This window comes from Amycolatopsis sp. WQ 127309 (assembly GCF_023023025.1).
Classification (GTDB): domain Bacteria; phylum Actinomycetota; class Actinomycetes; order Mycobacteriales; family Pseudonocardiaceae; genus Amycolatopsis.
Genome location: NZ_CP095481.1, coordinates 741,472 through 799,142, shown reverse-complemented (window position 1 = coordinate 799,142; position 57,671 = coordinate 741,472). Strand labels below are relative to the sequence as shown.

The following is a 57,671-nucleotide window of genomic DNA, read 5'->3' as shown; positions in this document are numbered from 1 at the left end:
CGGGTTCGTCCGCGGGTCGACGCGGAACGTCCGCGCCTGCCGGAGCCGCTCGTTGGTCGTCACGGTGTCCGACTCGGCCAGTGCGATGATGTTGGCGCTGATCAGCGAGCCCGGCTGGCCGGTGCGGGCGAACGCGAGCACGTCCGACAGCTCGGGTCCCGGGTCCAGGCCGGCGTCGAGCAGCGACCGGCGAGCCCGCGCGTACGCGTCGAGCGTGCGGAGCGCGTCCCACGCCTTCCGGCGCCACGCCGCGGCTTTCGGGTGGTGGTCGAGGATCGCCGTCGGCGCGGCTTCGGCCGTGATCTCCAGGTGCTCGAGCGTCGCCGCGGCCGCGCCGATGAGGTCGGCGAAGCTCGGGAAGTCGTCCGGTGGAAGCTCGGCGTCGGCGACCTCGGTGCCCGCGTCGTGGTAGCGGGTCAGCGTGCCGGCCAGCAACCCGTTAGCCCGTCTGAGCTCGTCGCGTTCGGCCTCCACCTCGTCGAAGGCGCGCGTGTAGTCGTCCAGCGCCTCCTGAAGCTGCGCGAGCTGCTCCTGCAGACAGGCGATGTCGGTCGCCGACAGCTCCTCGATGCGGGTGCGGAGCGCCTTCACCTCACGGGTCGCGCGATCCCGTTCTTCCGCGCCGGTCTTGGCCTTCTTACGCAAGATGGTGATCACGCCGCGCGCCTCCGCCAGCTCGCGCTCGGCGCGGTCCAGCTTCTCGGTCACCCCGGTGTCGGGTTCCCGCTCCGGCGCCGCGAACGGGTCCGCCGCGTACCAGGCCCGCACGCTCGGCACATCCGCCCACTCCTCGGGCAGCGGCGTCCGGCCCCGCGTCTGGATGAACCGCGTCATGGCGTCCTCGAGCGCCTGGTCCGCCATCGGGAGGGTCGCTTCCACGAAGTCCGGCAGCTCGTCGCACGGCGGGACGAACAGCCGCGCGCCCAGCGGCACCGCGCAGCCGAGCGGCAGGTGGCTGTTGAGGGTGCGGCGGAAGCGGTCGTCGACGTCGAACACGTTCACCAGCCCCGGCCAGCCCTCGACCGGCGCCGCCGGCGGTTCGGTGAGCACCAGCACCGCCGACGTCCGCCACGGCGCCACCAGCGCCTCGGCGAGCAGATCCGCGACGCGGTCGCACTCCTCGCGGGACCAGCCGTGCATCGAGAGCACCGGCCCGTCGATCGGGATCTCGTCGCTGCCGCTGGCGCCCAGCTCCTCCAAGCCGATCCGCTGCGCCGGCGCTTCGTGGCAACTGCGCCACGGCCGCGTGCACGCCGCCGCCAGCAACCACGCCACGCGGTCCTCGCCGGCGCGGTAGCAGAGCGAAAGCAATACCTGAACGGAGTAGCGGCCTTCGTGGCCGAGCCACGCGAACTTCAGGTCGCACCGGCGCGACCCGCCGTCGTCGGACGAGCCGAGATCGGTGACGGTGTAGTCGTCGTGCTGCCGTTGCCGGCTGATGAGCCTGCTGCGCAACGCGTCCAAGGGGCGTTTCCCCTCGACGGGGACCAGTCCGTGGTGCCAGATCCGGTGCACCCCCACTGGACTCACTCCGTTCGCCGGGAACCGGTACCTCCAGCGAACATAGCGGATCCTGTGACCGTTCGAACGCAGGGTGTCACCTCATTCACGCGTCCAGAGGCAGAACGGATGCCCGGCCGGATCGAAGTAGACGCGGACCTTCTCCTGCGGCTGGAACGCCGAGAGCCCGGCGCCCGCGGCGATGGCGACCGCGCCCGCAGCGTCGAGGTCGTCGACCTCGATGTCGAGGTGCAGCTGCATCTGCTGGGCGCCTTTCGCCTGCGGCCATTCCGGCGGCACGTGGTCGGGCTCCAGCTGGAACGACAGGCCGGGCCCGTCGTCGGCGGGGCGGAGCGTCACCCACTCCGGCTCGTCGGTCTTGATCGACCAGCCGAGCAGGGTCGCGTAGAAGTCGGCCAGCGCGCGTGGATCCCGAGCGCCGAGCACGGTCGAAGTCAGCTTCATGCCTGGTGGCTACCCGCCCGGGCGGTCGATCTACCGTCGGCGTCCCGACGTTGCGCCACGATGATGTCGCGAACACGCGGCGCCGGAAAACGCGACCGCGCGCCGGTGCACCTGCCGAAGACCAGTGCCGGCACGTTAATCGGCAGCAACGCGAACCACAGCGAGCACCAGCACGAACGCCAGCGCGACCCAGGAGTACGTCCATGTGGCCACGGCTGGCGGCCGGACGATCACCCAGGCCGCCACTGCCGGCGTCAGGCCGGACGCGCCGATCGCGACGGCCGTGATCGCGAGGCCGCGTGACATGGTTTCCGTGGGCTCGGTCTTGTCGTGAGGTTTCCGCATGACGGGACTGGCGCCTCCGCGCGTCGTGTTGCCCGGAATACCCCGGTGAGGCCCCGCCTTGCACCCTGGCGCAGGCGTCGTGATCACTGAGGGAGCCGCCATGTCGTCCGAGCACATCCAGGGAACCGTCGCCGACGGGTACGAGTCCGTCCGCGACGAATTCGCCGCCGTCGCGACCGACGAAGGCGGCGACTATGCCGCCCAGCTCGTCGCGCACGTCGCCGGCGAACGCGTCGTCGACCTGTGGACCGGCCCGGAGATCACGGCCGACTCGCTGACCGGCGTGTTCTCCTCCACCAAGGGCGCCGCGCACCTGGTGGTCGCGCTGCTGGTGCAGGACGGCGTGCTGGACCTCGACGAGCGCGTCAGCCACTACTGGCCGGAGTTCGGCGCCGCGGGCAAGGCCGCGATCACGCTGCGGGACCTCCTGGCGCACCGCGCCGGCGTCGTCGGCGCGGACCACGGGTTCACCGCCGAGGAGATCGCCGACGACCGGATCATCGCCGAGCGTCTCGCGCCGCAGAAGCCCTACTGGCGCCCGGGGACGGCGTTCGGCTACCACGCCCTGGTGATCGGCGCCCTGACCGGCGAGGTCGTCCGGCGGGTGACCGGCCGCAGCATCCAGGAGCACTACGAAGAGCGCGTGCGCAAGCCGTACGACCTGGACTTCTACCTGGGCCTGCCCGAGGATCTGGAGCCGCGTTTCCTGACTACGCAGCCGATGCTGCCGACCCCGGAGCAGTTGGCCGCACTCGAGGCGAACGCGACGGGGCCGGACAGCCTCACGGCGATCGCGTTCAACCGCAACCACCCGGAGGCCCCCGAACTGTGGGACCTCCCGAACCTCGAGCAGGTCCGCCAACTGAGCCCGGCCTCGGTGGGCGGAGTGGCATCGGCACGAGGCCTGGCGGGAATGTACGCGGCGGCAATCAGCGGCCCCGAACCCCTCCTGACCCCGGAAACGGCAGCGGACGTAGCCCAGATCCACTCGATCGGCGACGACCTGTCGACACGAGGCCCCAACGCTTTCGGCTTGGGCTTCTCGGTCGTCTCGTACGACTACCCGGTCCTGGGCCAGGGAGCATTCGGCCACAGCGGAGCGGCGGGCTCCCAGGCGTTCGCAGACCCCCGAACAGGCTTGGCGTACGGCTACAACCGCCGCAGGTTCGCCTTCCCGGGCGGCGCGGCCCCGGAGAACACCCGCCTGATCCAAGCGGTCCACACATCGGTGATAGCAAAGCGCGCTTGACCCACAGACGCTACCGACGCTCTCGGCCGCCAAGCCCGGACCACGAAGGCCCAGACTCCGAAGCACGGCCGGGAGCACCGGATCGCCTAGCAACAAAGAAGTCTCCGCTACGCCCACCGACGCCTGCGGGGTATGCCAATCGAGCCCCGTAGGCGTCCGCAGCCGACCATCCCGTGGTCCCGCGATCGGCAAGGCCTCCCGCCATGCAGCCGACAGCCTGCATGCCGAGGGAACGTCAGTGGCTGAGTAGGTTCGCTCGCGTGCACCGCCACCAGCGGCGGTGTCGTGCCCACATGCCCCGCGGCCTGGCCCGGCCAGCGCCAGCGCGACATCGCGCGGGTGGCGGACGCCGCCGTCGGCCCAGACGTGCTTGCCCAGCTCGCGCGCGGCGGCCGCACGCCGGGCAGACCGCTGCGGCCGCCGCAGAGATCCACAAGTCCCGCGCCCGAGCCGCGGCCCGCGGCTCGGGCGCGCGCCCACCCTTCTCGCGCTGCCGTCACTCGACACCATCGCCTGCCGCGCCTGCCGCGCCTGCCGCGCCTGCCGCGCCTGCCGCGCCTGCCGCGCTCGCAGTCGGCGCACCGAGGCGTCGACCAGCCGCGGCCAACCAACGACGCACTAGACCACCTGAGCGCACGCTCAGTCGCACTCCGTGACCGGTGGCACGCGTCGACCCGCATGGCCCCGACCGCCCTAGTCCACTCAGTGGCGATGCACGCGCTGGTCAAAGCCGTTACAGGGTTCACTCGTTAGGACGGTTTGGCGCGCGCGTCTGCCCAGTTCACGCCGATCGGACTGACTTTCCGTAGTGAAAGGCCTCCCGATCACTGCTCCGTTGTGCAACTATTGGTCCGTTCGCGGGGAAGAGGGCCCCGCAGCGAGGGACTCACCGTCACCGGTCAGCGTCCCTATGAAGATCCCCAGGGGAGAGGAGATCGACCATGTCGACGCCCACGGACACCAAGCCCGAAGAAACCCCGGAGCCGGTCGAAAAGGCCGGCCCGGTGGTCCCGCACCCGGAAGCCGACGAGCACGGCTGGGTGCACCTCGGTCACGATCACCCGAAGAGTGACGGACCGGTCATGACGCCGAACTGCGGGTCGCCCTGCTACCAGGTCGCGCGCTGAGCTTCACCGAGCTGTAACCGCCCGCCTGCCGATCTTCGACCGGTAGGCGGGCTTCATTCTGTTACCAGCTGTGCTGTCATAGGAGAGTGCCTGTGACAAACCTGGACCCGTCCGACGTCATCGAGAGGGTCCGCACCCTTCAGAAGGCCGCCACTGACGCGTCTTGCGTGGGTCGCTACCGCGAGGGTGTCAGGTTGCTGCGTCGGGGAATGGGCATGCTCGACTCCATCTACCCGGTGCACGACGAGCACCACACCGACTGGCTGGTCACCCGGATCCGGCTGGCCAGCACCTTGGCGGCGATGTCGACCGAGATCACCGGGGACGTGCCGGCGGGGCTGGCCGGACTGGACGATGTTCGGCTGCTCGTCAGCACCGTGTCGGACTTGGTGCTTCGAGCCGAGCTCAACGGCTCTCTCAACCACAACTACGCCGTGAAGCTCATGACCGTCGGGCGCTACGAAGAGAGCATCAAGTACTTCGACCAGTCGATCGAGCACCACGAGTACCGGTTGGAGAAGGGTCCGAACCCCGAGGCCCGCATGGGCGCGTTCGTCCAGACGCTCTCCACGCGTGGCTGGTCGCACACGAAGCTGGGCAACGTCGGGCAGGCCCGCGAGGACCTGACCCGGTCGATCGAGCTGGCCGAGAAGTACGAGCTGGGCACGGTCGCCGCGGACGTCCGGCGGACTCTGGGGGGCTTGGCCCAGCGCACCGGGGACGTTCCCGAAGCCCTGCGGCTGTACGAGGAGAGTGAACGCACCTACCGCGGCCTGGGCCGAGAGATCCCGGCTCTCCTGCAGCTCGAACAGGCGGAAGCGCTCTTGTCCGCCGGGCTGGCCGAAGAGGCCTCCGGGCACCTCGACGAAGTCCTCGAGCTGATGCGGAATGAGCAGGTGATCACTCGCGAACTGGCGTTCGCGGAGATCCACCGGGCATCGGCCGCTCTGCTCAACGACGAACTCGAACTCGCCCGGCAGATGGCGGCTTCGGCGCGGCGTGGCATGCAGCGTGCGGGGTGCCGGACGTGCACGGCCAACGCGACGATCGTCGGGTTGCACGCGGACACGCGCCAGGCGTTGCGCGAGGACACCGTGCCTTCGGCGTTGCCCACGCGGGCGATCAACACCGCCGAGAAAATGTCGCAACCGCAGCTGGTCGACCAGGCCGCTACCGCTCGGATGCTCGCTGTCCGGCTCGACATCCGGCGGGGGAACCTCAAGCGGGCCGCCGAGACGCTGCAGAAAGTGCCGCGGCCCGGGCAGCTGACTCCGATCGACTACCGGATGCTTCGGCGGCTCTGCCGGGCCGAGCTGGCCGTTGCTCAGGGGAGCCGGGCCAAGGCGCTCACCGAGATCCGGTCCGGGCTGACCGAGCTCGACGCCGTCCGGGATCGGATGGGTGGGCTGGACCTCGTGTCCGGGACCGCGTTGCACGGTCAAGAGCTCGCCGACCTCGCCGTGAAGCTGGTGCTGGAGCGCAATGACGCCCGGCGGCTCTTCGTCTGGCTGGAGCGGACCCGTGCGCAGACCTACCGCTACGAACCGCTCTCCGCCGGGACCGATCCCGAGCTGGCCGCGCGGGTGGCCGAGGTGCGGGGTCTCGGGCAGGCCATCCAGGAGGCCCAGCACGACGGGCACCCGATCGCGGGCCTGCGCGCCAAGTACAACGAACGCCTGCGGGAAGCCCAGCGGCTCGGCTGGCACACCGGGCGCTGGGGCCGGCCGCGGCCGGTGGCCGGGTTGGGCGAAGTCGTCGGGCAGCTCGGCGAGCGGGCCTTGGTCAGCTTCGCCGCCTCCGGGGACGAGCTGGTCGCGGTGGTCGTCGCCGGGGGTGAGTGCCGGCTGGTGCGGCTCGGGTCGGCCGGGGACGCCGCCGAGTCCGCGCGCGTGCTGAACGTCGACCTCGACGCGCTCGCGCCGGACAACCTGCCCGAGCGGCTGGCCGAGGTCGTCATGGTGTCGGCGCGCAAGCAGGCCGACAAGCTCGACGCGCAGCTGATCCAGCCCCTGGAGAAGCTGTTCGGCGACCGTGAGCTCGTCATCGTTCCCACCGGGCCGCTGTACGCCGTGCCGTGGGGCGTGCTGCCGGGGCTGCGGGGCCGGCCGACCGTCGTCGCGCCGTCCGCGACCGCGTGGCTCGCCGCCGAGCGGACGAAGCTGTCTCGCGCCCGCAAGATCGTGCTCGTCCGCGGGCCGGGGCTGGCCGGCGCGCGCGGTGAACTCGAGAAGCTGACCACGCACTACCGCACCGCGACGACGATGACCGGCGCCAAGGCGACCGTGAAGTCCGTGCTGCGCGCGATGGACGGCGCCAAGCTGGCCCACTTCGCCGCCCACGGCGCGCACGAGCCGGAGAACGCGCTCTTCTCGCGCCTCGAGCTCGCCGACGGCGCGCTGTTCGGGCACGAGATGGCCGGATTGCGGCAGCCGCCGCGGCAGGTCGTGTTCGCCGCCTGCGAGCTCGCGCTCAACCGCATCCGGCCGGGCGACGAGGCCCTCGGGTTCGCCAGCGCCCTGCTGGCGAGCGGCTCGCGGACGGTGATCGCGCCCCTGTCCCGCGTCGGCGACCTCGCCTCGGCCGCCGCGATGGACGACTACTACCGGGCCCTCGCGGTCCGCGACAGTCCCGCGCTGGCCCTGGCCGACGCGATCGCGGTCGACCCGTTCCGCCGCCCCTTCGTCTGTCTCGGCGCCGGCTGACGGTCGTTTCGCCCGACGTAGTCAGGTGGATCTGTTCTGTCTGCTTCGGCGCCGGTCGGCAGTGGCCCGGTCCGAGAACCTCGAATTGGCTCTGTGGGCTGGGCCAATCCCGTCTTAGGCTGCCCGGCATGACCAAGCGTCTGCAGCAGGCCTGCGACAACGCCGTCGCGATGTGGACCATCCTCGGCCGGGCTCGTGGCCACGACGTCCGGGAGCACGACGGCTTCGTGGCGATCGACGGCCCGGCCGGCGTGCGGATCATGCTGACCACCCCGGATCCCGGGGAAGACCCGGCGCCGACCGCGAAGACCTACCAGGACGGCGGCCGCGCCCTGATGGTCGAGGATCCCTTCGGCACGCTCGACCTCACGACCATCGGGATGACCGCGCGCTCCCTGCCGGTGATGGTGCGCGAACCGGCGCCCGCGCCCGAGCCCGCCGGTGTCCGCCGTGTCGAGACCGGCGGCGACCTGGTCCGGGCCGGGCGCATCGTCGTGGACGGCTTCCCGCTGGAGCACTACCGGGCCGACGACGTCTTCCCGCCGTCGCTGCTGGAGCAGGACGGTCCGGTCTTCTTCACCCTCGGCGACGCGGGTGCCTGCCTGACCATGGCCCACGGCGGCGTCGGCGGCGCGTACTGGGTGACGACGATGCCGGAGCACCGCTCGAAGGGCATCGGGCGGACGCTGATGCACGCCGTGCTGCGGCAGTTCGACGGCCTGCCCGTGACGTTGACCGCCGCTCGGGCGGGCAAGCCGCTCTACGACTCCCTGGGCTTCACCAGCGTCGGTGACGCGCACTGGTGGAGCTGACGGCACACGGTGGACTCCACCCTGTAGTCGCCCAGTAGGGTGACCCCCGTACGCGGCCAGGTGACGCCGGCAGGTGGAGGTCCTTCGATGGCACGCACGGGCGGTGAGGGCGAACTCCCCTCGGTCGCCGAACTGGTGAACCTCTCGCAGACGAAGCCGCTGATGATCCGCGGTGAACTCGACGCGAAGCTCGCCGAGGAGCTTGCCGCCGAACCCGAAGAGCCCAGACCCGACCCGCTGGCGATCCTCGACGCCGAACTGGCGGCCGAAGACGTCGCTGACGACCGTCCGCTCGACGCCCCGCCGGACGACCGGCCGCGACGTACGCAGCCGTTCGTCATCGGGGCGGTCGCGGCCGTCGCGCTCGGGCTGGCCGCCGTGGTGCTGTTCCAGCCGCACGAGGTCGGCGGGACGGCTGTGCCGCCGCCGGGGGCCGCCGCGCCACCGCCGCCCGCGACCTCCAGCGAGGCCGTCGCGACGTTCAGCGCCTCGGCCGAACCGCCGCCGCTCACCGCCGGGCTGCAGGACACCCCCGTCAAGACGACGAGCCGGCCCGTCGCCGGACGTAAGCCCGCGAACCCGGTGGCGACGTCGTCGACGCCGCCACCGCCCGAGGACCAGTGGCGCGACATGGTGAGCTCGGCGATCAGCTCGTGGCAGCACGGGCACGGCCGCCCCGGTCGCTGACCCGCCCCGCGGTCGTCGGAGCCTTGCGGTGCCGCCGCTGCCTGACGACCGGTGACGCGGTACGGCCGCTGGTCCGCGCCGCGATCATCGGCTCGCCGGAACTTCGCGGCGCTGCCGAAGCTCGGTGGCGCAGCATGGCGACCGGTCGCTGGTTCGCGCCGCGGTCGCTTGTCGGAACCTCGCGCCGCCGCCATCCGCAGGCCGGAGACGCGACCCAGCCGTTGCGGGAGCTGATCCGCGCCAACAGCCGGTCGACTACCACGATTCCCTGTGCTGCAACGCATCGCGGCCGCCCGAGTGTTAACCGGGCGCGGGGCGAAGCGTTACTCAACGGCGTTCTGGTAACGCGCCGATGTTCCGGATGAAACCGTCCGGAAATGGTTCGCCGTTGCACTGATCGGCATGAACTTCGAGCTCGACGGCCTGCACCGGCCGGTGATCGTGGTCGGCGGCGGCCAGGCGGGACTCTCGATGTCCCACTGCCTGACCTCCGCCGGAGTCGGGCACCTCGTGCTCGAACGCGAGCGCGCGGGGCACGAATGGAGGACCCGCCGCTGGGACAGTTTCTGCCTGGTCACGCCGAATTGGCAGTGCCGGCTGCCCGGTTTCCCCTACCCGGGTGATGATCCGGACGGTTTCATGGTCCGGGACGAGATCGTCACCTACCTCGAGTCGTACGTGAAGGCCTTCGACGTCCCGCTGCGCGAGGGCGTCGAAGCGAAGCGGCTGCGGCCGCTGCCCGGCGGCGGGTTCCGGCTGACGACGTCGGCCGGCGAGCTGACCGCCGACCACGTCGTGCTGGCCACTGGCCCGTACCAGGTGCCGTTGAAGCCGCGGCTGGCCGAGCGGTTGCCGGAGCACGTCGTCCAGTTGCACTCGGCCGAGTACCGCAACCCGGCCCAGCTGCCCGACGGCGACGTCCTGGTCGTCGGCACCGGGCAGTCCGGCTGCCAGATCGCCGAAGACCTGCACCTCGCCGGACGCCGCGTGCACCTCGCCGTCGGGTCCGCGCCGCGCGTCGCCCGCCGCTACCGCGGCCGGGACGTCGTGGCCTGGCTTGACGAAATGGGCTACTACGCCCGGGGAATCGACGAGTTCGCCGACGCGGACGCCGTCCGGTTCCGCGCCAACCACTACGTCACCGGACGCGACGGCGGCCACGACATCGACCTCCGCGCGTTCGCCGCCCAGGGCATGCGGCTCTACGGTCGTCTCAGCAGCATCCGAAATGGACAGCTGACGTTCGCCGACGACCTGCGCCGCAACCTCGACGCGGCGGACGCCGTCTCCGAGGGCATCAAGGACTCCATCGACGCCTACATCGCGAAGCGCGGGGTAGCTGCGCCGAGGGAGGACCGCTACAAGCCGGTCTGGGAGCCACAGGGCAGCCGGAAATCCCTCGACGCGGAAGCGCTTTCCGCGGTCGTCTGGAGCACCGGCTTCGGCCGCGACCACCGCTGGATCGACGTCCCGGTCTTCGACGGCAAGGGCTACCCGACGCACCACCGCGGCGTCACCAGCTGCCCCGGCCTGTACTTCCTCGGCCTGCCCTGGCAGCACACCTGGGGTTCCGGCCGGTTCTGCGGTGTCGCCGCCGACGCCGAGTACCTGGCCCGGCGGATCACCGGAGGCGGCCGCGGCGACGTCCGCTGGCTGTCGGGCACGCCGGTCAGCACGTACCCGGCCGACGACGACTGGGTCGCACCGAGGACGGTCGCATGAAGCGCTGGACCAACGACGCCCATCGCCACCTGGGCGTACTGCCGGCGTTCCCGTTCTACGGCGGGCCGCCGGTCGCTCCCGCGATCGGCAGTCGCGCGACGATCGGCGAACTGCTGTCCGACCTCGACCGTGAAGGTACCGAACGCGCGCTGGTGATCCCGAACTACGGCGTCCCGGACCCGGCGATCGCGTTCTCCTTCAACGAGCTTTGCGTCGAGGCGGCGGGCAAGGACGACCGGATCAGCGCCGCGCTGTGGGTGTCGCCGCGAGCCGAAGACGCCGTCCGGACCGACGACGCGTTGAAGCTGGCCGGCGAGGACGGCGTGCGAGCGTTGAAGCTCAGCTTCCTGCTGGGCGGCAAGGCATCCGACCCCACGTGCAAGCTGCAGCTCGACAAGATCTTCGCCACCGCGAGGGAACACGACCTCGTCGTGCACGTCCACACCTCGCCGGGTGCGGCGTCGGACATCGACGAGGTCGGCAAGCTCGTCGACGCTTACGCCGGCGACGTCAAGCTGCACCTCGTCCACTTCGGCGGCGGAATGAGCGGGCACATCAAGCTCGTTGGCGGCCGCTTCTTCGACTGGATCGCCGCCGGGAAACAGGTCTACACCGACCTGTCCTGGGCGATCGGCTTCACGCCGCGCTGGCTCGTCGAGGAGATCTCACGCCGGGGCCTCGGCCACGATCGTGTGCTCTTCGCCTCCGACGAACCGTGGGGCGATCACGAGGGCGAACTCGCCAAGCTGGCCGCCGCGGCCGGCGACGGCGAGCTCGCCGACCTGGTTTTCCGCGGCACGTTCGACGTGCTGTACGGACCGAAGAAAGGGAAATAGACCGATGGCAGAGCTGACCGACACCGAAAAGACCAGCCTCGACGAGATCCCGCACCCGTCGCTGCCGCAGGGCTCCAACCTGTACGGCGGGACCAAGGTCTTCCCGGACTACCAGGCCGAACCCGGCCAGAGCTACTTCACGCTCGTGCACGGCATCGCGCACGAGTCGTCAGTGAGCTTCGTGGCGATCCTGCAGGCGACCCGCGCGCTGCGGAAGGGCTTCGAAGCCGCGATCTACTTCTACGGCCCGGGTTCACTGAACTGCCTGGCCACGCGCGGCTTCCCGACCACCGGCAACGCCGCGTTCCCCGGCGAGCTCAACATCAACGACCAGCTCAAGACGTTCATCGGCGAGGGCGGCAAGGCCTACTGCTGCCGCTTCGGCCTGTCGCTGCACGGCGCACGCGAGGAGGACCTCATCGAGGGCGTCATCCCGACGCACCCGCTGGACGTCCAGGACGCGTTGATCCACTACGCGCGCAAGGGCGCGATCATCAACTCCACCTACATGCTCTAGGGAGCGGTCGTGCGCGTTGGTATCGAAGAGGACCTGGACACCCGCGCCGACATCGCCGTCCGCGGGGTGCGAATGGACGCACCCGTACAGCGCAGCAAGGGCGCCGGGCCGAGCGACGACGGCCACCTGGTGGTCGACGGTGCCAACGCCACGCTGCCGCTGAACCCCGAGAGCCCGTACGTGGTCCGGGACGGCCGCATCTTCCGCGAGACGATCGACCTCGGCCTCAGCGTCGCACCAGTGGACCGTCCGCGGTTCTACGACCTGTCCACGGCGGACGGTGTGCCGTACCGGAAGATCGCCCTGCTGCACGGGAAGGACGTCCTCGCGACGACGGTCGTCCAGACGTGCATCCGGTACGCCGAGGACCAGCGCTGCCGGTTCTGCACCATCGAGGAGTCGCTGCGAGCGGGGTCCACGGTGGCCGCGAAGACGCCGCAGCAGCTCGCGGAGGTCGCCGAGGCGGCAGTGCGGCTCGACGGCGTCCGGCAGATGGTGATGACGACCGGCACTACGTCCGGGCCCGACCGCGGCGCCCGGCACCTCGTGCGCTGCGTCCGCGCGGTGCTCGACGCCGTGCCGGGCCTGCCGATCCAGGTGCAGATCGAGCCGCCGGGCGACCTCGGCGTCCTCGAGGATCTGCGCGACGCCGGGGCGACGTCGATCGGCATCCACGTCGAGTCGCTGGACGACGACGTCCGGCGGCGCTGGATGCCGGGCAAGTCGACGGTGCCGATGGCGGAGTACGAGGCCGCGTGGGCGGAGGCGGTCCGCGTCTTCGGCCGCAACCGCGTCTCGACGTACCTGCTGATCGGCCTCGGTGAGGACCCGGACTCCCTGGTGGAGGGGGCCGGACGGCTCATCGACATGGGCGTCTACCCGTTCGCCGTGCCGATGCGGCCGATGGCCGGGACGCTGGCCCGGCGCGACGGCGCGACCGCACCTTCGCCCGCGCTGGTCGCGGACGTCACCGGCCGCATCGCCGTGTTGCTGCGGGCGGCCGGGATGACCGGCGCCGACCAAGGTGCGGGCTGTGCCGCGTGCGGCGCGTGCGGCCTGCTCAGCGCGGCGGGGGGCTGACGTGGACCACGACATCCTCGCGTTGCTGGGTGACGTCCGCAGCGTCGCGGCGCGTCCGGCGTTCTCGATCGGCGAAGCCGACCACAGTGGACTGACCGCGTACCGCACGTTGCGTCACGAGGCGTTCGTGGCGCGGCAAGGACTCTTCGCCGGGCACGACCTCGACGACCACGACACCGACCCGCGCACCCTGTTCCTGGTGGCGAGGGACGCGGCGGGCGAAGTGCTCGGCGGCGTCCGTCTCGGCCCGGCGACCGACGGTCCGGACCTCGGCTGGTGGCAGGGCGGCCGCTTGGTCGTCGCCCCCGGCTCACCGGCCGGGATCGGCTCCGCGCTGGTCCGCGCGGCCTGCGCGCGGGCCGAAGCCGAAGGGGCGTTGCGGTTCGAGGCGACCGTGCAGACGCGCACTGAGCGGCTGTTCACCCGGCTCGGCTGGCAGCGGGTACGGCCGGTGGCCGTCGCCGGCCACGACCACGTGCTGATGCGCTGGCCGATCGGCCGGATCGCCGCGCTGGCCCGCTCGACCAAGGCCGCGCTCGGCCCGCTGCTGCGAGGGATGACCGGGGTACCCGGCTTCGTCGGTGACGACGGCGTCCCGCTGCCGGGCACCGACGTCGTCGCGGCCTGCGACGCGATCATCCCGTCGATGGTCGATCGCGACCCGGAATGGGCGGGCTGGTGCTCGGTCCTGGTCAACCTCAACGACCTCGCCGCGATGGGCGCCACGCCGACCGGCCTGCTCGACGCGCTGGGTGCGCGTGACGCGTCCTTCGCCGCGCGAGTCCTCGGTGGACTGCGGAAGGCGAGCGAGGCGTACGGCGTCCCGGTGCTCGGCGGCCACACCCAGTTCGGCGTCCCGGCTTCGCTGTCGGTCACGGCGCTGGGCCGCACCACCGACCCGGTGCCCGGGGGTGGCGGCAAGCCGGGTGAGCGTGTCTGGCTTACCGCCGATCTCGCCGGCGGCTGGCGGCCCGGCTACACCGGACGTCAATGGGACTCGACGAGCTTCCGCCGCACGCCCGAGCTGCGCGAACTGCTCGGCTCGGTCGCGAAGGCGCGCCCGGCGGCGGCCAAGGACGTCTCGATGGCCGGCATCGCGGGCACCCTCGGCATGCTCGCCGAAGCGTCCGGCTGCGGCGCGGTCCTGGACGTCGACAAGGTGCCACGGCCGCGCGGAGCGTCCACAGGGGACTGGCTGACCTGCTTCCCCGGCTTCGCGATGCTCACCGCCGGCACGCCCGCGCCCGCCGGGCCGGCGGTCACCGCGGACTGCGGCGAACTGGTCGCGGGCACCGGCGTCACGCTGCGCTGGCCCGACGGCGAACGGACGCCCGCCATCGACGGCGGCGTCACCGGATTGGGGAACTCATGACGACACTCAGGATGGCTGCGGTCGCCGCGCCGTTCGACCGAGACCTCGAAGGCGACTTCGCGCGCATCGAGAAGCTGATCGGCGAGGCGAAGGCCGAGGGCGTGCGGCTGCTGGCGCTGCCGGAGGCGGCCCTTGGCGGCTATCTCGCCAACCTGGACGGCGGCGCCGAAGGGCCGCCCGCACTTGACGTCGACGGTCCGGAAGTGAAGCGGCTGGCCGCGCTGGCCGGCGACCTCGTCGTCACGGCGGGGTACTGCGAACTCGCCGGCGGCCGCCGCTACAACTCGGCCGTCTGCGTGACCGGCGACGGCGTCCTCGGGAACCACCGCAAGGTCCACCAGCCGCTGGCCGAAAACGCCAGTTACGGCGCCGGCCGCGGGTTCGCGGCGTTCGACACGCCGATCGGGCGCCTGGGCATGATGATCTGTTACGACAAGGCTTTCCCCGAATCCGCGCGGGCGCTCGCGCTGGACGGCGCCGAGGTCGTCGTCTGCATGAGCGCCTGGCCCGGCAGCCGCACCAACGCGGCCGCCGACCTCGCGCAGGACCGCTGGAAACGGCGGTTCGACCTCTTCGACCGGGCCCGCGCGCTGGAGAACCAGATCGTCTGGGTCTCGGCCAACCAGTCCGGCACCTTCGGCGACCTGCGGTTCGTGGCCGGGGCGAAGATCGTCGACCCGGGCGGCGAGATCGTCGCCGACACCGGCGTCGCCGAAGGGATGGCGATCGCCGAGATCGACGTCCAGGCCGCGCTCGCGACCGCGCGCCGGTCGATGGGGCACCTGGCGGACAGACGCCCGGATGCCTACCCCGTTAGTGTCCCGTGAATGGGGCAGATCCGGATCGCCGCCGTCGCCGCGCACTTCGGCCGCGACCTCGACTTCGACCTGCAGCGCATCGCGACGCTGATCGACCACGCGCGCTCGGCCGGCGCCGCGCTGCTGGTGCTGCCGGACGCGGCCCTCGGCGGTTACCTCGCCGACCTGCGCCATCCGGACCCGGAGGCGCTCCCGCCGGCCCTCGACCCCGACTGTCCGGAACTGAAGACGATCCAGTCGCTCGCCGCGGAGATGGTCGTGTGCGTCGGTTACTGCGAAGCCGACGGGCCGCGGCGCTACAACTCCGCGGTGTGCGTCACGGGTGACGGCGTGCTCGGCCGGCACCGCAAGGTCCACCAGCCGCCAGGGGAGAGCATCGCGTACGAACCGGGCGCCGAGTTCGCCGCGTTCGACACGCCGGTCGGGCGGGTCGGCATGCTGATCGACTACGACAAGACGTTCCCCGAGTCGGCCCGCTCGCTGGCGGTCGACGGCGCGGACATCGTCGCCTGCCTGAGCGCGTGGCCGACCAGCATCACCAACCGCGCGCCGCGGATGGCGCAGGACCGCCAGTCGCGGCTGTTCGACCTCTACGACCAGGCGCGCGCCGCGGAGAACCAGGTCGTGCTCGTGTCGTCCAACCAGACCGGCGCGATGGGCGGCATGCGGTTCCTCGGCCAGGCCAAGGTCGTCGGCCCAGGCGGCGAGATCCTCGCGCGGACCTGGTCCAAGGCCGGCATCGCGGTCGCCGAACTCGACGTCGAACAAGAACTCGCGAACGCCCGCCGTGTGCTGCACCACCTGGGGGAACGGAAACCCGAGGTCTACCGGGAGGCCTGATGCGCATCGCCCTGCTGAGCTACTCGACCAAACCCCGCGGCGGCGTCGTGCACACGCTCGCGCTGGCCGAAGCCCTCGCGGCGCTCGGCGAGGACGTCACGGTGTGGACGCTCGGCCGCGGCGGCGACGCGGGGTTCTTCCGGCCGGTGGACCCCGCTGTCCGATTGTCGATCGTGCCCTTCCCGGACGTCCCCGGCGAGAGCGTCGGCGCGCGGATCCTGCGCTCGATCGCGGTGCTGCGCGCGGCATTCACGCCGGACGCGTACGACGTCGTGCACGCGCAGGACTGCATCAGCGCGAACGCCGTCGACGCTTGCGTCCGGACGATCCACCACCTCGACACCTTCACCACGCCGGAGCTGGCGGCCTGCCACGAACGCGCGATCGTCCGGCCGTACGCGCACGTCTGCGTGTCGGAGTCCGTGGCCGCCGAGGTGCGCGACGGCTGGGGCATCGAGGCGACCGTGATCCCCAACGGCGTCGACTACGACCGGTTCGCCAACGCCCGCCCCGATACCGGCCGAGGACGTTATGTCTTGGCGGTGGGAGGGATCGAGCCGCGCAAGGGCTCGCTGGACCTGCTGGAGGCGTACGCGCTGCTGGCCGAACCGGACGTCCGCCTGGTCATCGCGGGCGGCGAGACGCTCTTCGACTATCGCGAGTACCGCACTCGCTGGGAGAAACGCGCCGCCGAACTGGGCGTCGAGCCGGAGGTGCTGGGCCCGGTCGAGCACGACGAGCTGCCGTCGCTGATGGCGTCCGCCGCGGTGTTCGCCTTCCCGTCGACCAAGGAAGGCTTCGGGCTGGCCGCGATGGAGGCACTGGCCGCCGGGGTGCCGGTGGTGACGCGTGACCTGCCCGTGCTGCGCGAAGTCTTCGGCGAGGTGGCCCGCTTCGCCGTCGACCCGCCCGGTTTCGCCCGGGAGCTGCGGACCGCGATGGCGGGGGGTGATCCGGCGCCGGGCCGCGCGCTGGCGCAGCGGTACACGTGGCCGGCGGCCGCGGCAGCGCACCGGACGTTCTACCGCTCCCTGCTCAGCGGCGGCGCTTGAAGTACGCCGCGGCGTCCGCGCGGAACATCAGCGTGAACCCGGCCATCGACAGGCCCAGCACGAGCAGGAACGCCAGGCCCCGCACCAGGTCGCCGGTATCGCGGGCGGACGCGGCGAAGAGCGCGAATAGCTGCAGCACGACGTCGAGGACGCCCAGCGCGCCGGCGATCGCGAGCACGACGCGCGCCCACCCGGCACCGCGGAACACGCCGTACACCAGTGACGCCCACAGGCCGGCCGCGACCACGAACGCGAGCACCGCGACCGGCGCCGGCAACGTCGTCGCCAGCAATGCGTCGCGCTCGCCGGTCCCGCCGGCGCCGGCGCCCGGCGTGGCGTGCCCGCCCAGCAGCCGGCCGAGCAGCGAACCGAGGAACCAGCACGCCGTCGCGCCCCACCACGCGAAGGCCGCGCGCCGGACCGGTGCGGGCGGCTCGGACATAACGGCAGCGTAGGCGCGGGAACCCAGGTAACGGGACCGCCGCGACCCGAACCGTTATGCACGCGGCGGAACACTGGGGTGCTATAAATCGCTACCCCCGGCGGGGCCGTGTGGTCGTAGGCGGCCGCGCCCGGTGCCGCTAGGGTGATCGCCTGCAAGGTGCCGCTGAACGGGAGAATCCGGTGACCGCCGACTCATCGTGGGATCCCCGCACCCGCTTGCGCGTGCTGCTGATCGAGGACGACGACGGCGACGCGCTGCTGGTCGACGAGATGCTCGCCGACACCTCCGTGCCGGTCGCGCTCGAACGCGTCGAGACCCTTTCCGCGGCCCTGGCCGCGCCGCTGACCGCCGACTGCGTCCTGCTCGACCTCCAGCTGCCCGACGCGAGGGGGCTCGGCGGGCTCACCCGCCTCGCCCAGCACGCGCCCGGCGTCGCGGTCGTCGTGCTGACCGGCCAGCACGACCAGGCCACCGGCGTCGCCGCGGTCGCCGCCGGCGCGCAGGACTACCTCGTCAAGGACCAGGTCGACGGGCCGCTGCTGGTGAAGGCCCTGCGCTTCGCCCGCGAACGCAAGCGCGCCGAGCAGGTCGAGCAGCAGTTCCTCCAGCAGCAGCTGCTCGCCCGCGAGAACGCCCGGCTCGAGCGCGGCCTGCTGCCCAGCCCGCTGCTGCGCGACCCGCACCTCGAACTCGCTTCCCGCTACCGGCCCGGCCGCAACGGCTCCCTGCTCGGCGGCGACTTCTACGACGCCATCGAGCTCACCGACGGCAGTCTCAACATGATCATCGGCGACGTCTGCGGCCACGGCCCGGACGAGGCCGCGCTCGGCGTCGCGCTGCGGATCGCGTGGCGCTCGCTGGTGATGGCCGGCCTGCCGATGCCCGACGTGCTGAGCATGGTCGAGCGGGTCCTGGTGCACGAGCGGATCGAGCCGCTGTTCGCGACGGTCTGCATGGTCGTCGTCGCGCCGGACCGAAGATCCCTGCGCCTGTCGCTGGCGGGGCACCTGCCGCCGCTGCTGCTCACCCCCGGCGACGGGCACCTGCTCTCCGGCGAACGCCTCGGCGTCCCGCTCGGCGTCGTCGAGGGCACGAAATGGGAGGCCCTCGACGTGCCGCTGGACCCCGGCTGGTCACTGCTGCTCTACACCGACGGCGTGTTCGAAGGCCGCGTCGGCGCCGGGTCCGAACGGCTCGGCCACGAGCGGATGGCCGAGCTCGTGCTCGACATCCGCCACCAGGACGGCCTCCACGGCCGCGCCCTCCTCGACGAACTGATCGCCCGCGCCGAACGCCTCAACTCCGGCCCGCTGGACGACGACGTCGCCCTCGCCCTGCTCAACCACATCCCCGGGGAGACCGGCCGATGACCGGGACCGTGCGCGGCTGGCCGATCCGCCGCTGGCTGACCCTGCTCGCCGTGACCGAGGCCGTGCTGCTGCTCGCGGCCCTGGCCGGCGGCGGGATCGCGTTGAACAACCTCACCGACGCCCGCAACCGCCTGCTCGACGTCATCGGCTCCCAGCGGCTCGCCGCCATCCAGCTGTCGACGGCCATGCTGAACCAGGAGACCGGCGTCCGCGGTTACCAGCTCGGCCGGCAGCCGGACTTCCTCACGCCCTACACCGACGGCGTCCGCTCGCAGGCCGACGCCGTCAGCCAGCTGCGGCAGCTCGGGGCCACGCCGGGCACGCAGATCGGCGACGACCTCGACCGCGTGCAGCGGGCCGCGTCGGCCTGGCAGGCGACGATCGCGCCCACCATCGCCCCGGCCGCGCCCGCGGTCACCCCGGCGCAGGCCGACCGCAGCCGTACCCAGTTCGACGCCGTGCGCGGCGCCCTCGACGCCCAGGCCGCTCACCTCACGACGCTGCGTGGCGAAGGCCGCGCCGACCTCGACAGCGCGGCGACCTTCCTGACCGCGATGCTCGTCGCCGTCGCCGTGCTCATCCTGCTGCTGTTCGTCCTGCTGTTCCTGGGGCTGCGGCGCGTCATCACGCGGCCCATCCTGCGGCTGGCCGGCGAGGTCCGGCACGTCGCCGACCAGGACATCCACCGGCCGGTCCGCGGTGACGGGCCGATCGAGCTCGTCCAGCTCGGCAGTGACGTCGAGGCCATGCGGCAGCGGATCCTCGACGAGGTGGCCGAGCTGGAGCGGGCGCACGCGCTCCTGGACCGGCGGACGCACGAGCTGGAGCGGTCCAACGCCGACCTGGAGCAGTTCGCGTACGTCGCTTCGCACGACCTCCAGGAGCCGCTGCGGAAGGTGGCCAGCTTCTGCCAGCTGCTGCAACGGCGGTACACGGGCCTGCTCGACGAGCGCGGCGAGCAGTACATCGAGTACGCCGTCGACGGCGCCAAGCGCATGCAGGGCCTGATCAACGATCTCCTGTCGTTCTCCCGCGTCGGCCGGAAGCCGGGGGAGCACGTCGTGGTCCCCGCGGGCGAACTGGTCGACGGCGCGCTCGCGAACCTCGAAGTCGCCCTCTCGCTCAACCGCGGCAAGGTGACCCACGACGACCTGCCCGACGTCCGCGTCGAGCCGGCGCTGCTGACGGCCGTCTTCCAGAACCTCATCGGCAACGCGCTGAAGTTCCACGGCGAGGTGCCGCCGGAGGTGCGCGTCACCGCCGACCGCGACGGCGACGACTGGGTGTTCGCGGTGCGGGACAACGGGATCGGCATCGAAGCCGAGTACGCCGACCGGGTCTTCGCACTGTTCCAGCGGCTGCACTCCCGCAGCGCCTACCCGGGCACGGGCATCGGGCTGGCCATGTGCCGCCGGATCGTCGAGTACCACGGTGGCCGGATCTGGCTCGACACCGAAGCCGGTGCCGAGGGTGCCACTTTCCGCTTCACCCTGCCCGCTCGGCTCGAGCGCGGCGCAGAGGAAAACGAGGACGCATGACCGAGGCCCTGCCCCCGATCGACATCCTGCTCGTCGAGGACGACCCCGGCGACGTGCTGATGACCCAGGAAGCGTTCGAGCACCACAAGATCCGCAACGCCCTGCACGTCGCGAGCGACGGCGTCGAAGCGCTTCGCTTCCTGCACCGCGAGGGCCCGTTCGCCGACGCGCCGCGGCCGGGGCTGATCCTGCTCGACCTCAACCTGCCCCGCAAGGACGGGCGCGAGGTCCTCGGCGAGATCAAGCAGGACCCGGCGCTGCGGACCATCCCGGTGGTCGTGCTGACGACGTCGGAGGCGGAGGAGGACATCCTGCGCAGCTACGACCTGCACGCCAACGCCTACGTCACCAAGCCGGTCGACTTCGAGAAGTTCGTCGAGGTGGTCCGGCAGATCGACGACTTCTGGGTCACCGTGGTGCAGTTGCCGCACCGCTGACGCGGGCGTTGGCGCCGGGGCGCGGATTGGGGCACGATAAGTGGCCGTGAGCCCTTCACCCCGGGATCTCCCCGCCACCGAGCTGGCGGCCACGCTCGACTGGCGCGGCCAGGCCGCCGTGCTCCGCGTGGCGGGCGAAATCGACCTGCTCAGCGCACCGGACTTCGAGGAAGTCGTCGACACCGTGCTCGCCGAAGGCCCCGAAGTGCTGGTGGTCGACCTGCGAGCGGTGACGTTCTTCTGTTCGGCGGGCCTGCAGGTGCTCGCGGCCGCGCACCGCAAACTGGCGGAGCACGCGTTGCGGGTTGTCAGTGATTCGCCGGTGACGTCGGGACCGCTGACGACCACCGGGCTCGACACGTGGATCGGCGTCCACCCGACGGTCGACGAAGCCCTCCGGAAGTGACGGGCACCGCGAGCCCCGGGCCGGGCAGAAAGGCGAACCCGATGCACGAATCCGCCGGGTCGGCGGCCCCGTTCCGCTGTCACGGCGTGGCTGCCGCACCTGAGGCGTTGCGGCGCCTGCGGCACGACCTCACGGCGTGGGCCCTGGCCGCGGGCGTCGAGCCGGCCCGGGCCCAGGACATCGCGCTGGCGAGCTACGAGGCGCTGGCCAACGTGGCCGACCACGCGTACCACGGCTCGGGCTCCGGCCTGGTCGACCTCGACGCAGCGATCCACGCCGACCGCGTCGAGGTGGTCATCACGGACCACGGCCAGTGGCGCACGCCGGTCCCCGATCCCCGCCCGGTTTCGTTGCGGGGCCGGGGGTTGATGTTGCTGCGGGCGAGCGCAGACCGGGCGGACATCGCGTCCGGCGAGGACGGGACTGTGGTGACTCTAGCCTGGGATCTGGACCCAGTGCGTCCGTAACTCTCCGCCTTTCGCCCGATCGTGTGATGAACGGGTGTTCGATCCTGAGCTAGTGTTCATGGTGTGGACGACGACCGGATGTGGCAGGCAGACGCGGTGGCATTAGCCGACCGCGTCGATGAGTTGGTGACCCGGATCCGTTGTGCGGAAGCGGAACTGGGCGCGGCGCTGGTCGAGATCGAGCGCCGCGGCGTAGACGAGCTGTTCGGATACCGTTCAGTGGCGAGCTTTCTGGCAGACCGGGCGGACATTTCCGCTGGTGTGGCAGGAAAGCTGATGCGGCGGGCGCGAGAGTTGAACGCGGATCCCGCGCTGGCCCCTGCCGCCGCCGCGGCGGCCCGTGAAGGCCGGCTAAGCAACCCGGCGATCAACACGATCCTCGACACGGTGCGTCAGATCCCAGACGAGTATCGAGCGGATGCCGAACGCGAACTGGTGACGCTGGCCAGGACCGCGGGCCGAAGACAGGTGGCCGTGTTGGGCGCGCACCTGCTGGGCCGCTTCATCCCGGACGCCACGTCTCCGCCTACTCCCGAGCGCCAGTTGTCGTTGCGGCGCAAAAGAACCGGCGTCTGGGAGCTACGCGGTCGATTCGACGACGAGACCGGCACTCGAGCCCATGCAATGCTGGATTCCCTGACCGAGCGCCGATCCGACAACCCCCGCTCTCCAAGGGAACGTTTCGGCGACGCGTTCTCGGACGTGATCGACCTGGCTCTGAACTCTCTCGAACTCCCGCGCCAGTCCGGCCGACGAGCCCTCACGCGCGTGACGGTATCCATCGCGGGCCGGAAATCCGGCACTGGCTTGACCTGTCTGGACGACGCAGGCGAGATCCCGGCAGCGGATGCCCTGATCCACGCGTGCGACGGCAGCACCATCTCCGCGGTACCGGACGGCGAGAGCGAGTCCCAGGACCCGAGCCGCCTCCGGCGCTTGATGACGGCGGGACTTCGCCGAGCCCTGCACTTGCATGGCCGAGGCTGCGCGTTCGGTGGTTGCCACCGACCACCCCGCCAGTGCCAGGGCCACCACATCCGACAGCAGTCCGAGGACGGCCCGGCGAGCTGGGAAAGTCCGGTCCAGCTGTGTGGCTACCACCACCGTCTGCTGCACGGGTTGGGCTGGCAGATCCACATCACCCCGGACGGCCTGGCGGAGTCCACCCCGCCGACGTCCCACGACCGACGCCGAAAACCCGATCGCAACAACGTCGACAGCCCACTGCCCAGGGCGGCCTGATCAGTGGTGAGTGCCCGGACGCAGGCGGGTCCGCGGCCGATCAGCTGACCGTGCCAGGAGTCACTCGCCGGTCTCGATGTTGATTTGAGTCGACACGGCAGCCGACCGTCCGCGCCCTGAACAGCAAGACGGGCTCGCGGCCAACCCCGGCCACGAGCCCGTCAAGCACCACAAACTACCGATGTGCTACGGCCCCGGTCTTCGGGTCGAGCGTCAGCTTCGACGCCTGAGGCCACCAGAAGTTGAACATGTTGGACATCGAATTGGCCCGTGAATCGTACGAACTGTCGCCGATGCGGCCGGCGAACCAGTTGTCCTCGATGAACTTCAGCACCGAGGTCTGGTCCGTCAGCGTGTGGTCGACGTGGTTCACCTTGCTGTACGGGGAAATCACCATCAACGGAAGCCGCGGGCCGTAGCCGCAGCGGTCCGCGTAGCCGCCCAGTGTCGTCTTCTTCGCGGTGCAGACGGCCTGGTCCTGCGAAGCGTCGTGAGAGCCGTTGATCACCGGGGACGAGACGTGGTCGTACCAGCCGTCCGAGTCGTCGTACGCCAGGACGATCGCCGTCGAGCGCCAGTCGGGGGACTGCTGGATCTTGTTGACTTCGTTGACCACGAACTGCTGTTCGTCCAGCGGGTCCGAGTAGCCCGCGTGACCGTCCTGGTACTCCGGGGCCTTCAGGAAGCTCACCGCGGGCATCGAGCCGGCCTGCAGGGAGTCGTTGAAGTCCGCGACGTCGTACTGGTGGTTCGCGCGGTCCGTCTGGCCGATCGCCTGGACCGACGACGGCGGCAGGTGCTTCGGGTTCGCCGTCGACGGGTAGTACTGGAACGGCTCGTGGTGCGGGCTGTAGTCCACCGCCGCCGCGCCGCCGATGTTGGCGTGCGTGGCGCCGCAGACCGCGTAACCGTTGGCCGAACCGGTCGGGCGGAAGCCGCCCTGGAACCAGCCCCACGTCACGTGGCGCTGGTTGAGCAGGTCGCCGACGTTGCGGCCGTGCATGGTCGCCAGGTTGTCCGTGCTCGTGTGGTTCTTGTCCGAGCAGTCGTCCCAGGCCGGGTCCGGGTCGTTGATCATCGTGCCGACGCCGTTCGCGTCCGGCGACTGGACCGCGTACGCGTCGCTGACCGGCTCGTGCGTCACCGGGTTCACGGCCTGGACGCCGTGCGTGTTGCCCGAGACGAGGTTGATCGCGCCCGGGGTCGACGGTCCGAAGTTCGCGTCGAACGAGTTGTCGTTCAACGAGTAGTGCTGCGCGTAGTTCCACATGCCCGTGACGGTGTTGCCGTCGAAGTAGTCCATCACCAGGCCGGGCTCGCCGAACAGCACCGGCTGGCCGGTGCACTTGTCCGTCTCGGTCTTCTCGACGAACTTGTCCATCTTGCCGCCGTTGAAGGCGGCTTGCTCCGCGCCGTAGTTGTGGTTCTGGTCGCAGGTCAGCGCCTGCTCGTGGGTGAGCCGTTTCGGGTTGTACGCGTTCGGGTTGTCGGCTAGCAGCTTGTGGTCCAGGCCGTTGACCTTCGGGGTGTTGCGCGCGGCCTGGAACGGCGTGCCGTCCGTGTTCGCCGCGTTCGGGTAGGTGCCGAAGTAGTGGTCGAAGGCGATGTTCTCGCCGAAGATGACCACGACGTGCTTGATCGGCGTCGAGGTGGGGATCCACTGCGCCGGGTAAGGGTGCAGCGGCTGGGCTTCCGCGGTGGTCGCCGCGGAACCGGTGGCGACGGCCAGCACGGCGACCGAGGCGAGTGCCCCGGCGCCGAGCAGGCCGCGTCGCCGCCGGCGGGGTCGGGTGTCCACTTCGGATTCCTCCTGGTGTTTCGTGTTGGTGGGGAACGGTGTCAGGTCAGTAGTGCGCGGCCGTAGTGGTCGTCCGGGCCTGTGACGCCCGGCAGCGCGAAGAAGTAGCCGCCGCCGAACGGGGAGATGTAGTCGGTCAGCGGCTCGTCGGCCAGCCGGGTCTGGACCGCCTCGAACTGGCGCTCCAGGTCCTGCTGGTAGCAGACGAACATCAGGCCCATGTCGAGGTTGCCGTTGCTGTCGACGCCGCGGTCGTAGTTCACGGCGCGCCGCAGGATCCGGCTGTTGTCGGTCTCGGGGGTGCGCGGGTTGGCCTTGCGGATGTGGCTGGTCAGCGGGATCACCGTGCCGATCGGGTCGTCGGCGTAGCGGGGGACGTCCTTCTCGTCGGTGCCGTCGAGCGGCGCTCCGGTGTCGCGGCGGCGGCCGAACATGTTCTCCTGCTCGGCCAGTGAAACCCGGTCCCAGAACTCCACCAGCATCCGGATCAGCCGGACGACCTGGTAGCTGCCACCCGCGGCCCACGCGGGTTCGCCGGCTCCGGTCGTCCACAAGAGGCTGTCCAGATCCGACCCCTCCGGGTTCGCGGTGCCGTCTTTGAAGCCCATCAGGTTCCGCGGCGTGCCGGACGGCCGCGGCGGTGAGCTGAAGCCGTTCAGCCGCCAGCGCAGCTGCATGCCGCCGCGGGTGGCGCGGGTGATGTCGCGCAGGGCGTGCAGCACCGTGTCGTTGGCGTTGGCCGAAAGGGTCAGGCTGAGGTCGCCGTGGCACTGCGCCGGTTCGAGGGCGTCGTTCGGGAACGTCGTCATCGGCTTCAGCTTGGCGGGCTTGAGCTTCGCCAGGCCGTAGCGGTCGTCGAACAGCGATGATCCGACGCCGAGGATCACGCCCAGGTCGCCACCCGGCACGACCGGGCCCAGCACTCCCGAGTCGGCGGGCGGTCCGGTGATGCCGAGTGCGGCCGGCGCGCCACCGCCGGTGAGGAACCGGGTCCGGTCGGTGATGGCGCGGAACAGGTCGGTCAGCTCGGCCTTCGACTCCGCGACGACATCGAACGAGGCGACGACCGTCTGGGTCGGGGGCTGCCGCAGGATCGCGGCCTGGTTGGCGCCGTGGAAGGGAACGGGCGACGTGCTGTCGGTGACGGCGGCGGACGCCCCGAGCCCGGCCCCGGCGGCCACGGTCAGGCCGGCGCCCATCGCGGCCCGGCGCAGGAACGAACGCCGAGGCAGTCCACCGGCTGGGTGCGGCACGGGACAACGAGGCTGGTCGGTCACAGGACCCTCCTCGGTTCGGTGCTGGCGGTGATCGGCATCGGCAGGACCGCGGCGGTCGGGTGCGGGACGGGACAGCGAGGCTGGTGGGTCACGGGACCCTCCTCGGCTCGACGTCCGTAGTGATCGGTGTCGGCAGGTCTGCGGCGGTGGGGTGCGGCATGGGACAGGGAGGTTGGTCGGTCACGGGACCCTCCTCGGTTCGACGCCGGTGGTGATCGGTGTTGGCAGGTCCGCGGCGGTGGGGTGCGGCATGGGACAGGGAGGTTGGTGGGTCACGAGACCCTCCCCGGTTCGGCGCGGGCGGTGAGTCGGTGCCGGCGGCCGGGCGAGGACGGGACGGCGCGGTTGGTCCGTCACGGGACCCTCCTCGGTTCGGCGCCGACAGTGGTCGGCGCCGGCGGGACCGCGGTGGTGGGGTGTGGCACGGGACAGCGAGGCTGGTGGGTCATGAGACCCTCCTCGGCTCGGCTATCGCCGCTATCGGGGCCAGCAGCTCTGTCAGCTCGCTCACGTCGGCGTTGAGCTTCTGTCGCTGCTTAACGTCCAGCTGGGCCAGCGGGGTCCACGTCCCGTCGGGGCGATGCGCGGCGTCCAGTGTCGTCTGCGTGCGGGTCAGCCAGCTGTCCAGCTTGGGCAGCTGCTGGTAGCGCGGTGTGAGGAGCGGGCGCAGGACGTCGAGGACGGCTCGGGTGCCGTCCAGGTTGGCGCGGGCGGTGGCCAGGTTGGTGCCGCTGCCGTAGTCCGTGCGGCCGGTCAGTTCGAACTGCAGCGTGTTCTCCATGATCTCGTGCGCGCGCAGGGCTAGGTCGTTGCCGTCGACCTGGCTGTCCGCGAAGGACGTCTGCAGTGCGTGGGCGTCCGTGTCCAGCTGGTCGGCGACGCCGGCTAGTGCGCCCAGGTCCTCGCCGTGCCAGAGGCCGGACTCCAGGCGGTGGAAGCCGGTGAAGTCCTCGTCGCCGGTGCCGCCGGGGAGGCCGTCCGCGGTGCCGTTGAGTGCGCCGTCCGTGTCGCCGAACGCGTCGTATGCGGCGCCCAAGCGCTCGTAGGTCAGGTGTGCGGTCAGCCAGGCCGTCTCGCTCGCCGCGCGATCGCCGCCGTGGATGGCGTTCTTCAGCGCGCCCGTGTTCGTGACCAGCTCGCCTAGGCCGGTGGTGACGTGTGCCTGGTACGCCTTGAGCGGGCCGAGCAGGTCGTTGTGCGTCACCGGCGCTACCCCCGGGCCGGTCCGGTCGGCGCCGCCGCTGACCTGCGCGGTCGGCCCGACGATCGCGCCCGCGTCCTCGGGCAAGCAGCGGAACGCGTAGCTGCCGTTGCCCAGGTTGACCTGCAGCGGCCGGGTGGTCGACGGGCCTAGTCCCTCGATCTCGCCGTAGATCACGCCGGTGGCGGGGTCGATCAGGTCGACCTCGGCGGTCACCGAGCCGGTGTTGTGCACGCGGAACGTCTGCGGGCCCGGCTTCGGGGCCGCCCAGCCGGTGCCGCACGACGAGCGTGACACGGCGATCTCCGGGTCCTGCGCCTCGGCGTCGCGGGGCCAGAACGCGACGACCGCGCCGGCCACGACGGCCACGACGGCGAGGGCGACCACCGCCACGATCCAGCGGGTACGCACTGACCCCGGCACGCGCGCTCTCCCGTCACTCGATCGGACCATTCCCGGTCACGGATCATGCGAGCCTAACGCCCGTAAAACCACTACGGAGGCCGTCGGGAGCAGGAAATTCACCGGGACTTCAACGGCCCGCTCCCGAAAAGGGGAGGATTCAGACGTTTTGCTGTGCCTGTTGTGTCGTTTTGGTCCGATAAGCCGGGGTCACGCAAGAGGGGTGCCGGTTTGCGGGAGCGTCATCAGGCTCGGCAGCGGCGTGCCCTGCGGTTCCCAGCGTGACCGTGGTCTTCGTGCGGCTTTCGCTGCACGGTTTCGGCGTTGACGCCTGCACCTTTTACTCATTACCGGGTGAAAGGCGCGGGCGCGCGGTAGGGCTCGGATTCGCGGACGACCTGTTCGGAACCACTCGTTTTCCGTCCAGGTCATCGGCGAGCCTTTCCCGTCTCGAAGGAAACAATACCCGGGGCGTTTACGGGAAGCGGATCACCGCGATACCGGCCAGTACGAAGAACACCAGGATCACCAAGGTGCTCGTCTGCCCGCCGGATGAGCGGGTCACGACCTGGTCGACCGTGCCGGTCAGCCGCACTCCGCACTCGGCGACCACCGTGTGCGGGCCGGCCTCGATCCGGGTGAACTGGACCGGTGCGGTGAAGGCGCCGGTGCTGTCGGTGTAGGCGGAGCCGACCTCGGCGCCGTCGGCCATCAGCGTCACCATCCGGCCGGGCTCGCAGCCCCTCCCGGACGCCGACAGCTCGTCGCCCGGCTGGACGCTAGGCCGATCCAGGACCAGCTCGCCCGGCTTCGGCACGGTGCTGGTGGTCGTCGGGGCGCCGGGCGTGGTGGGGGTGGTCGACGTCGGCGGTGTGCTGGTGGTCGTGGGTGGGGTGGTGGTCGTTGACGGCGGGGTCGTGGTGGGGGTCCCGGGCTTCGAGGGCTTGGTCGTCACGGGCGGCGGCGTGACCGGCGTCGTGGTCGGCGGTGGGGGCGGGGTCGTGGTGGTCGTGCCGGTCACGGTGAACCGGCTGCCCGCGCTCAGCGGCCCGCCGGTGCGGGCGTTGGTGCACGTGCCGGTGACGGGGTAGGTGCCGGGCTGGGCGCCGCCGGGCACCTTGGCCGCGACCGTGCCGCTCGTGGTCTGCAGGGTGGCCGGGGTCGACCACATCGGCGTGCCGTTCCAGGAAAAGGTGACCGCGCCTTTGCAGGGGTAGAAACTCCAGGAAATGGTGAACGAGCTTCCGGCCGGTCCGCTCGACGGTTTCAAACCAACCGAAGAAGTGTATTGTGCGTTGGCGTTGGACGCGAACACGACCAGGAGCAACGCTCCGGTCACCGCGCCGAAAAACAACCGAACCACGTAACGCATCGGAACGTCCTCCCCAGGTGTGTGCTCGCTGTAGCATCCCGGACCAACTGGATTACGCAAGTAGGGGATGCCCAATGGGACGTGTCATCGCGGCGGGGGTTGCGTTGGGTTTGTGCGCGGTGCTGCTCGGCGCACCGGCCGCCTCGGCGGAGTCGGGTTCGCTCGGACTGCAGGTGTCGATCGACGATCGGCCGATCGCGGACGCCACCGTGCCGATCGACCCGGCGAGCCAGGTCAAGCTCGAGGTCGTGGCCACCAACACCGGTAACGCGCCGGTGAAGGTCCGCAGCGTGCGGGTGTCCGGCGTCGCGCTCGCGCTCACCTTCTTCGCCTACGACACGACGGCGCCGTTCGAGGTGCCGGCGCGCGGCAGCGCGACGCGGACGTTCGTGCTCGACCTCGGCGACCTGTCCGGGCAGGCGACGGGGCTGCTGCCGTCGTCGGTCGAGCTGCTCGACGCCGGGCGCGTGACGCTCGGCGAGGCGACCACGGTCGCCGACGTCCGGGGCTCGTTCTGGTCGGTCTACGGCGTCTTCGGCCTGGCGATGCTCGTGCTCACGATCCTGGCCTGGCTGACGGCGCTGCTCGCACTGGCCCGCCACCGCCTGGCCGCCAACCGCTGGCGCCGTGGCCTGCGGTTCCTGCCCGCCGGGTTCGGCACCGGCCTGGTCGCGGTGATCACGCTGTCCGTGCTGCGGCTGGTCCCGCCGGAACCGGCGATCGAGATCCCGGTGGTGCTCGGCGCCGCGGCGATCGCGTTCCTGCTCGGCTACCTGACGCCCAACCCGGTGAAGCCGGCCCCCGAGCCCGAGTACGAGACGGTCGGCGACCAGACCGTCCGGATGCGCGTGCCCGCGACCCGGGACCTCGGCCGATGAGCGCACCGGCGGACCTGATCGCCGCGCTCCCGCAGTACGACATCGGCGCCGAGATCGGCGAAGGCGGCATGGGTGTCGTGTTCGCCGGGACGCACCGGACGCTGGGCCGCAGCGTCGCGATCAAGCAGCTGCCCTGGGACGTGCTCAACCACGCCGCGAGCAGCGAGCTGTTCGACCGCGAGGCGCGCGTGCTGGCCAGCCTGGACCACCCGCACATCGTGCCGGTGTACGACTACGTCCGCACCGGTCGCGAGCACCTGCTGGTGATGGAACGGCTCGACGGCGGCACCGTGCACAGCCGGTTCCACGGCGGTGGCGTCAGCGGCGAGCAGGCGTGCGCGATCGGCCTGGCGATGCTCGCCGGGCTGCACGCGGCGCACCGGGCGGGCGTGCTGCACCTCGACGTCAAGCCGCGGAACCTGCTGTTCAGCACGCAGGGCGTGATGAAGGTGGCCGACTTCGGCATCGCGCGCGTCATCAGCGAAGGCGCCACGCTCGTCACGCACGGTGGCGAGATCCTCGGCACCCCGGCCTACATCGCGCCGGAGCAGGCGATGGGCAACGCGCTGAGCCCGGCGGCCGACGTCTACGCGGCCGGCACGGTGCTCTACGAACTGCTCTCCCGGCAGCTGCCGTTCGACAACACGCGCGGCGCGATCAGCATGATGCGCCAGCACATGTTCACCGACCCGCGCCCGATCGCGGGGGTGCCGATGCCCATCGCGGGCGTGATCATGCGCAGCCTCGCGCGCGAGCCCGAGTCGCGTTACCGGGAGGCCGAGGCGTTCGCGGCCGACCTGGCCGGCGCCGCCACGGCCGTCTACGGCCCGGGCTGGCTCGAACGCGCGGGCGTGCCGGTGCTGCACCTGACGCCGCGGGTGATCTCCGGGCTCAACTCGCCGACCGCGCCGGCCCCGCCGGCCGACGCCCGGACGCGGCCGGTCCAGCGGCCCGCGCCGGATCCGACGTTGTCCGCCACGCGCATCCCGCAGCAGCAACAGCCGGTGGCCGAAGAAGCACCCTCGAACGCGGCCACGCTGTGGTTCCGGCTCGCCGCGGCCGCCGCGCTCATCGCGCTGGTCGTGCTCGCGCTGCTCAACCCGGAACGGCTGCCGCACCAGGCGTCGCCCACGCTGAAGCTGGGCGACGCGCCCGTGTCGGCGCCGGTCGAGGTGGACCTGAGCAAGCCGCTGACGGTGACCGGTCCCGGCAACCCCGGCCGGATCGCGCTCGACCTGACCGCCGCCGGGATCCCGCTCGGCTCCGCCGAGACGACGGCGAAGGCGGCCGGCAACGGCTTCACCGCCCAGCTCGAGCTGCCGGGCCTGGCGCGGTGGATCGTCGGCGGCGCGGTCACCGCGACCATCCAGACCGGGACCGTCACCCAGACGTTCACGCTGCTCACGTCGCAGCACCCGCTGGCCAGCGCGATGGGCGCGGGCAGCCTCATCCTGGCGCTGTTCGCGCTCGCCTACCTGGAGTCGGTGCTGCGGAACATCCGCAACGGCCACCGCGGGCGGGGTGCGCTGGTCGCCGGGCCGGTGCTCGGCGTGCTGTTCGGCGCCGCGGTGTGGCTGTGCGTGTCGGTGCTGCGCGTGCACGAACCGGCCGCGGGCTTCGGCGCCGGGTGCGCGGTGGCGGGCGCCGTCGCGGCCGGGTTCGTCGTCGCGGCGGCCCGGCGCAAGTCCACTGTGGCTAGTCGATCATCCGGACGGTGACGTTCGGGCTGTAGGTCTTGCGCCGGCTCCACCCGAGCTCGGCGCACAGGCTCAGCTGGATCGAGCGGTCGGCGGGCGCCCAGTAGCCGGTGCGGACGAAGTATCCCTCCATCGTGCTGAGCGCGCCGAGGCTCTTGCGGGCCGAGCACATCTCCCAGCCCCACTGGCGCCCGGACTGCTCGACGCCGTTGCGGCGCACGGACAGGCGCGGGTTGCCGACCGCGCGGATGTCGGCGTCGCCCTGCGCGACGTAGACGACGCCGTCGATCTTGTAGAACCGGTTGTTGTCGAGCAGGGTCACCTGGCCGGAGAGGGTGACTTCGACTCGGCCGCCGTCGTCGCCGGTGAGTGTCCAATCGAGACAGTATTCCTGGAGTGGGAGTTCCAGCGACTGGGTCATGGTGCCTTTCCCCTGTTCTGGCCGTGGCGTCCCTTCCAGAAGATAGGGATTTTCCGGACGCCGGGAAGAGGTGGGGAAGATCTTCACCCGAAGCGGTTCCGGGCCGTCGAATGCCGTGCCACGCATGGGTTTTCAGGCGAGTGGGTGACGGTGGACACGGGACGTGAGAACCGGTCCCACCGCGGAGTGGCGTCGCCCCGCCGCCGGGGTGCCCGGTGCGGACGGTCACCGGCGAAGTCACGGTCCGGAGTCGAAAGTAAAGGAACCATTACCTTCGGCCGGGCGTTGTCAGGGCATGAGCGAGCCCACTGTCATCGAGCTCGGCCCGCGTGACCTGCTCGTCGTCGCCGGGCTGCCCGGCGCGGGCAAGACCACCATGCTCCGCCACGCGGCCGAGGGGCTGCCGGTGCTCGACTCCGACCAGGTCCGGGCGCGGCTGGCGACGGTGCTGCCGGACGCGGTGCCCTACCGCTGGTACCGGCCGCTCGTGCACGCGGGGCACCGGCTGCGGATCGTCGGGCGGGCCATCTCCGCCGACGGGCCGCTCGTCGTCCACGAGCCCTCGACGCGGGCGTCGACCCGGGCGCTGCTCGCCGTGGTCGGGAGGCTGACCGGGCGTTCGATGCGGTTGCTGTTCGTCGACGCCACCGCCGAGCAGGCCCTGGAGGGGCAGCGCAGCCGGGGCCGGATGGTGCGGCCGGGCTCGTTCGACCGGCACGTCCGCCGCACCGGGAAGTGGCGGGCGGAGCTGCTCGCCGACCGGGTGCCGCCCGGGTGGCGCAGCGTCCAGGTGGTCGACCGGGCCGGCGCGAAGCGCACCCGCCTGGTGGCTCGGCTGCTGGTCGCTTGCTGACGAGTTGGTCTGGACATTTTACTCAGTGGTCTAGACAATATGGTTCTCCGCGGTGCTACCGCGTCCCCACTGGAGGACCCGATGAGGCGTTCCAGATTCTCCGCAGCACTCGCCGCCACCGCGCTGGCGCTCTCCGGCCTGGTGGCCGGCGGAGGCACCGCCGACGCGGCCAACCTGCTCACCAACCCCGGTTTCGAGGCCGGCTCGCTGTCCGGCTGGACGTGCTCGGGTGGCACGGCCGTGGCGACGCCGGTGCACTCCGGCGGTTACGCGCTGGCCGCCACCCCGGCCGGCTCCGACTACGCCCAGTGCGCGCAGACGGTGTCCGTGCTGCCGAACACGACCTACACCGTGTCCGCGTGGGTCCGCGGCAACCCGGTCTACCTCGGCATCACCGGCGGCGCGTCGACCTGGTCGGGCAACGCGGGCGCCTACAACCAGCTTTCGCTGTCGTTCACCTCGGCCGCGGGCCAGACGTCGGCCCAGCTCTACCTGCACGGCTGGTACGGCGCGGGCACCTACTACGCCGACGACGTCGTCCTCGACGGTCCCGGCGGCAGCACCCCTGGCACGCCGGGAGCACCCGGGACGCCGTCGGTCGGCGCCGTCACGACCTCCTCGATCGCCCTGAGCTGGGGCGCGAGCGCGGGCACCGTCACCGGCTACCGCGTCTACGAAGGCAGCACGCTCCGTACGACCGTCACCGGAACGAGTGCCACCCTCACGGGGCTGACGGCCTGCTCGACGCACAGCTACACCGTCGCCGCGTACAACACCGCCGGCGAGTCGCCGCGCACCGCCGCGGCCACCGGCAGCACCACCGGCTGCGTCGACACCGGGCTGCCCAAGCACTCCCTGATCGGCTACCTGCACGCGAGCTTCGCGAACGGCTCCGGGTACGTCCGGCTGGCGGACGTCCCCGCGGCCTGGGACATCATCGACCTCTCCTTCGGCGAGCCGACGTCGGTGACCTCCGGCGACATCCGCTTCAACCGCTGCTCGGTCGCGGAGTGCCCGAACGTCGAGAGCGACGCCGACTTCATCGCCGCGATCCGCGCGAAGCAGGCGCAGGGCAAGAAGGTCCTGATCTCCATCGGCGGCCAGAACGGCCAGGTCCAGCTGACCACGACCGCCGCGCGCGACACCTTCGTCAGCTCCGTCTCGGCGATCATCGACAAGTACGGCCTCAACGGCCTCGACGTCGACTTCGAAGGTCACTCGCTCTCGCTCAACGCCGGCGACACGGACTTCCACAACCCGACGACGCCGTCGATCGTCAACCTGATCTCCGCGCTGAAGTCGCTGAAAGCCAAGTACGGCGCGGGTTTTGTGCTGACGATGGCGCCGGAGACGTTCTTCGTCCAGGTCGGCTACCAGTTCTACGGCGGCTCGGGTGGCGGTGACGCGCGCACCGGCGCGTACCTGCCGGTGATCAACGCGCTGCGCGACTCGCTGACCGTGCTGCACGTCCAGGACTACAACTCCGGCCCGGTGATGGGCCTGGACAACCAGTACCACAACATGGGCGCTGCGGACTTCCCGATCGCGATGGGCGACATGCTCAAGGCCGGGTTCAGCGTGGCGAACACCGGCCAGTTCTTCCCGGGGCTGCGGCCGGACCAGATCGCGGTCGGGCTGCCGGCGGCGGTCAGCGCCGGCAACGGCTACCTCGCGCCGTCCGTCGTCCAGACGGCGGTGACCTGCCTGGCCAAGGGCACCGGCTGTGGTTCGTACACGCTGCGCGGCGGTGCGTCGCCGGCGTTGCGCGGGCTGATGACGTGGTCGATCAACTGGGACAAGTACTACAACTGGGAGTTCCAGAACAGCCACGAGCCGTTCCTGAACGCCCTGCCGTGACGCGTCGCGGTGTGCCCCGCCTCAGGGTGGGGCACACTGCCTGACGTGGTGAGACCGGCCCACGGCGAGTCCGTGATTTCGCGCGTCGTCCGCGTCTTCGAGACGTTCGGGCCGGACACGCCGGCGCTGCGCGTGTCCGACGTCGCGCGGCGCGCGGGCCTGCACGTCGCGACGGCGTCGCGGCTGATCGACGAGCTCGTCGGGCACGGCTGGCTGCGGCGTGATCCCGACCGGCAGGTCCGGGTGGGTGTCCGATTGTGGGAGCTGGCGTCGCGCGCGTCGCCGACGCTCGGGCTGCGGGAAGCGGCGCTGCCGTTCATGGAGGACCTGCACGCCGTCGTCGGGCACCACATCCAGCTCGCGGTGCTGGAGGATCGTGAGGTGCTGTTCGTCGAGCGGCTTTCGGCGCCCGGCGCGGTCGTCAACGTGACGCGGGTGGCCGGGCGGCTGCCGCTGCACGCGTCGTCGTCCGGGCTCGTGCTGCTCGCCCACGCCCCCGCCGAGCTGCGGGACGAGGTGCTGGCCGGGCCGCTTCCGGCGTACCGCCGCACCACGCTCACCGAGCCCGCGCGGCTGCGGCGGTTCCTTGCCGACGTCCGGCGCGACGGCTACGCGTACTGCGCGGGCTTCATCGACGAGGAGACGACCGGCATCGCCGTGCCGCTGCGCGGGCCGGCGGGAGACGTCGTCGCGGCGCTGTCGGTGATCGTCCCCACCGGCCGGAACGCCCGGATGCAGATCCCTGCCCTGCTCGCCGCGGCGCGCGGTATTTCGCGGACGATCTCTCAATGAATGAGAATGCCCTGGTGTGACGCGTGCTCTCGGCGTCATCCTCGGGGTTCAGTCGTCGAAAGGACGTTCCGCGTGCGCACCCAGGTCGCCATCGTCGGCGCCGGCCCGGCCGGGCTGCTGCTGTCCCACCTGCTCGGCCTCGAGGGCATCGACTCGGTGCTGCTCGAACGGCAGACCGCGGAGTACGTCCAGGCGCGGATCCGCGCGGGCATCCTCGAAGCCGGCACGGTCGAGCTGCTCCGGAACACCGGCCTCGGCGACCGGCTCGACGCCGAAGGCATGGAGCACCGCGGGATCCACCTCCAGTGGCCGGGTAACCGGCACCACCTGGACTTCGTCGACCTCACCGGCCGGTCGGTGACGGTCTACGGCCAGACCGAGGTGACCAAGGACCTGATGGCGGCGCGGGAAAAGGCCGGGCGGCCGGCGTTCTACTCCGTCTCCGACGTCGAGCTGCACGACGTCACCGGCTCGCCCTCGGTGTCCTTTGTGGATGGTGACGGGCGCGCGCGGCGGATCGACGCGGACGTCGTCGTCGGCTGCGACGGGTTTCACGGGCCGAGCCGGGAGTTCATGCCGCAGCAGAAGGTGTGGGAGCGGACGTACCCGTTCGCGTGGCTGGGGGTGCTGGCCGACGTCGCGCCGTCGACCGACGAGCTGATCTACGCCTGGCACCCGGACGGGTTCGCCATGCACAGCATGCGCTCGCCGCACGTCAGCCGCTTCTACCTGCAGGTGACGCCGGACGAGGACATCGCGCGGTGGAGCGACGACCGGATCTGGACGGCCCTGTCGGAACGGCTGGGTGTCCCGGGCTGGACGTTGCGGACGGGACCGATCACGGAGAAGAGCGTGCTGCCGATGCGCAGCTTCGTGACGACCCCGATGCGGCACGGAAACCTTTACCTGGCCGGGGATGCGGCCCACATCGTCCCGCCGACGGGCGCCAAGGGCCTGAACCTCGCGGTGGCCGATGTCGCGCTGCTTTCCACGGCACTCACGGCTTCGTTCCGGGGCGACGGCAGTCTCGTCGACGCCTATTCGGAGACGGCGTTGCAACGGGTCTGGCGCTGCACGCACTTCTCGTGGTGGATGACGTCGATGCTGCACCGTCACGGCGACGACTTCGACGCGCAGCTCCAGCTGTCCCAGCTCCAGCGCACGGTGACGTCGGAGGCCGCGGCCACCGAGCTGGCCAACAACTACGCGGGCCTCCCGCTCTAGCCGCACCCCTTGACGCGCGGCCCCGACTCCCGCACTATGCCGTGAGTAATTCGTATTACTCCGGCACCGGGAAGGGTTCATGAGGGAACTGGACACGGAGATTCTGGTGGTCGGCGGCGGGCTCGGCGGGGTCGCCGCCGCGCTGGCGGCGGCCAAGGCCGGGCGGCGCGTGGTGCTCACCGAGGCGACCGACTGGCTCGGCGGGCAGCTGACCGCGCAGGCCGTGCCGCCCGACGAGAACCCGTGGATCGAACGGTTCGGGTCCACCCGTACCTACCGTGAGCTGCGCGAAGGCATCCGCGGTTACTACCGGCGCCACTACCCGCTGCGCGCCGAGGCCGCCGCCCTGGCCGAGCTGAACCCCGGCGCCGGGAAGGTCAGCAAGCTCTGCCACGAACCGCGCGTCGCGCTCGCCGTCGTCGAGAGCCTGCTCGCGCCGCACCGCAGCGCCGGGCGGATCCGCGTCCTCCTCGAACACCGGCCGGTCGACGCCGTGACCAGCGGCGATCGCGTCGACGCCGTCACCCTCGAAGGCCGCGACGGGGAGCGCGTCACCGTGAAAGCGCGGTACGTCCTCGACGCCACCGAGGACGGCGACCTCCTGCCGCTCACCGGCACCGAGCACGTCACCGGGGCCGAAGCACAATCCGAGCACGACGAACCCCACGCCCCGGCGGACGCCGATCCCGCGAACCTGCAGGGGATCACCTACTGTTTCGCCGTTTCGCACCACGAGGGCGAGCACCACGTCATCGACCGCCCCGGGATGTACGGCTTCTGGCGCGACTACCAGCCCGACTTCTGGCCCGGCCCGCTGCTCGGCTTCGTCGCCCCGGACCCCCGGACGCTCGAGCCCGTGAAACGCACCTTCGTGCCGAACCCGAGCGGTGACCCCCTGGCCGTCAGCGCCGACCAGAGCGCCGACGCGGGGGACAAGGAACTCTGGGCGTTCCGGCGCATCCTCGCCCGCGGCCTGCACGCCGACGGCGCCTTCGAATCCGACATCACGCTCGTCAACTGGCCGCTCAACGACTACTGGCTCAAGCCCGCGCTCACCATCCCCGGGCACGCGGACGAGACCGTCGTCAAAGAGGCGCACCACGAAGCCAAGCAGCTGAGCCTGTCCGTCCTGTACTGGCTGCAGACCGAGGCGCCCCGCGCGGACGGCGGCACCGGCTTCCCCGGCCTCAAGCTGCGTCACGACGTCACCGGCACCGACGACGGCCTCGCGAAGTCGGCGTACGTCCGCGAAGCGCGGCGCATCAAGGCCGTCACCACCGTCACCGAGCACGACGTCTCGGCGGAGATCCTCGGCGTCGACGGCCGGGTGCGGCGCGCGGACGCCGTCGGGGTCGGGAGCTACCGGATCGACCTGCACCCGTCGACCGGCGGGGACAACTACGTCGACGTCGCGAGCGTGCCGTACGAGATCCCGCTCGGCGCGCTGCTGCCCGTCCGGGTGAACAATCTCTTGCCCGCGGGCAAGAACATCGGCACCACGCACATCACCAACGGCTGCTTCCGGCTGCACCCGGTCGAGTGGAACATCGGCGAGGTCGCCGGGCTGCTCGCCGCGTTCGCCGTGCGCGAGGGTGTCGAGCCGCGGGCCGTGCAGGCCGACGGCCGGCTCTTCGAGGAGTTCGCGCGCGAGCTGGACGCCGCCGGGGTGGAGCGCCGGTGGCCGGAAGTGCGGGGGTACTGAAGTGCCGCCTGTAAAGTCCGCGGCAGTCGCGCTGGAGGGAGTCATCGATGACGGCGGGTTCGGGCCGGGTCACGCAGGCCCAGGTGGCACGCCTGGCCGGCGTCTCGCAGGCCGTCGTCTCGATGGTCCTGAACGGCTCCGACAGCCTGCGCATCACCCCCGAGACCCGCGAACGCGTGCAGCAGGTGCTCCGCGAGACCGGGTACACCGTGGACATCATGGGCCGGCGGCTGCGCGGCAAGTCCAACCAGATCCTCGGCGTGTTCACCTACGAGTCGGTGTTCCCGTCCGGCGTGGCCGACTTCTACCGGCCGTTCCTGCTCGGCATCGAGGAGGAGGCCGAGGCGCAGGGCTTCGACCTGCTGCTGTTCACCAGCGGTGGCCGCCGCGACGGGCGCCGCCGCATCTACGACCAGGGCACGAACCGGCTGCGCATCGCCGACGGCTCGGTCCTGCTCGGCCGGCACAACGACCCGCAGGAGCTCGCGCAGCTCGTCGAGGAGCAGTTCCCGTTCGTGTTCGTCGGCCGCCGCGAGTCGCCGACCGGGCCGATCAGCTACGTCGGCGCCGACTACGTCGCGGCCACCCGTGAGGTGCACGAGTGGCTGTGGCGGCTCGGGCACCGCAAGATCGGGCTGCTGAGCGTCACCGAGGAGAACGAGCCGACGCTCGACCGGCGCACCGGCTACGACGCCGCGGCGCGCAAGCACCGCCGGCCGCCGCTGGTGTTCCTCGCCGACGACCCGGCGCTCGCGCTGCGGCAGGCGCTCGACGAGGGCGTCACCGCGCTGCTCGTCGAGAGCTCGGCGATGGCCGACGGCATCCTGGCGTGCGCGCACGACCTCGGCCTGGCCGTGCCCGCGGACCTTTCCCTCGTCGTGCTGGGTGACGCCGACCCGTCGCAGCAGCCGGCGGCGCACGCGGTGCCGAGCACGGCCACGGACTGGTCGATGTTCCGCATCCCGCGCCACGAGATGGGCGCGCACGCGGTGCGCGTCCTGGTCGAGCTGCTCGCGGACCCGAAGCCCCGGCAGCTGCTGCTGCCGTGCACGTTCCACGAGGGTGCCACCGCGGCGGCACCCTCCACAGTGCACACTCGATAACCAGGCGCACTGGCTGTTGACAGCCTACGAACGAGACGTTTACCGTCGCTGCTAATTCGAATAACCAGGAGGCACTGTGGCCTACCCAAGAGTGGCCCACCGTCGAGCCCGGCTGCTCATCGCCGCGGCGTTGTCCGCTGTCGCACTGGCTTCGACCGCCTGCTCGGGCGGCGCCGGCGACGACACGAACGTCGCACTGCGCATGACGGTCTGGACGACGGACAAGAACCAGCTCGCCCTCTTCGACTCCATCGCCGCCGAGTACCGCAAGGCCCACCCCGAGGTCGCGTCGGTGAAGTTCGACGTCGTCCCGGGCGACACGAGCGCGTACTCGGCCGCGCTGACGACGCAGATGTCCGGCGGCAACCCGCCCGACCTCGCGTGGATCCTCGAGCGCGACGCCCCGGACTTCGTCCAGTCCGGCGCGCTCACCGACCTGAAGCCGACGCTGACCGCGACCGCGGGCTACAACGTCGGTGAGCTCGTCCCGTCCGCCACGAAGCTGTGGACCAAGGACGACAGCCTCTTCGCCTACCCGTTCTCGACGTCGCCGTTCGGCATGTTCTACAACAAGAACCTGCTCACCCAGGCCGGGATCACCGAGACCCCGGACCAGCTGCTCGCGAGTGGACGGTGGACCTGGGCCGCCGCCAAGCAGATCGCCACCCAGGTCGCCGCGCGCGACACCGGCAAGGCCGGCTTGGTCGTGCGCGAGTTCGAGTACAAGCAGTGGGTGCTGCTCGCCTCGGTCTGGCGCGGCTTCGGCGCCGACGCCTGGGGCCCGGACGGCAAGACCTGCGGGTTCGCGACGCCGGAGATGACGTCCGCGATGACCTTCCTGCACCAGGCGATCTTCACCGACAAGGCGCTGCCCGGCCCGGGCACGACGGCGGACTTCTTCGCCGGCGAATCGGGCCTGACCATCGCGCAGATCAGCCGGGCCGGGCTGCTGAAGGCCAAGCCGTTCGACTGGGGCATCGTCCCGCTGCCCGCCGGGCCGAAGGCGAACGCGCAGGTCATCGGCCAGGCCGGGATCGGTGTCCCGGTGAAGGGCAAGCACGCCAAGGCCGCGGCGGACTTCCTGGCGTTCTTCACCGACCCGGCCAACTCGGCGAAGCTCGGCCAGTACTTCCCGCCGGCGCGCGACAGCCTGATCAACGCGGCCACCCTGGCGAAGGCGAACCCGTTGTTCAGCCAGGAACAGCTGCAGAACGTCGTGGTGAACGGGATCAAGAACGGCGCGGTGCTGCCGTCGCACACGGGCAGCGCGCGGATCGCGTCGCTCGTCCAGTCCGCTTTGGACCCGATGTGGAAGCCGGACGCGAACGTGCCCGCCGCGCTGGCCGGGGTGTGCCAAGCCATCGACCCGGTGCTGAGCCGGTGACCCTGACTTCGAAGAAGCGCGAAGAGCTCGCGGGGTGGATCTTCATCGCCCCGCAGGCTCTCGGCTTCCTCGCCTTTGTCGTGGCGCCACTGGCCGCGGTGGTCTGGTACAGCTTCCAGGACGTCAACCTGCTGGCCGGGACGTCGTCGTTCGCCGGTGCGGACAACTACGCGAAGCTCTTCGACGACCCGACCGCGCCCAAGGTCGCCCGCGCGACGGCGATCTTCTGCGTCGGCCTGGTCGTGCTGAACCTCGCGCTGGCGCTCTCGCTCGCGTTGCTGCTGAACCTGAAGCTGCGGGGCACCACGGTGTTCCGGACGATCTTCTTCTCGCCGGTGGTCATCACGCTCGTGGCGTGGACGATCGTGTGGAACTTCCTGCTGCAGGACAACGGCGGGATCAACTCGCTGCTGCAGACCATCGGGATCGACGGGCCGAACTGGCTGCGCGGCAACGGCAGCGCGATGGTGTCGGTGATCGTGGTGCAGGTGCTGAAGAACGTCGGGCTCAACATGGTCCTGTTCCTCGCCGCGCTGCAGGGGATCCCGGCGTCCATCATGGAGGCATCCCAGTTGGACGGTGCCGGGCCGTGGCGCCGGTTCCGCTCGGTGATCCTGCCGATGATCAGCCCGACCACGCTGCTCACCGCGATCATCACGGTCGCCGGTGCGCTCCAGGTGTTCGCGCAGATCCAGGTGCTGACCCTCGGCGGACCCGCGGACAGCACCAACGTGCTCGTCTTCTACTTCTACCAGCAGGCCTTCGCCAACCACGACCTCGGCTACGGCGCCGCGCTCGCCGTTGTGCTGTTCCTCGTGATCCTGGTGCTGACGCTGCTGCAGTGGCGGATGCGGAGGCGGTGGGTGTTCCATGAGTCGTAGGGCGAAGATCACCTGCTACGTGGTGATGGTCGTGCTGGCGGTGCCGTTCGTGTTCCCCACCTGGTGGATGATCACGGCGTCGCTGCTGCCGGCCAACGAAGTGCTCGCGTACCCGCCGAAGCTCTTCCCGAACCAGCCGCAGTGGGAGAACTACAAGGCCGCGTTCACCGACTTCCCGTTGGCGCGGCAGTACTTCAACAGCCTGTACATCGCGGTGCTCGTCACGCTGGGCACGATGTTCTTCTCTTCGCTGGCCGGCTACGCGTTCGCGCGCATCCGGTTCCGCGGTGAGAAGTTGTTCGGGCTGATCCTCGTCGGGCTGATGGTGCCGAGCGAGGTCACGATCATCCCGCTGTTCCGGCTGGTCGACGACCTCGGGCTGACGAACACGCACTGGCCGTTGATCGTCGTGCCGATCTTCGGCGCGCCCAGCGTGCTCGCGACGTTCGTGATGCGGCAGTTCTTCATCACGATCCCGGGCGAGCTGGAGGAGGCGGGCCGGCTCGACGGCCTGTCGCGCTTCGGGCTCTACCGCCGTGTCGCCATGCCGATCGCGAAGCCCGCACTGGCGGCCGTCGCGATCTTCACGTTCCTCAACACGTGGAACTTCTTCCTGGAACCGCTGGTCTACCTGACCGACAAGGACATGTACACGCTGCCGGTGGCGCTGACGCAGTACGTCGACGTCTACGGCGGGCACCTCTGGAACGTCCAGCTCGCCGCCGCGACCACGACGGTCGTGCCGGTGCTGCTCGTGTTCATCATCGCGCAGCGCCAGTTCGTCGAAGGCCTCGCCCAGAGCGGCCTCAAGGGGTAGCCCTCGGCAGCCGGACGGTGAACGTCGACCCGGCGTCCACTTCGGACTCGACGTCGATCGTGCCGTCGTGGGCCTGCACGAGGTGACGCACGATGGCGAGGCCGAGCCCGCTGCCGCCGGTCTGGCGGCTGCGGGACTTCTCGGCCCGCCAGAACCGGTCGAACACGTGCGGCTGGTCCTCGGCGGCGATGCCGGTGCCGGTGTCCGCGACCGCGAGCACCACCTCGTCCACAGTGGACGAGACGTGGATCGTGACGCGGCCGCCGGGCGGGGTGTGCCGGATCGCGTTGGTCACCAGGTTGCCGGCGACCTGGCGCAGGCGCACCGGGTCGGCCGTCAGCCGGGCTTCGCCGGCGGCCTCGACGCTCAGCGTGACGCCGGCCGCGGTGGCCCGGTCGGCGTGCGCGGCCGCGACCTGGGCGGCCAGCTCGGCCGCGTCCACGGCCTCCGGGTACAGCCGCAGGTGCCCGGCGTCGGCCGCGGCCAGGTCCTGCAGGTCCTCGACGATGTGCTGCAGCAGCACGGTTTCCTCGAGCAGCGACGCGGACAGCGCGTGGTCGAACGGCAGGTGCCCGTCCTCGGCGGCCTCCAGCCGGCCGCGGATGACGTTCAGCGGGTTGCGCAGCTCGTGCGCGATGTCGCTGACCATCGCCTTGCGCTGCTCCTCGATGCGTTCGCGGCGCGCGGTGAGGTCGTTGAACGCGGTCGCGAGGTAACCCACCTCGTCGCGGGACTTCACCGGTGCCGGCCGGTCCTGCTCGGCCGCCTCGGTCAGCGCCCGCAGCGGCCGGGACAGCCGCGTCGAGACCAGCACGGTGATCGCCACGGCCAGCGCCAGCACCCCGCCGGTCACCGCGAGGATCCGCGTCAGGTTCTCCCGCGACAGCGTGAACGTCGGCAGCGGCGAGTCGCCGGGCCCGAGCGTGAACAGCAGCGCGGGCGGCGCGACGTACGGGGCGAGCTGCGCCCGCCGGGCCGTGTCGACGCAGGTCTGGGCGGGGCCCTGGTCGGTGGCGCCGAGCGCTTCGAAGTCGAGGCTGAGCTTCACCTGTTCCCCGCCTTGGCGGGCGAGGCAGGCGTTCACGGCGTCGTCGAGACTGCCGAGCGCGGCCTGCTCGGTCGGCGTGGGCGCCGTGAGCTCGTAGATCCCGCACTTGGCCGCGAAGTAGCGGACGGTGACGGCGTCGGGTGAGCTGATCTGCGGCCGGCCGCTCGGCGACTGCCGCACGTCGCTGCGCAGGCCCATGTCGTCCAGGCAGGTGACGACCTTCTCGGCCATGGCGGCGACGTCGTCCCGTTCGCGGGGCGGCAGCCGGAACGGCCCCACCGCGCGCGGGTCGATGCCGCTGGTCCCGGCGCCCGGCAGCAGCACCGGGTCGACGTGCAGCGGGTCCACCGACGCGCTCGCCTTCACCGGCAGCGTGACCGGCGCGCCGCCGGAGTCGGCGAGCACCCGCCGGTCGATCGTGGTCACGACGATCCGGCGGCCGGTCTCCCCGGCCAGCGCCCGCAGTTTCGGAGCGGCTTGGTCCCAGGTGTGGTTCGCCGCGGCGAAGCCGAGCAGCTCGGTGTAGATCGTCGCGTCGTCGGAGAGGGCCTGACCCTGCTCCTGCTGGATCGCGCGGGTGGTGGTCTGCACGGCGAGCCACGCCGTCGCGGCGATCGAGCCGAGCGCGATGAGCAGCGAGACGGCCGAGAGCCGCAGGACCAGGCTGCGACGCCGCGGGAAGCGGCGCCGGCGACCTTCAGTCGCCATTCTCGGCGGCCAGCTTGTAACCGACGCCGAACACCGTCAGCAGGTACTGCGGCTTCGCCGGGTCCGGCTCGAGCTTCTTGCGCAGGTTGAGCACGTGGACGTCGATGATCCGGGTGCTGACGAACCGGTCGTCGCCGCGGGTCAGCTCCAGCAGCTGCCGCCGGGTGAACACCCGGCCCGGCTGCTTGATCAGCGTCTCCAGCAGCAGGAACTCACCCGGCGTCGTCTCCACCGGGCGGCCGGCGACCGACACCTCGTGCCGCACCGGGTCGAGCCGCAGCCCGCCCGCGCGCAACGTCGTGTCGGGCGGTTCGCGCCGGGCGGCGGTCCGCCGCAGCAGCGTGCGGACGCGCGCCATCAGCTCGCGCGGGCTGTACGGCTTGGTCAGGTAGTCGTCCGCGCCGAGGTCCAGGCCGAGCAGCAGGTCGTCCTCGGTGGCCCGGGCGGTGAGCATCAGCACCGCGACGTCGGACTCGCCGCGCAGGATCCGGCAGACGTCCAGGCCGTCGACCTTGGGCATCATCACGTCGAGGACGAGCAGGTCGGGGCGGTCGCGGCGGGCCTCTTCGAGGGCGGCCCGGCCGTCCGGGGCCAGCACGACGGTGTGGCCTTCGCTCTCGAGGTAGAGCCGGAGGACTTCGGCCTGCTTCTCGTCGTCCTCGGCGACCAGTACACGTGCGCACACGGCGTAGACAGTAGGCGTCCTGACACGGTGAGCACCCCATCCTGACCGGATCTTCATACCTCGGGGGAACGGGTCAAGTCTTTGTCAAAGTGTTGACCCGGCCCCCAGTGGCACGCAAAGGTCGGATGTTCAGGCAGTTTTGTCTGAGCAGCCTCGGGAGGGCACCGGTGCGATACAGACTCTTGGCCGCGATCGTCGCGACGGCGGTGATCGGCGTACCGGCTGTCGCTTCGGCGGCGCCGACAACGATGTCACCAGGAACGCCGCTGGTCAGCGACCCGTCGGCGTACGTCGACCCGCTGATCGGGACGGGCAGCGGCGGCAGTTCGGTGGGGGAGATCAACAACTTCCCCGGCCCGGCGACGCCGTTCGGGATGATGCAGTTCTCGCCGGACACGCAAGGCGCGTACGCCGGCTACCAGTACCACAGTGATCAGATCCGAGGTTTCAGTCTCGACCACGCCTCGGTCGGCTGCAACGCGTTCGGCGACGTGCCGATCCTGCCGATCACCGGCGACGTCGGCAGCGCGCCCTGGGACCGCACCGAGCACTTCACCCACGACGACGAGAAGGCCGAGCCGGGCTACTACGCCGTGACGCTCGCCGACTCGAAGGTCCGGGCCGAGCTGACCGCGACCACGCGCACCGGGCTCGCCGCGTTCACCTTCCCGGCCGGCGCGAACGCGCAGGTGCTCGTCAAGGGCGGCGCCAGCCTCGCCGGGAACTCGAAGGCCGACCTGAAGATCACCGGCGACCGCGAGGTCAGCGGCTCGGCGACTACCGGCAACTTCTGCGGCAAGCCCAACAAGTACACCGTCTACTACGACATCACCTTCGACCAGCCGTTCACCGCGCACGGCACCTGGGACGGCTCGAGCGTCAAGCCGGACACCGACAGCGTCGACTCGCCGAAGGCGGGCGCGTACCTGACCTTCGGTGCCCAGAGTCTGGTGCACGCCAAGGTGTCGATGTCCTACGTGGGCGTCGACGGCGCGAAGGCCAACGCCGCCGCGGAGGTCCCGGGCTTCGACTTCGCCGCCGTCCGCAAGGCCACCAGGGACAAGTGGACGCAGGCGCTGGGCAAGATCCGGGTCGCGGGTCGCGATGCGGCTCAGCTCAAGACGTTCTACACCTTCCTGTACCACTCGCTGATGCACCCGAACACGTTCGACGACGCCGACGGGCGCTACATCGGCTTCGACGACCAGATCCGGACGTTGCCCAAGGGGCGGCACCAGTACGCGAACTTCTCCGACTGGGACACCTATCGCTCGCTCGCGCCGTTGCAGGCGATGCTGTTCCCGAAGGAAGCCAGCGACATGGCGCAGTCGCTGACGAACGACGCCGTGCAGGGCGGCTGGTGGCCGCGCTGGCCGATGGCGAACGACTACACCGGCCAGATGACCGGCGACAGCTCGGTCGCGCTGATCTCCAACCTGTACGCGTTCGGTGCGCGGGACTTCGACGTCAAGACGGCGCTGAAGTACCTGGTCAAGGGTGCGACGTCGGTCGACAACACGCCTGGCGCGTACCAGGAACGCAAGGGCATCGCGGACTACGTCGCCCGCGGGTACATGCCGAACAACGACGCCTCGCGCGGTGACCACGCCCGCGTCGGCGCGTCGATCACCCTGGAGTGGGCGATCGACGACTTCGCCATCGCGCAGTTCGCCCAGGGCATCGGCGACCGTGACGTCGCGCGCGAGTTCACCCAGCGCGGCCAGAACTGGCAGAACATCTTCAACCCGCTCACCGGCTACCTGCAGCCGCGCGGGCAGGACGGCCGCTTCCCGGACGGCCCGGCCTACGTCCCGCCGCCGCCCGGCAAGTTCGGCCAGGACGGCTTCGACGAGGGCAACGCCGCGCAGTACACCTGGCTGGTGCCGCAGGACCCGGCCGGCCTGGTGACGGCGATGGGCGGGCCGGCCGCGGTTTCCCAGCGGCTGGACACCTTCTTCCAGAAGCTGAACGTCGGCCCGAACGAGCCGAACATGTGGGCCGGCAACGAGCCCGACTTCGGCGTGCCGTGGCTGTACAACCACGTCGGGCAGCCGTGGAAGACGCAGCAGGTGGTCCGCGAGATCGCCACGACGTTGTTCAGCGCGACGCCGGACGGCGAGCCGGGCAACGACGACCTCGGCGCGCAGTCGTCGTGGTACGTCTGGGCCGCGCTCGGCATCTACCCGGCCACGCCGGGCACGCCGGACCTGGTCGTGCACAGCCCGCTGTTCGAGCGCGCGATCCTGTCCCTCCCGAATGGACGGACGATCGACATCCGCGCACCGAAGGCGTCTTCGGGCACGCCGTACGTCCACGACCTGTCGTTGAACGGCCGTGACTGGGACCGCACGTACCTGCCCGCGAACACGGTCCGCGACGGCGCCCGGCTGGACTTCTCCCTGCAGTCCACTCCGGACAAGCGGTGGGCGGCGAACTCGGTGCCACCGTCCTACCAGGATAACGAGAAGCCGTTCCTCACGTCGGCGACCAACCAGGTCGTCGTCGAACCGGACAGCACGGGCGAGGCCACGGTCAGCGCGCAACGGCTCGGCGGGCACGACCGCGCGCTGGACGTCACGACGAAGGCGCCGGCCGGTCTGAAGGTCACGGGGCCGCGGCAGCTGAAGCTCGACGACCGGACCGGCAGCGGCACGGCGAAGCTGACGGTTTCGGTGGCCGCCGGGACACCCGAGGGCTACTACCAGGTCCCGGTGACCGTCCGGGGCGGCTCGACGTCGGTGCCCGGCTCGGTGATCGTGCTGGTCGCGCCGAAGGGCGGGCTCGCGGCCGCGTACTCGAACGTCGGCATCTCGGACGACGGCGACGTCGGCTCGGCGGACATCGACGGCGCCGGGAACAGCCTGTCCCGGGAAGCGCTGGCCGCGGCGGGCCTGGTCGGCGGCAAGACGTCGCAGGCCGCGGGCACGTCGTTCGTGTGGCCCGCCGCGCCGGCCGGACGTCCGGACAACGTCGTCCCGGCGGGACAGACGGTCCAGCTGTCCGGGACGCGGCTGTCGTTCATCGGCACGGCGTCGAACGGCGACCACCAGGCCAAGGCCACGGTCACCTTCACCGACGGCACCACCGGGCAGGCCGACCTGTCCTTCGGCGACTGGGTGTTCCCGGGCGGCGGCACGGACCCGGTGTTCGGCAACACGCTCGTCGCGCGCGCCGACCACCGCAACCAGCCGGGCGGCCCGGGCGGCGGCGCGTCGGTCTACGCGACGGCACCGTTCGACGCCCCGGCGGGCAAGCAGATCGCCTCGGTCACGCTGCCGACCGACGCGAACCTGCACGTCTTCGCCATCGGCCTCGGCTGAGCGCACCGGTCGGAAGGCCGTGAATGTCGCTTTGAGGGACACCAAGTCCCTCAATGCGACATTCACGGCCTTGGACCGAGGCCTCGGTCAGGCGTAGCGCCAGCGGAAGGCGTAAGCATCCAGGGCCGCGGCGAGCGGCGCCGAGGGAGGCGCGGCGATGACCACCACGGGTTCGTCGCGGTCCAGCTCGACTGTCACCTCGGCGTCGAGATCCAGGGCGTCGACCTCGGCCTCGGCTACTCGGCGCAGAGTGTCTTGGCGCAGGGCCGGTTTGTACTGCTTGCCCACCGCCGTCAGCGGGATCTCCGGGACGATGTGGACGTCCTTCGGGACGGCCGCGCGCTCGGGGACCCGCGAGGCCGCCCACTCCAGGAGTTCCGATGACGGTGTCGGGGCGTGCAGCGTCACGTAGACCACCGGGACCTCGCCCGAGTGCCGGTCGGGGCGTCCGACCGCCGCCGCGGCCGAGACCGCCGGGTGCGCCAGCAGCGCCTCCTCGATCGTCGCGGGGTCGATGTTGTGGCCGCCGCGGATGATCAGGTCCTTCGCGCGGCCGGCCAGCCGGATGAACCCCTCGGCGTCGACGCTGCCGAGGTCGCCCGTGTCGAGCCAGCCGTCGACGACCTTGCCCGCCGGGTCCGGCTCGCCGTCGCGCAGGTAGCCGGGGAAGACGTTCGGGCCGCGGATCACCAGCACGCCTGTCTCGCCGGGGAGCAGGTCCGTCCAGCCGTCGCCGTCGATCCGGACGGCCTTGACCTCCTGGTACGGCATCCGCTGCCCGACCGTGCCGGGTCGCGAGACGCCGGGGAAGCCGCGGGCGGACGCGCAGGTGCCCTCGGTCAGGCCGTAGCCCTCGACCAGGTCGGTGCCGGTGCGCTCGCGCCACTGCCGGCGCACCGCCGCGGGCAGCGGCGCCGCGCCGACGATCGGGAACGTGAGACTGGAGATGTCCGCGTCGACCGGGACCTGCGCGAGCACGGCGTAGACCGTCGGCACGGCGGACATCGCGCCGATCCGGTAGCGCTCGACGATCCGCCAGAACACCGGGTACAGCGCCGGGTCGCGGTAGCCGAGCGGGCCCGCCCAGACGACGTGCCGGCCCTTGAACAGCGGCGCCAGCCCGGTCACGAGCAGCGCGTTGACGTGGAACAGGGGGAGCGCGGCGAGCAGCACGAGGTCGTCGTCGCCGGTCGACGCGGCGAGCGTCCAGGCCATGGCGACCTCGCCGGCCTGGGTGTGCACGGCGATCTTCGGGGTGCCGGTGGAGCCGCCGGTGTGGAAGTAGCCCGCGAAGTCGCCCGAGGACGGCGGCTCGGCGTGCAGCCGGACCGGATCGGCGGCGTCGGCGCGGGCCGCCAGTTCCGCGAGCGAGAGGACCGGGCGGCCGACGTCGAGGTCCGGGTCGGCCGCGATGACCAGACGCGCGCCGGACGTCTCGAGCAGCTCCCGCACCTGGTGCGGCGCGAGGCCGGGGTTGACCGGCGCGGCGATGCCGACGGCCTGGGCCGCCAGCGTCGCCGCGAAGACGTCACCGCTGTTGGGCGCGAGCAGCGCGACCGCGTCCCGCCGGGTGACGCCCAGGTCGGAGAGCACGTTCGCGATCCGGTGGACGCGGGCGAGCAGGTCGCCGTACGTCCAGGTCTCCGCGTGCTCCCACGCCTCGCCCGAGGGCAGGAGCGTCAGCGCCGGGCGATCGGTGAACTGGGTCCCGGCCCGCCGGAGCAGCTCGTACGTGCTCTCCGGCAGGCCGCGGTCCGCCAGCGGGACGGCCTCGATCGCCGCGAGGTCCCCGGGGCCGTCGTAGCGGGGCCAGGTCATCCGGGCGAGCCCACGGCGCAGATCCGGATCGGCGCGGCGTGCGCCGGGTCGAGCGCGTTGCGGACCAGGTGCCAGACGTTGAGGTCGTAGGCCTCGCCGATGTGGCCGACCGGGTCGAACGGGCAGGAGTCCTGGACGTAGCGGTTGTGCACGCCGGGCTCGCGGATGAACGACGTCTCGGTCGGGGTGACCAGCTCGTCGTAGCGCGAGGTGATGATCGTGTAGTCGATGCCGGGCTGGGCGACCGGCCCGGTGTTGAGCGCGACGATCGCGGCCCCGCCGTCCAGCTCGTCGGCGAAGATCGGCAGGCCGATCGTCTTGACGACGTTGTCCCACGTGCTCTTGCCGAGCAGCGTGTAGGCCAGCGTCAGCAGCCCGGACGCGTTGGCGCCATGGGTCGGCGGCGCGATCGCGACGACCTTGCCGATCTCGCTCTGGATGCCCTGCATCTTGGCCAGGTAGATCGACTGGAGGCCGCCTTCGGAGTGCCCGACGACGTCGACCTTGGCCGCGCCGGTGGCCGCGCGGACCTTTTCGACGTAGTTCTTGATCTCGACCGACGACTCCGCGACCGGCTTGAGGCCGCCCACGAACGGGAACTGCGGGTAGGCGCCGTAGGTCAGCGAGAACGTGCAGTAGCCGCGGGCGGCCAGGTCGGCCTGCAGGAAGTTGAGGTCCTCGTAGTAGGTGGCGAAGGTGCCGTGGAGCAGCACGACCGGGTTCGGGTGCGCGGCGCTCGGGCGGCAGCCGAAGTCGTTGTTGCCGCCGCTCGCGGCCTGGGCCGGCGCCGCCGCGCCCAGGGCGAGCAGGCTCGCGATCCCGAGTCCGGCCAGCCATCGTTTTGTTCCCCGCGCCATTGCGAAGTCCCTTCAGTCTGGTTGCTCTGCACAGAATGCGGCACAAGATCAGGGCTGTCTGCTGGCAGAACGCGCAGAAAGTTGCCGTGGCCGTTTGTGCATGGTGACAATGTGGCATGGATTCCGTGGCCGAGCTGTTCCCTCGATCGGGTGAGATCGCCAGCGCGATGATCACTCGTTGCGCGGCCGAGATCCCCGAATACCGGCTGCTGCCCGCGAGCGTGCTGGCGGGTGACCTGGTCGCCAACGCGACCGCGGTGTTCGAGCTGTTCCTGACCACCGTCGCCGAAGGCCGGCGCCCGACCGACGCCGAGCTGGCCCTGCCGATCGCCTGGGGCGCCGAGCGGGCCCGCGACGGCCTGCCGCTCGAAGCCGTCCTCAAGATCTACCCGCTCGCCGCGAGCGTCGCCTGGGAGAAGCTGACCGGTGACCGGGCGCTGCTCGGCGCGCGGATGCTCGACTTCCTCGGCGAGGTGATGCCGCGCGTCGCCGAGGCGTACCTGCGCGAGCGCGAAGACCTCGACTGGGAACAGCGCGAGGACCGGCAGAACCTAGCGTCGAGCCTGCTCGCCGGCCGTCCGGTGCGCCACCGCGAGCTGCCGCCGGGCTACGACGTCGTCGTGTTCCACCTGCCCGCGCTGCCCGCTTCGGCCGGTTCCCGGGCGGCGACGGACCTCTTCCGCGCCGTCCGGTCCGATGTGGACAGTGCGGTCCTGGTGACCTTCAAGGGTGACGGCGGGGTGCTGCTCGTGCCGGACGGCGTCGCGGTGGACGCCGTCGCCGCGCGGGTCGACCGGATCTGCGGCCGGCCCTGCACCGCCGCCGCGGCGCGGGCGGAGACCCACACCGGCATCCCGGCCGCGCACGCCGAAGCCGTGGAAGTGCTGGCCCTGGCGGAAAACCTGCGCCGGCCCGCGCGGCTCTACCGGCTGGCCGACCTCGCCATCGAGTACCAGCTCGCCCGCCCGGGCCCGGCGCGCGACGCCCTCGCGCGGGTGCTCGACCCGCTCGAAGACCACCCGCACCTGATCGACGCCCTGCGCGCGTTCGTCGTCTCGGGGTACAACCGCGGCGAAGCCGCGAGCGCGTTGAGCATCCACCGCAACACGCTCACCTACCGCCTCGGCCGGATCCAGCTGATCACCGGTTTCGACGCGACGCGGGCCGCCGACGCCCGCCACCTGGCCGCCGCGATGACGGCCTACGACATCACGCGGCAGAACGTCTGAATCCCACGGGATAACGCTTGGGTCGCGTTCTCCGGAAACTGTTGCAGAGTTCCGCGGGCGGCCGATTCCTGGGTGGCGAACACGGAAGAAGCTGATTCCCCATGAAACCCACCGGAATTCTCGTCGGCGCCCTGCTCCTGCTGGGTGCCGCGGCCTGCGGCGTGCCCGTGGCGGGTGTGCCGGTCCCGGTCGCGGTGACCCCGCAGGCGGTGACGACCAGCGTCATCGCTGTGCCCGCACCGCAAACGGTCTACGTCCAGCAGCCGCCGGTCTACGTCGCGCCGGCGGACCCGTCGGCGGCCCAGACGGTGATCTCCTACTACGACGCGCTCAACCGCCGTGATTTCACCACGGCGTGGTCGCTCGGCGGCAGCCGCATCGCCGGGAGCGGCGGGTACACCAAGTACGTCAACGGTTTCTCGACGACGTCGTGGGACACGCTGACCGTCACCGACGTCCGCGGGAACACCGTGTACGTCGTGCTTTCCGCGATTCAGACCGACGGCAGCACCCGCGTCTTTTCCGGTTCCTACACCGTTTCCGGCGGCGTTCTCACCGGCAGCCACATGACCCGGACGAAATGAGCAGGACCATGCGTATTCTCCGCGCCGTGACGGCGCTTTCCGCGGTGCTCGCCCTGGCCGCGTGCGGGCTTCCCGGGCGCACGCTCGCCGGCAGCCCGGCCCAGGCCCCGGCCGTGACGGCGACCGTCACGGCCCTCAGCACCCCGACCGTCACCGCGCCCGTGCCCCAGACGGTCGTCGTGCCGGCGCCGCAGACCGTCTACGTCCAGCCGAAGAGCCCGGGCGTCGCGGCGACGAGCCAGTGGTACGCCCAGCCGAGCTGGTACAACGCCCAGCCGTGGATCTCCATCACCAGCTCGGGCAGCCAGACGCCGTGCCAGTGGCTGTACTCCCGCGGCTACACCTACGCCCAGGCCTACGCGGCGTGGGCGCAGAACGGCTACCCGGCGAGCTGGTCGGCCACCGGCGACGGCTACCCGTGCCAGAAGTCCTACGGTATGCAGCACTGAGTCAGCGGGCGACCCAGGCGCGCACGACGTCGTCCAGCACCTGCAGCGGCACCGGTCCGCCGCCGAGCACGACGCCGTGGAACTCCTTGATGTCGAAGGAATCCCCGAGTGCCTCCTCGGCGAACCGGCGCAGGCGGACGATCTCCAGCCGGCCGGTCATGTAGGCCAGCGCCTGCCCGGGGCACTCGATGTACCGGTCGGTCTCGGACTGCACCTCGACCTCGCTGAGCACCGTGTGCGTGCGGAGGAATCCAACGCACTGCTCGCGTGTCCAGCGCAGCGCGTGCAGACCGGTGTCGACCACCAGCCGCGCGGCGCGGACGGAGTCCTCGGCCACCATGCCGAGGCGCATGACGTCACCGGAGAACAAGCCCATTTCGTCGGCCAGCCGCTCGGTGTAGAGCCCCCAGCCCTCGCTGTAGGCGGTCACCGGCGCGATCCGGCGCAGCTGCGGGAGCCCGGTCAGCTCCTGGGCCAGCGAGACCTCGAAGTGGTGTCCCGGCACGGCCTCGTGGAACGCCACGGTCTCGGCGATGAACCGGTCCCGCGTGCGCACCTCGTGGGTGTTGGTGAAGTAGGCGCCGGGCCGCGAGCCGTCGGGCGCGCCCGGCAGGTAGTACGCGGGGGCGGCGACGGGCGCGTCCGCGTCCGGGACCGCGCGCACGACGCACTCGGCCTTCGGCATCCGCGGGAACCAGCCCGGCGCCGCGGCGGTCGCGCGGGCGACGGCGGCGCGGGCGGTGCCGAGCATCTCCTCGGCGTCGCGCCAGCGGAGGCTCTCGTCGGTCCGCAGCCGGCGGCGCACCTCGGCCGGCTCGGTCAGCCCGAAGACGCGCTCGCCGAGCTCGGCGTACTCGGCTTCGAGCCCCGCCAGGACGTCCAAGCCGAGCTGGTGCAGCTCCGCGGGCGTGTGGCCGGTGGTCGTGTGCACCCGGGCCAGCGCCGCGTACGTCGCTTCGCCGTCTTCGAGCCAGCAGAGCCCGGGCCGCTCGTCGGGCCGGCCGTGCCCGGCGATCTCGGTCGCGAGCACCTCGCGGTAGCGCGTCAGCGCGGGCCGCACGACGTCGGCGACCAGCTGCTCGTGGCCCGGGAACGGCGACTCCTGCGCGAGGAAGCGGTCGAGGAACGCGACGGCGCTGCCGACCATCCGCTCGACCGGCGTCCGTCCGGCTTCCAGGCCGTCGCGGTGCCGCTGGGCGAGGGCCTCGTAGAGCGCGGGCAGGGCGGCCAGCCGGGCCCGGAAGCCGGTCGCGTCCTGCTCGCCGGACGGCGCGAGCTGGGGCAGGAAGGCGAGGTGGCCGATCCCGACGGCGAACATCGGATCGGCCAGGGTGAACTCCACGACCCGCGCGTCGAGCTGGGTGAGAACGGCCTCGGCCTGCTGGACGACGACGCCCAGCGTGACGCGGTCTTCGTCGGTCGAGGCCTGTGCCCGGGCGAGGATGTCCGCGGCCCGCGCCTTCAACGCGTCGTGGGCGGCTTCGCTGGGATCGGTCAGCTCGGCGTCGTGGCCTTCGATGCCGACCAAGGTCGCTTCGAGCGGCTGCCAGGTGCCCAGGACGTCGAGGAGTTCGTCGGCGAGCGCGATCGCGTCGGTGGTCATCACTTCATCGTGGCGGAAAACGGACCGGGCCGGGAGCGGAATCCGCTCCCGGCCCGGCCGGTCGTCAGGTCAAGCTCGAACAAGGTCTCGCATCAGGATCCTTGGCCCCGTTGGGGACCCACCGCACGTTCGCGAACGACGCCTGGAACGCGGCGTCGGTGTAGACCAGGAACGGGGTGTTGATGTGCTCGAAGTCGAGCCCGTTGTTGAAGCAGGACAACGGGATCTTGACCGTCGTCTTCGCGCCGCCCGCCAGGTCGGTGAACAGCTTGGTCGCGTTCACCTCGGAGAAGCACGGGTAGACGCAGTGCATGCTGATCACCGTCCGGTTGACCGGTGCCTGCTGCACGACGGTGTCGAACTCCAGCGCCCCGTCCGCGTTCAGGTAGCTGCGCAGGTCGTCCGTGCCCGCCGGGTTCTGGAGGTAGAGCTGGGCGGCACCCGTGCCGGTCCAGGTCGTCTTCAGGCCGTCGCCCTGCACGTTGACGTCCGTCGGGACGGTGTTGATCTCGCTGTGCGCGGCGGTGCCGTCCGGGCCGATCTCGGTGCCGCCCCAGTTCTCCGCCGAGCCGATGAAGCTCTTGTACGGGGCGACGTCGGTCCGGTCGAAGATCGACAGGTCCTCGGTCGCCGTCCCGCCGCCGCCGGTGGACCCGCAGGTCGCCGGGCCGGGGGTCTCGTCCAGCTGGCCGATGGTGACGCGCTGGCCGGTCTTGAGGCCGTAACCCAGCTTGAACAGCGGGTCGTAGTCCGGGGACCACGGGTTGAGCGGCGACTGGCACGCGCTCTTCGGCCACGAGTAGGACAGCGTGCCCTGGTAGCCGGTGCCGTCCTTGCCCTTGACGAGCATGTCGGCGACGCCGCCGCCCTCGGTGCCGGGCAGCCAGGCCGCGACGAACGCGTCCGAGCGGTTGATCTCGTGGTTCATGTAGAGCGGGCGGCCGCCGACGTAGACGGTGACGACCGGGGTGCCCTTGCCGCTGACCTTGTCCAGCACGGCCGCGTCCTCGGGGTAGAGCTTCGAGGCCTCGAGGGTCTTGCGGGTCAGGTCGCCGACGCCCTCGGCGTACGGCGTCTCACCGATCACGGCGATGACGGCGTCGTAGCCCTTCGGGTCCACCGTGCCGGTGGCGTCGAAGGTGACGTTGGCGTCGCCGAGGTCCTGCTTGATGCCGGTGAGGATCGAGGTGGCGTTGGGGAAGTCGGCGTTGGTGTTGCCGGTGCCCTGCCAGCTCAGCGTCCAGCCGCCGGTCTGGTTCGAGATATTGTCGGCGCTCTTGCCGACCACCAGGACCTTGGACTTCGGCTTGAGCGGCAGCACGTTGCCGTTGTTCTTCAGCAGCGTCTGCGACTCGCGGGCCGCGTCGCGGGCCAGCCAGTTGTCCTTCAGCGCCTCGTCCGAGTTGGCGTAGGAGCGGTCGGACGGCTTCTGCGACTCGAAGATGCCGTCACGGAGCTTGACGCGCAGGATGCGGGTCACGGCGTCGTCGATGCGCGACATCGGGATCTGGCCGCTCTGCACCTGGGCGACGGTGTTGGTGATGAACGCCTTCCAGTCCGCGGGCACCATCACGACGTCGATGCCGGCGTTGATGGCCTGCGGGCAGGAGGAGTTCGTGCAGCCGGGGACCTGGCCGATGGCGTTCCAGTCGGACACGACCAGGCCGTCGAAGCCGATCTTGCCCTTCAGGATCTCGTTCATCGCCTTGCTGCTGCCGGTCAGCTTGCCCTCGTTGATGCCGAGGTCCGGGTTGGTCCAGCTGTTGAACGACACCATCACGGTCTGGGAGCCGGCGGCGAGCGCGCCGTAGTAGCCCTGGCCGTGGAGGTTGATCATGTCGGCCTCGGACGACGGGTTGACGCCCTGGTCCTGGCCCTTGGTCGTGCCGCCGTCACCGATGAAGTGCTTGGCGGTGGCGATCACGCCGTTGTAGCCGATGCGGCTGGTGGCGCCGTCCTGGAGGCCGTTGATGTCCTCGTAGCCGTAGGAGCGCGTGATCCGCGGGTCCTCGGAGAAGCCCTCGTAGGTGCGGCCCCAGCGGTCGTCCTGGACGACGGCCAGCGTCGGCGAGAACGCCCAGTCCTGGCCGGTCGAGCGGACCTGGCGGGCGGTCGCGCCGGCGACGTCGCGGACCAGGCACGGGTCGTGCGCCGCGCCGAGGCCGATGTTGTGCGGGAAGACGGTGGCGCCGTAGACGTTGTTGTTGCCGTGCACGGCGTCGATGCCCCAGATGACGGGGATCTTCGTGCGGCTGGTCTTGGAGGCGTTCCAGTAGGAGTCGGCGAGGTTCAGCCAGTCCTGCTGGGTGGCGTGCTTGTTGCCGCCCGGCCAGGCGCCGCCGCCGTTGAGGACGGTGCCGATGGCGTACTGGCGGACCTCGTCGGGGGTGATCGAGGTGATCTCGGGCTGCGTCATCTGCCCGACCTTCTCCTCGAGGGTCATCCCCGAGAGGATCTGGGCGATGCGGGCCTCGTCGCCGGCCTTCCCCTTGAGCTGGCTGTCGACCTTGGGCCAGTCCGCGAGGGTCGGCAGGGTCTTCTCGATCTTGGCGCAGCCGTCCTTGTCGAGGGCGGGCTTGCCGATGACGGGCTGTGCCGGTGCGGCCTGGGCCTGCAGCGGTGCCGCCTGCGCGACCCCGCCGAGCAGGCTCAGGCTCATCAGCGTGACGAGCGAACTTCGAC

At 71.2% G+C, this 57,671-nt stretch carries 49 protein-coding genes (1 of these 49 running past the window's edge); 34 read left to right on the top strand and 15 right to left on the bottom strand.

Annotated features, from left to right (window positions below):
* The 3 genes from MUY22_RS03100 to MUY22_RS03090 form a co-directional block, all read right to left on the bottom strand.
* Positions 1-1,521 carry the 5' portion of a hypothetical protein gene (locus MUY22_RS03100; RefSeq protein WP_247056823.1) on the bottom strand. It extends 150 nt beyond the left edge of the window, so the window shows 1,521 of its 1,671 coding nt (coding positions 1-1,521); the start codon lies at positions 1,519-1,521; its stop codon lies beyond the left edge, outside the window.
* An 81-nt stretch (positions 1,522-1,602) separates the two neighbouring features.
* Positions 1,603-1,965: a VOC family protein gene (locus tag MUY22_RS03095; RefSeq protein WP_247056821.1), complete on the bottom strand. Its 363-nt coding sequence runs from the start codon at positions 1,963-1,965 to the stop codon at positions 1,603-1,605.
* 135 nt (positions 1,966-2,100) lie between these two features.
* Positions 2,101-2,310, bottom strand: a complete 210-nt coding sequence (locus MUY22_RS03090; RefSeq protein WP_247056819.1) for a hypothetical protein — start codon at positions 2,308-2,310, stop codon at positions 2,101-2,103.
* A gap of 100 nt (positions 2,311-2,410) precedes the next feature.
* On the opposite strand from MUY22_RS03090, the gene MUY22_RS03085 reads away from it, so the two are divergent.
* From MUY22_RS03085 to MUY22_RS03025, 13 genes are all read left to right on the top strand, one after another.
* Positions 2,411-3,559, top strand: coding sequence for a serine hydrolase domain-containing protein (locus MUY22_RS03085; RefSeq protein ID WP_247056817.1), 1,149 nt, complete (start codon positions 2,411-2,413; stop codon positions 3,557-3,559).
* A 941-nt stretch (positions 3,560-4,500) separates the two neighbouring features.
* Positions 4,501-4,686: a hypothetical protein gene (locus tag MUY22_RS03080; RefSeq protein ID WP_247056815.1), complete on the top strand. Its 186-nt coding sequence runs from the start codon at positions 4,501-4,503 to the stop codon at positions 4,684-4,686.
* Between the two features lie 209 nt (positions 4,687-4,895).
* The gene (locus tag MUY22_RS03075) at positions 4,896-7,388 is read left to right on the top strand and encodes a CHAT domain-containing protein (RefSeq protein ID WP_247063611.1); all 2,493 of its coding nucleotides are present in this window, start codon (positions 4,896-4,898) and stop codon (positions 7,386-7,388) included.
* Between the two features lie 128 nt (positions 7,389-7,516).
* Positions 7,517-8,200 carry a GNAT family N-acetyltransferase gene (locus MUY22_RS03070; RefSeq protein WP_247056813.1) on the top strand — a complete coding sequence of 228 codons (684 nt, stop codon included), beginning with the start codon at positions 7,517-7,519 and terminating at the stop codon, positions 8,198-8,200.
* A gap of 87 nt (positions 8,201-8,287) precedes the next feature.
* Positions 8,288-8,887, top strand: a complete 600-nt coding sequence (locus tag MUY22_RS03065; protein ID WP_247056811.1) for a hypothetical protein — start codon at positions 8,288-8,290, stop codon at positions 8,885-8,887.
* Positions 8,888-9,289: 402 nt separating this feature from the next.
* Positions 9,290-10,609 (top strand): MSMEG_0569 family flavin-dependent oxidoreductase, encoded by a 1,320-nt coding sequence (locus tag MUY22_RS03060; protein ID WP_247056809.1) that lies wholly within the window; start codon positions 9,290-9,292, stop codon positions 10,607-10,609.
* A complete protein-coding gene (locus tag MUY22_RS03055; RefSeq protein WP_247056808.1) occupies positions 10,606-11,445 on the top strand; it encodes an amidohydrolase family protein in 840 nt (279 codons plus the stop codon). The genes MUY22_RS03060 and MUY22_RS03055 overlap by 4 nt, the downstream gene beginning before the upstream one ends.
* 4 nt (positions 11,446-11,449) lie before the next feature.
* Positions 11,450-11,962 carry an MSMEG_0572/Sll0783 family nitrogen starvation response protein gene (locus tag MUY22_RS03050; protein ID WP_247056806.1) on the top strand — a complete coding sequence of 171 codons (513 nt, stop codon included), beginning with the start codon at positions 11,450-11,452 and terminating at the stop codon, positions 11,960-11,962.
* Positions 11,963-11,971: 9 nt separating this feature from the next.
* Entirely contained in the window at positions 11,972-13,042 is a 1,071-nt protein-coding gene (locus MUY22_RS03045) for an MSMEG_0568 family radical SAM protein (protein ID WP_247056804.1), read from the top strand.
* Position 13,043: 1 nt separating this feature from the next.
* Positions 13,044-14,414: an MSMEG_0567/sll0787 family protein gene (locus MUY22_RS03040; RefSeq protein WP_247056802.1), complete on the top strand. Its 1,371-nt coding sequence runs from the start codon at positions 13,044-13,046 to the stop codon at positions 14,412-14,414.
* Positions 14,411-15,241, top strand: coding sequence for a carbon-nitrogen hydrolase family protein (locus MUY22_RS03035; RefSeq protein WP_247056800.1), 831 nt, complete (start codon positions 14,411-14,413; stop codon positions 15,239-15,241). The genes MUY22_RS03040 and MUY22_RS03035 overlap by 4 nt, the downstream gene beginning before the upstream one ends.
* Positions 15,242-16,072, top strand: a complete 831-nt coding sequence (locus MUY22_RS03030) for a carbon-nitrogen hydrolase family protein (RefSeq protein ID WP_247056799.1) — start codon at positions 15,242-15,244, stop codon at positions 16,070-16,072.
* Complete coding sequence (locus MUY22_RS03025) at positions 16,072-17,124, top strand: MSMEG_0565 family glycosyltransferase (RefSeq protein ID WP_247056797.1); 1,053 nt, start codon at positions 16,072-16,074, stop codon at positions 17,122-17,124. Before MUY22_RS03030 ends, MUY22_RS03025 begins: the two co-directional genes overlap by 1 nt.
* On the opposite strand, the gene MUY22_RS03020 is transcribed toward MUY22_RS03025, so the two are convergent.
* Positions 17,108-17,566, bottom strand: a complete 459-nt coding sequence (locus tag MUY22_RS03020) for a hypothetical protein (protein ID WP_247056795.1) — start codon at positions 17,564-17,566, stop codon at positions 17,108-17,110. The genes MUY22_RS03025 and MUY22_RS03020 overlap by 17 nt on opposite strands.
* A gap of 182 nt (positions 17,567-17,748) precedes the next feature.
* Here MUY22_RS03020 and MUY22_RS03015 point away from each other — a divergent pair, with 182 nt between their 5' ends.
* The 6 genes from MUY22_RS03015 (at position 17,749) to MUY22_RS02990 (ending at position 23,029) form a co-directional block, all read left to right on the top strand.
* The gene (locus MUY22_RS03015; protein ID WP_247056792.1) at positions 17,749-18,939 is read left to right on the top strand and encodes a PP2C family protein-serine/threonine phosphatase; all 1,191 of its coding nucleotides are present in this window, start codon (positions 17,749-17,751) and stop codon (positions 18,937-18,939) included.
* Positions 18,936-20,477 (top strand): ATP-binding protein, encoded by a 1,542-nt coding sequence (locus MUY22_RS03010; protein WP_247056790.1) that lies wholly within the window; start codon positions 18,936-18,938, stop codon positions 20,475-20,477. Before MUY22_RS03015 ends, MUY22_RS03010 begins: the two co-directional genes overlap by 4 nt.
* Positions 20,474-20,914: a response regulator gene (locus tag MUY22_RS03005; RefSeq protein ID WP_247056788.1), complete on the top strand. Its 441-nt coding sequence runs from the start codon at positions 20,474-20,476 to the stop codon at positions 20,912-20,914. Before MUY22_RS03010 ends, MUY22_RS03005 begins: the two co-directional genes overlap by 4 nt.
* A gap of 46 nt (positions 20,915-20,960) precedes the next feature.
* Positions 20,961-21,320, top strand: a complete 360-nt coding sequence (locus tag MUY22_RS03000; protein ID WP_247056786.1) for an STAS domain-containing protein — start codon at positions 20,961-20,963, stop codon at positions 21,318-21,320.
* A gap of 41 nt (positions 21,321-21,361) precedes the next feature.
* Positions 21,362-21,787 carry an ATP-binding protein gene (locus MUY22_RS02995; RefSeq protein WP_247056784.1) on the top strand — a complete coding sequence of 142 codons (426 nt, stop codon included), beginning with the start codon at positions 21,362-21,364 and terminating at the stop codon, positions 21,785-21,787.
* Positions 21,788-21,850: 63 nt separating this feature from the next.
* Positions 21,851-23,029, top strand: a complete 1,179-nt coding sequence (locus tag MUY22_RS02990; protein ID WP_247056782.1) for an HNH endonuclease signature motif containing protein — start codon at positions 21,851-21,853, stop codon at positions 23,027-23,029.
* 175 nt (positions 23,030-23,204) lie between these two features.
* Here MUY22_RS02990 and MUY22_RS02985 read toward each other — a convergent pair whose 3' ends face one another.
* The 4 genes from MUY22_RS02985 to MUY22_RS02970 form a co-directional block, all read right to left on the bottom strand.
* A complete protein-coding gene (locus tag MUY22_RS02985) occupies positions 23,205-24,827 on the bottom strand; it encodes a phospholipase C (RefSeq protein WP_247056780.1) in 1,623 nt (540 codons plus the stop codon).
* 41 nt (positions 24,828-24,868) lie between these two features.
* Positions 24,869-26,026: a Dyp-type peroxidase gene (locus MUY22_RS02980; protein ID WP_247063609.1), complete on the bottom strand. Its 1,158-nt coding sequence runs from the start codon at positions 26,024-26,026 to the stop codon at positions 24,869-24,871.
* 523 nt (positions 26,027-26,549) lie between these two features.
* Positions 26,550-27,716 (bottom strand): EfeM/EfeO family lipoprotein, encoded by a 1,167-nt coding sequence (locus tag MUY22_RS02975; protein WP_371827648.1) that lies wholly within the window; start codon positions 27,714-27,716, stop codon positions 26,550-26,552.
* Positions 27,717-28,182: 466 nt separating this feature from the next.
* A complete protein-coding gene (locus tag MUY22_RS02970; RefSeq protein ID WP_247056776.1) occupies positions 28,183-28,878 on the bottom strand; it encodes a hypothetical protein in 696 nt (231 codons plus the stop codon).
* Positions 28,879-29,153: 275 nt separating this feature from the next.
* Between MUY22_RS02970 and MUY22_RS02965 the strand changes: the two genes are divergently transcribed.
* Together MUY22_RS02965 and MUY22_RS02960 are read left to right on the top strand one after the other, a co-directional pair.
* Positions 29,154-29,957: a hypothetical protein gene (locus MUY22_RS02965; RefSeq protein ID WP_247056774.1), complete on the top strand. Its 804-nt coding sequence runs from the start codon at positions 29,154-29,156 to the stop codon at positions 29,955-29,957.
* Positions 29,954-31,675 (top strand): serine/threonine-protein kinase, encoded by a 1,722-nt coding sequence (locus MUY22_RS02960; protein WP_247056772.1) that lies wholly within the window; start codon positions 29,954-29,956, stop codon positions 31,673-31,675. Before MUY22_RS02965 ends, MUY22_RS02960 begins: the two co-directional genes overlap by 4 nt.
* On the opposite strand, the gene MUY22_RS02955 is transcribed toward MUY22_RS02960, so the two are convergent.
* A complete protein-coding gene (locus MUY22_RS02955; protein WP_247056769.1) occupies positions 31,653-32,075 on the bottom strand; it encodes a hypothetical protein in 423 nt (140 codons plus the stop codon). The two genes, MUY22_RS02960 and MUY22_RS02955, sit on opposite strands and share 23 nt — an antisense overlap.
* Positions 32,076-32,370: 295 nt before the next feature.
* Between MUY22_RS02955 and MUY22_RS02950 the strand changes: the two genes are divergently transcribed.
* The 9 genes from MUY22_RS02950 to MUY22_RS02910 all read left to right on the top strand — a co-directional run bounded on the left by MUY22_RS02950 (position 32,371) and on the right by MUY22_RS02910 (position 42,688).
* Positions 32,371-32,928: an AAA family ATPase gene (locus MUY22_RS02950; RefSeq protein WP_247056767.1), complete on the top strand. Its 558-nt coding sequence runs from the start codon at positions 32,371-32,373 to the stop codon at positions 32,926-32,928.
* Positions 32,929-33,009: 81 nt separating this feature from the next.
* Complete coding sequence (locus tag MUY22_RS02945; RefSeq protein WP_247056765.1) at positions 33,010-34,785, top strand: chitinase; 1,776 nt, start codon at positions 33,010-33,012, stop codon at positions 34,783-34,785.
* Between the two features lie 48 nt (positions 34,786-34,833).
* Entirely contained in the window at positions 34,834-35,577 is a 744-nt protein-coding gene (locus tag MUY22_RS02940; protein WP_247063607.1) for an IclR family transcriptional regulator, read from the top strand.
* A gap of 72 nt (positions 35,578-35,649) precedes the next feature.
* Positions 35,650-36,801 (top strand): 4-hydroxybenzoate 3-monooxygenase, encoded by a 1,152-nt coding sequence (locus MUY22_RS02935; protein ID WP_247056763.1) that lies wholly within the window; start codon positions 35,650-35,652, stop codon positions 36,799-36,801.
* A 79-nt stretch (positions 36,802-36,880) separates the two neighbouring features.
* The gene (locus tag MUY22_RS02930) at positions 36,881-38,503 is read left to right on the top strand and encodes an FAD-dependent oxidoreductase (RefSeq protein WP_247056761.1); all 1,623 of its coding nucleotides are present in this window, start codon (positions 36,881-36,883) and stop codon (positions 38,501-38,503) included.
* 47 nt (positions 38,504-38,550) lie between these two features.
* The gene (locus MUY22_RS02925; RefSeq protein WP_247056759.1) at positions 38,551-39,606 is read left to right on the top strand and encodes a LacI family DNA-binding transcriptional regulator; all 1,056 of its coding nucleotides are present in this window, start codon (positions 38,551-38,553) and stop codon (positions 39,604-39,606) included.
* Between the two features lie 76 nt (positions 39,607-39,682).
* Entirely contained in the window at positions 39,683-40,990 is a 1,308-nt protein-coding gene (locus MUY22_RS02920; RefSeq protein ID WP_247056756.1) for a sugar ABC transporter substrate-binding protein, read from the top strand.
* Positions 40,987-41,871 (top strand): carbohydrate ABC transporter permease, encoded by an 885-nt coding sequence (locus MUY22_RS02915; RefSeq protein WP_247056754.1) that lies wholly within the window; start codon positions 40,987-40,989, stop codon positions 41,869-41,871. The genes MUY22_RS02920 and MUY22_RS02915 overlap by 4 nt, the downstream gene beginning before the upstream one ends.
* The gene (locus MUY22_RS02910) at positions 41,861-42,688 is read left to right on the top strand and encodes a carbohydrate ABC transporter permease (protein WP_247056752.1); all 828 of its coding nucleotides are present in this window, start codon (positions 41,861-41,863) and stop codon (positions 42,686-42,688) included. The genes MUY22_RS02915 and MUY22_RS02910 overlap by 11 nt, the downstream gene beginning before the upstream one ends.
* Here the strand turns inward: MUY22_RS02910 and MUY22_RS02905 are convergent.
* Entirely contained in the window at positions 42,678-44,444 is a 1,767-nt protein-coding gene (locus MUY22_RS02905; RefSeq protein ID WP_247056750.1) for a cell wall metabolism sensor histidine kinase WalK, read from the bottom strand. The genes MUY22_RS02910 and MUY22_RS02905 overlap by 11 nt on opposite strands.
* Positions 44,434-45,129: a response regulator transcription factor gene (locus tag MUY22_RS02900; protein ID WP_247056748.1), complete on the bottom strand. Its 696-nt coding sequence runs from the start codon at positions 45,127-45,129 to the stop codon at positions 44,434-44,436. The genes MUY22_RS02905 and MUY22_RS02900 overlap by 11 nt, the downstream gene beginning before the upstream one ends.
* A gap of 167 nt (positions 45,130-45,296) precedes the next feature.
* Here MUY22_RS02900 and MUY22_RS02895 point away from each other — a divergent pair, with 167 nt between their 5' ends.
* The gene (locus tag MUY22_RS02895; protein WP_247056746.1) at positions 45,297-48,449 is read left to right on the top strand and encodes a GH92 family glycosyl hydrolase; all 3,153 of its coding nucleotides are present in this window, start codon (positions 45,297-45,299) and stop codon (positions 48,447-48,449) included.
* An 87-nt stretch (positions 48,450-48,536) separates the two neighbouring features.
* Here the strand turns inward: MUY22_RS02895 and MUY22_RS02890 are convergent, their stop codons facing one another.
* Together MUY22_RS02890 and MUY22_RS02885 are read right to left on the bottom strand one after the other, a co-directional pair.
* Entirely contained in the window at positions 48,537-50,267 is a 1,731-nt protein-coding gene (locus MUY22_RS02890; protein WP_247056744.1) for an AMP-binding protein, read from the bottom strand.
* Entirely contained in the window at positions 50,264-51,124 is an 861-nt protein-coding gene (locus tag MUY22_RS02885; RefSeq protein ID WP_247056742.1) for a triacylglycerol lipase, read from the bottom strand. Before MUY22_RS02885 ends, MUY22_RS02890 begins: the two co-directional genes overlap by 4 nt.
* Positions 51,125-51,240: 116 nt before the next feature.
* Between MUY22_RS02885 and MUY22_RS02880 the strand changes: the two genes are divergently transcribed.
* From MUY22_RS02880 to MUY22_RS02870, 3 genes are all read left to right on the top strand, one after another.
* Entirely contained in the window at positions 51,241-52,353 is a 1,113-nt protein-coding gene (locus tag MUY22_RS02880; RefSeq protein WP_247056740.1) for a CdaR family transcriptional regulator, read from the top strand.
* Positions 52,354-52,454: 101 nt separating this feature from the next.
* On the top strand, positions 52,455-52,937 hold the full coding sequence (locus MUY22_RS02875) for a hypothetical protein (protein ID WP_247056738.1): 483 nt from the start codon (positions 52,455-52,457) through the stop codon (positions 52,935-52,937).
* 26 nt (positions 52,938-52,963) lie between these two features.
* Positions 52,964-53,386 carry a hypothetical protein gene (locus MUY22_RS02870; RefSeq protein ID WP_247056736.1) on the top strand — a complete coding sequence of 141 codons (423 nt, stop codon included), beginning with the start codon at positions 52,964-52,966 and terminating at the stop codon, positions 53,384-53,386.
* A gap of 1 nt (position 53,387) precedes the next feature.
* Here the strand turns inward: MUY22_RS02870 and MUY22_RS02865 are convergent, their stop codons facing one another.
* Positions 53,388-54,989: a DUF885 family protein gene (locus tag MUY22_RS02865; protein ID WP_247056733.1), complete on the bottom strand. Its 1,602-nt coding sequence runs from the start codon at positions 54,987-54,989 to the stop codon at positions 53,388-53,390.
* Positions 54,990-55,053: 64 nt separating this feature from the next.
* Complete coding sequence (locus tag MUY22_RS02860; RefSeq protein WP_247063606.1) at positions 55,054-57,648, bottom strand: exo 1,3/1,4-beta-D-glucan glucohydrolase; 2,595 nt, start codon at positions 57,646-57,648, stop codon at positions 55,054-55,056.
* Between the last annotated feature and the right edge of the window lie 23 nt (positions 57,649-57,671).

Excerpts from the sequence above, each read along its gene's own strand:
- MUY22_RS02980 (WP_247063609.1), bottom strand. The coding sequence starts at position 26,026 with ATGGGCGCCGGCCTGACCGTGGCCGCCGGGGCCGGGCTCGGGGCGTCC.
- MUY22_RS03060 (WP_247056809.1), top strand. The coding sequence starts at position 9,290 with ATGAACTTCGAGCTCGACGGCCTGCACCGGCCGGTGATCGTGGTCGGC.
- MUY22_RS02885 (WP_247056742.1), bottom strand. The coding sequence starts at position 51,124 with ATGGCGCGGGGAACAAAACGATGGCTGGCCGGACTCGGGATCGCGAGC.
- MUY22_RS03090 (WP_247056819.1), bottom strand. The coding sequence starts at position 2,310 with ATGCGGAAACCTCACGACAAGACCGAGCCCACGGAAACCATGTCACGC.
- MUY22_RS03020 (WP_247056795.1), bottom strand. The coding sequence starts at position 17,566 with ATGTCCGAGCCGCCCGCACCGGTCCGGCGCGCGGCCTTCGCGTGGTGG.
- MUY22_RS03035 (WP_247056800.1), top strand. The coding sequence starts at position 14,411 with ATGACGACACTCAGGATGGCTGCGGTCGCCGCGCCGTTCGACCGAGAC.
- MUY22_RS02995 (WP_247056784.1), top strand. The coding sequence starts at position 21,362 with ATGCACGAATCCGCCGGGTCGGCGGCCCCGTTCCGCTGTCACGGCGTG.
- MUY22_RS03055 (WP_247056808.1), top strand. The coding sequence starts at position 10,606 with ATGAAGCGCTGGACCAACGACGCCCATCGCCACCTGGGCGTACTGCCG.
- MUY22_RS02950 (WP_247056767.1), top strand. The coding sequence starts at position 32,371 with ATGAGCGAGCCCACTGTCATCGAGCTCGGCCCGCGTGACCTGCTCGTC.
- MUY22_RS03065 (WP_247056811.1), top strand. The coding sequence starts at position 8,288 with ATGGCACGCACGGGCGGTGAGGGCGAACTCCCCTCGGTCGCCGAACTG.
- MUY22_RS02860 (WP_247063606.1), bottom strand. The coding sequence starts at position 57,648 with ATGAGCCTGAGCCTGCTCGGCGGGGTCGCGCAGGCGGCACCGCTGCAG.
- MUY22_RS02905 (WP_247056750.1), bottom strand. The coding sequence starts at position 44,444 with ATGGCGACTGAAGGTCGCCGGCGCCGCTTCCCGCGGCGTCGCAGCCTG.
- MUY22_RS02910 (WP_247056752.1), top strand. The coding sequence starts at position 41,861 with ATGAGTCGTAGGGCGAAGATCACCTGCTACGTGGTGATGGTCGTGCTG.
- MUY22_RS02890 (WP_247056744.1), bottom strand. The coding sequence starts at position 50,267 with ATGACCTGGCCCCGCTACGACGGCCCCGGGGACCTCGCGGCGATCGAG.
- MUY22_RS03080 (WP_247056815.1), top strand. The coding sequence starts at position 4,501 with ATGTCGACGCCCACGGACACCAAGCCCGAAGAAACCCCGGAGCCGGTC.
- MUY22_RS02925 (WP_247056759.1), top strand. The coding sequence starts at position 38,551 with ATGACGGCGGGTTCGGGCCGGGTCACGCAGGCCCAGGTGGCACGCCTG.
- MUY22_RS03025 (WP_247056797.1), top strand. The coding sequence starts at position 16,072 with ATGCGCATCGCCCTGCTGAGCTACTCGACCAAACCCCGCGGCGGCGTC.
- MUY22_RS03050 (WP_247056806.1), top strand. The coding sequence starts at position 11,450 with ATGGCAGAGCTGACCGACACCGAAAAGACCAGCCTCGACGAGATCCCG.
- MUY22_RS02955 (WP_247056769.1), bottom strand. The coding sequence starts at position 32,075 with ATGACCCAGTCGCTGGAACTCCCACTCCAGGAATACTGTCTCGATTGG.
- MUY22_RS02965 (WP_247056774.1), top strand. The coding sequence starts at position 29,154 with ATGGGACGTGTCATCGCGGCGGGGGTTGCGTTGGGTTTGTGCGCGGTG.
- MUY22_RS02875 (WP_247056738.1), top strand. The coding sequence starts at position 52,455 with ATGAAACCCACCGGAATTCTCGTCGGCGCCCTGCTCCTGCTGGGTGCC.
- MUY22_RS02970 (WP_247056776.1), bottom strand. The coding sequence starts at position 28,878 with ATGTGGTCGACCCCGGCCACCCTGCAGACCACGAGCGGCACGGTCGCG.
- MUY22_RS03095 (WP_247056821.1), bottom strand. The coding sequence starts at position 1,965 with ATGAAGCTGACTTCGACCGTGCTCGGCGCTCGGGATCCACGCGCGCTG.
- MUY22_RS03075 (WP_247063611.1), top strand. The coding sequence starts at position 4,896 with ATGGGCATGCTCGACTCCATCTACCCGGTGCACGACGAGCACCACACC.
- MUY22_RS02865 (WP_247056733.1), bottom strand. The coding sequence starts at position 54,989 with ATGACCACCGACGCGATCGCGCTCGCCGACGAACTCCTCGACGTCCTG.
- MUY22_RS03010 (WP_247056790.1), top strand. The coding sequence starts at position 18,936 with ATGACCGGGACCGTGCGCGGCTGGCCGATCCGCCGCTGGCTGACCCTG.
- MUY22_RS03070 (WP_247056813.1), top strand. The coding sequence starts at position 7,517 with ATGACCAAGCGTCTGCAGCAGGCCTGCGACAACGCCGTCGCGATGTGG.
- MUY22_RS02960 (WP_247056772.1), top strand. The coding sequence starts at position 29,954 with ATGAGCGCACCGGCGGACCTGATCGCCGCGCTCCCGCAGTACGACATC.
- MUY22_RS03005 (WP_247056788.1), top strand. The coding sequence starts at position 20,474 with ATGACCGAGGCCCTGCCCCCGATCGACATCCTGCTCGTCGAGGACGAC.
- MUY22_RS02880 (WP_247056740.1), top strand. The coding sequence starts at position 51,241 with ATGGATTCCGTGGCCGAGCTGTTCCCTCGATCGGGTGAGATCGCCAGC.
- MUY22_RS03030 (WP_247056799.1), top strand. The coding sequence starts at position 15,242 with ATGGGGCAGATCCGGATCGCCGCCGTCGCCGCGCACTTCGGCCGCGAC.
- MUY22_RS02945 (WP_247056765.1), top strand. The coding sequence starts at position 33,010 with ATGAGGCGTTCCAGATTCTCCGCAGCACTCGCCGCCACCGCGCTGGCG.
- MUY22_RS03085 (WP_247056817.1), top strand. The coding sequence starts at position 2,411 with ATGTCGTCCGAGCACATCCAGGGAACCGTCGCCGACGGGTACGAGTCC.
- MUY22_RS02930 (WP_247056761.1), top strand. The coding sequence starts at position 36,881 with ATGAGGGAACTGGACACGGAGATTCTGGTGGTCGGCGGCGGGCTCGGC.